The 56372-nt window shown below is 62.1% G+C and carries 53 protein-coding genes (1 of these 53 running past the window's edge); 31 read left to right on the forward strand and 22 right to left on the reverse strand.

The window, feature by feature from the left end; genetic code table 11:
• Positions 1-481 precede the first annotated feature (481 nt).
• Both QME24_RS13975 and QME24_RS13980 read right to left on the reverse strand, forming a co-directional pair.
• A complete protein-coding gene (locus tag QME24_RS13975) occupies positions 482-1702 on the reverse strand; it encodes a CaiB/BaiF CoA-transferase family protein (protein ID WP_054904520.1) in 1221 nt (406 codons plus the stop codon).
• Positions 1703-1716: 14 nt separating this feature from the next.
• The gene (locus QME24_RS13980) at positions 1717-2898 is read right to left on the reverse strand and encodes an acyl-CoA dehydrogenase (RefSeq protein WP_054904519.1); all 1182 of its coding nucleotides are present in this window, start codon (positions 2896-2898) and stop codon (positions 1717-1719) included.
• 163 nt (positions 2899-3061) lie between these two features.
• On the opposite strand from QME24_RS13980, the gene QME24_RS13985 reads away from it, so the two are divergent.
• The 10 genes from QME24_RS13985 (at position 3062) to QME24_RS14030 (ending at position 12819) form a co-directional block, all read left to right on the forward strand.
• On the forward strand, positions 3062-3976 hold the full coding sequence (locus QME24_RS13985) for a LysR family transcriptional regulator (protein ID WP_054904518.1): 915 nt from the start codon (positions 3062-3064) through the stop codon (positions 3974-3976).
• Positions 3977-4384: 408 nt separating this feature from the next.
• Positions 4385-5506 carry a Re/Si-specific NAD(P)(+) transhydrogenase subunit alpha gene (locus QME24_RS13990; protein WP_009683556.1) on the forward strand — a complete coding sequence of 374 codons (1122 nt, stop codon included), beginning with the start codon at positions 4385-4387 and terminating at the stop codon, positions 5504-5506.
• Between the two features lie 11 nt (positions 5507-5517).
• Positions 5518-5832, forward strand: coding sequence for an NAD(P) transhydrogenase subunit alpha (locus QME24_RS13995; protein WP_003256966.1), 315 nt, complete (start codon positions 5518-5520; stop codon positions 5830-5832).
• A gap of 2 nt (positions 5833-5834) precedes the next feature.
• A complete protein-coding gene (locus QME24_RS14000; RefSeq protein ID WP_009683557.1) occupies positions 5835-7286 on the forward strand; it encodes an NAD(P)(+) transhydrogenase (Re/Si-specific) subunit beta in 1452 nt (483 codons plus the stop codon).
• A 184-nt stretch (positions 7287-7470) separates the two neighbouring features.
• Positions 7471-8964, forward strand: coding sequence for an acetyl-CoA hydrolase/transferase family protein (locus tag QME24_RS14005; RefSeq protein WP_029885367.1), 1494 nt, complete (start codon positions 7471-7473; stop codon positions 8962-8964).
• Between the two features lie 330 nt (positions 8965-9294).
• Positions 9295-9510, forward strand: a complete 216-nt coding sequence (locus tag QME24_RS14010; RefSeq protein WP_054904517.1) for a DUF1127 domain-containing protein — start codon at positions 9295-9297, stop codon at positions 9508-9510.
• Positions 9511-9811: 301 nt separating this feature from the next.
• Positions 9812-10129 (forward strand): DUF2388 domain-containing protein, encoded by a 318-nt coding sequence (locus QME24_RS14015; RefSeq protein ID WP_029885365.1) that lies wholly within the window; start codon positions 9812-9814, stop codon positions 10127-10129.
• A gap of 86 nt (positions 10130-10215) precedes the next feature.
• Complete coding sequence (locus QME24_RS14020; protein WP_009683560.1) at positions 10216-10509, forward strand: DUF2388 domain-containing protein; 294 nt, start codon at positions 10216-10218, stop codon at positions 10507-10509.
• 37 nt (positions 10510-10546) lie between these two features.
• Positions 10547-10867, forward strand: a complete 321-nt coding sequence (locus QME24_RS14025) for a DUF2388 domain-containing protein (protein WP_009683561.1) — start codon at positions 10547-10549, stop codon at positions 10865-10867.
• Positions 10864-12819, forward strand: a complete 1956-nt coding sequence (locus QME24_RS14030) for a DUF4105 domain-containing protein (RefSeq protein ID WP_054904516.1) — start codon at positions 10864-10866, stop codon at positions 12817-12819. The genes QME24_RS14025 and QME24_RS14030 overlap by 4 nt, the downstream gene beginning before the upstream one ends.
• A gap of 82 nt (positions 12820-12901) precedes the next feature.
• Here QME24_RS14030 and QME24_RS14035 read toward each other — a convergent pair whose 3' ends face one another.
• Positions 12902-13303 carry a GFA family protein gene (locus tag QME24_RS14035; protein ID WP_280091341.1) on the reverse strand — a complete coding sequence of 134 codons (402 nt, stop codon included), beginning with the start codon at positions 13301-13303 and terminating at the stop codon, positions 12902-12904.
• Between the two features lie 266 nt (positions 13304-13569).
• Here QME24_RS14035 and QME24_RS14040 point away from each other — a divergent pair, with 266 nt between their 5' ends.
• The 9 genes from QME24_RS14040 to QME24_RS14080 all read left to right on the forward strand — a co-directional run bounded on the left by QME24_RS14040 (position 13570) and on the right by QME24_RS14080 (position 23803).
• Positions 13570-14877, forward strand: coding sequence for a CitMHS family transporter (locus QME24_RS14040; RefSeq protein ID WP_009683564.1), 1308 nt, complete (start codon positions 13570-13572; stop codon positions 14875-14877).
• Positions 14878-14946: 69 nt separating this feature from the next.
• Entirely contained in the window at positions 14947-15717 is a 771-nt protein-coding gene (locus QME24_RS14045) for a TerC family protein (protein ID WP_029885361.1), read from the forward strand.
• A 245-nt stretch (positions 15718-15962) separates the two neighbouring features.
• Positions 15963-17627, forward strand: coding sequence for a Na/Pi cotransporter family protein (locus tag QME24_RS14050; RefSeq protein WP_054904515.1), 1665 nt, complete (start codon positions 15963-15965; stop codon positions 17625-17627).
• 20 nt (positions 17628-17647) lie between these two features.
• Complete coding sequence (locus QME24_RS14055) at positions 17648-19054, forward strand: pitrilysin family protein (protein ID WP_054904514.1); 1407 nt, start codon at positions 17648-17650, stop codon at positions 19052-19054.
• Positions 19055-19209: 155 nt separating this feature from the next.
• Positions 19210-20232: a DUF5924 family protein gene (locus QME24_RS14060; RefSeq protein WP_280091333.1), complete on the forward strand. Its 1023-nt coding sequence runs from the start codon at positions 19210-19212 to the stop codon at positions 20230-20232.
• A gap of 93 nt (positions 20233-20325) precedes the next feature.
• Positions 20326-21459 carry an MlaE family lipid ABC transporter permease subunit gene (locus QME24_RS14065; protein WP_054904512.1) on the forward strand — a complete coding sequence of 378 codons (1134 nt, stop codon included), beginning with the start codon at positions 20326-20328 and terminating at the stop codon, positions 21457-21459.
• Complete coding sequence (locus tag QME24_RS14070; RefSeq protein WP_009683570.1) at positions 21456-22247, forward strand: ATP-binding cassette domain-containing protein; 792 nt, start codon at positions 21456-21458, stop codon at positions 22245-22247. Before QME24_RS14065 ends, QME24_RS14070 begins: the two co-directional genes overlap by 4 nt.
• Positions 22248-22250: 3 nt before the next feature.
• The gene (locus QME24_RS14075; RefSeq protein WP_054904510.1) at positions 22251-23189 is read left to right on the forward strand and encodes an MlaD family protein; all 939 of its coding nucleotides are present in this window, start codon (positions 22251-22253) and stop codon (positions 23187-23189) included.
• Positions 23186-23803 (forward strand): ABC-type transport auxiliary lipoprotein family protein, encoded by a 618-nt coding sequence (locus QME24_RS14080; RefSeq protein ID WP_054904509.1) that lies wholly within the window; start codon positions 23186-23188, stop codon positions 23801-23803. The genes QME24_RS14075 and QME24_RS14080 overlap by 4 nt, the downstream gene beginning before the upstream one ends.
• A gap of 37 nt (positions 23804-23840) precedes the next feature.
• Here QME24_RS14080 and QME24_RS14085 read toward each other — a convergent pair whose 3' ends face one another.
• The 6 genes from QME24_RS14085 to QME24_RS14110 form a co-directional block, all read right to left on the reverse strand.
• Positions 23841-25070 carry a spore maturation protein gene (locus tag QME24_RS14085; protein WP_054911443.1) on the reverse strand — a complete coding sequence of 410 codons (1230 nt, stop codon included), beginning with the start codon at positions 25068-25070 and terminating at the stop codon, positions 23841-23843.
• A gap of 132 nt (positions 25071-25202) precedes the next feature.
• A complete protein-coding gene (gltP, locus tag QME24_RS14090; RefSeq protein WP_260777515.1) occupies positions 25203-26531 on the reverse strand; it encodes a glutamate/aspartate:proton symporter GltP in 1329 nt (442 codons plus the stop codon).
• A gap of 746 nt (positions 26532-27277) precedes the next feature.
• Complete coding sequence (locus tag QME24_RS14095) at positions 27278-27748, reverse strand: inhibitor of vertebrate lysozyme family protein (protein ID WP_192441368.1); 471 nt, start codon at positions 27746-27748, stop codon at positions 27278-27280.
• A 2-nt stretch (positions 27749-27750) separates the two neighbouring features.
• The gene (locus tag QME24_RS14100; RefSeq protein ID WP_003252966.1) at positions 27751-27912 is read right to left on the reverse strand and encodes a DUF1328 domain-containing protein; all 162 of its coding nucleotides are present in this window, start codon (positions 27910-27912) and stop codon (positions 27751-27753) included.
• Positions 27913-27953: 41 nt separating this feature from the next.
• A complete protein-coding gene (locus tag QME24_RS14105) occupies positions 27954-28244 on the reverse strand; it encodes a hypothetical protein (RefSeq protein ID WP_029885352.1) in 291 nt (96 codons plus the stop codon).
• Between the two features lie 174 nt (positions 28245-28418).
• A complete protein-coding gene (locus QME24_RS14110) occupies positions 28419-29240 on the reverse strand; it encodes a BON domain-containing protein (RefSeq protein WP_054904507.1) in 822 nt (273 codons plus the stop codon).
• A gap of 210 nt (positions 29241-29450) precedes the next feature.
• On the opposite strand from QME24_RS14110, the gene algB reads away from it, so the two are divergent.
• Both algB and QME24_RS14120 read left to right on the forward strand, forming a co-directional pair.
• Positions 29451-30797, forward strand: coding sequence for a sigma-54-dependent response regulator transcription factor AlgB (gene algB / locus QME24_RS14115; RefSeq protein WP_029885350.1), 1347 nt, complete (start codon positions 29451-29453; stop codon positions 30795-30797).
• On the forward strand, positions 30794-32575 hold the full coding sequence (locus QME24_RS14120) for a KinB sensor domain-containing domain (RefSeq protein ID WP_009683579.1): 1782 nt from the start codon (positions 30794-30796) through the stop codon (positions 32573-32575). The genes algB and QME24_RS14120 overlap by 4 nt, the downstream gene beginning before the upstream one ends.
• A gap of 14 nt (positions 32576-32589) precedes the next feature.
• Here QME24_RS14120 and QME24_RS14125 read toward each other — a convergent pair whose 3' ends face one another.
• The 7 genes from QME24_RS14125 to QME24_RS14155 form a co-directional block, all read right to left on the reverse strand.
• Entirely contained in the window at positions 32590-34191 is a 1602-nt protein-coding gene (locus QME24_RS14125) for an EAL domain-containing protein (protein ID WP_054904506.1), read from the reverse strand.
• Between the two features lie 136 nt (positions 34192-34327).
• Positions 34328-35116 (reverse strand): N-acetylmuramoyl-L-alanine amidase, encoded by a 789-nt coding sequence (locus QME24_RS14130; protein ID WP_029886308.1) that lies wholly within the window; start codon positions 35114-35116, stop codon positions 34328-34330.
• Positions 35117-35196: 80 nt separating this feature from the next.
• Positions 35197-37134, reverse strand: a complete 1938-nt coding sequence (locus QME24_RS14135) for a GGDEF domain-containing protein (RefSeq protein ID WP_280091334.1) — start codon at positions 37132-37134, stop codon at positions 35197-35199.
• Between the two features lie 97 nt (positions 37135-37231).
• Complete coding sequence (locus QME24_RS14140) at positions 37232-38086, reverse strand: endonuclease/exonuclease/phosphatase family protein (RefSeq protein WP_054904504.1); 855 nt, start codon at positions 38084-38086, stop codon at positions 37232-37234.
• A 12-nt stretch (positions 38087-38098) separates the two neighbouring features.
• The gene (gene dsbA, locus QME24_RS14145) at positions 38099-38734 is read right to left on the reverse strand and encodes a thiol:disulfide interchange protein DsbA (RefSeq protein WP_280091335.1); all 636 of its coding nucleotides are present in this window, start codon (positions 38732-38734) and stop codon (positions 38099-38101) included.
• 204 nt (positions 38735-38938) lie between these two features.
• The gene (locus tag QME24_RS14150; protein ID WP_009683585.1) at positions 38939-39556 is read right to left on the reverse strand and encodes a c-type cytochrome; all 618 of its coding nucleotides are present in this window, start codon (positions 39554-39556) and stop codon (positions 38939-38941) included.
• A gap of 31 nt (positions 39557-39587) precedes the next feature.
• On the reverse strand, positions 39588-39890 hold the full coding sequence (locus tag QME24_RS14155) for a c-type cytochrome (protein ID WP_029886304.1): 303 nt from the start codon (positions 39888-39890) through the stop codon (positions 39588-39590).
• Positions 39891-40083: 193 nt separating this feature from the next.
• Between QME24_RS14155 and yihA the strand changes: the two genes are divergently transcribed.
• On the forward strand, positions 40084-40716 hold the full coding sequence (yihA, locus tag QME24_RS14160; RefSeq protein ID WP_009683587.1) for a ribosome biogenesis GTP-binding protein YihA/YsxC: 633 nt from the start codon (positions 40084-40086) through the stop codon (positions 40714-40716).
• Positions 40717-41051: 335 nt separating this feature from the next.
• Here yihA and polA read toward each other — a convergent pair whose 3' ends face one another.
• Positions 41052-43799, reverse strand: coding sequence for a DNA polymerase I (gene polA, locus QME24_RS14165; RefSeq protein ID WP_192441366.1), 2748 nt, complete (start codon positions 43797-43799; stop codon positions 41052-41054).
• Positions 43800-43874: 75 nt separating this feature from the next.
• Between polA and QME24_RS14170 the strand changes: the two genes are divergently transcribed.
• Positions 43875-44162, forward strand: a complete 288-nt coding sequence (locus QME24_RS14170) for a DUF2782 domain-containing protein (RefSeq protein ID WP_009683589.1) — start codon at positions 43875-43877, stop codon at positions 44160-44162.
• Positions 44163-44231: 69 nt separating this feature from the next.
• Positions 44232-45182: a homoserine kinase gene (locus QME24_RS14175; RefSeq protein ID WP_009683590.1), complete on the forward strand. Its 951-nt coding sequence runs from the start codon at positions 44232-44234 to the stop codon at positions 45180-45182.
• 65 nt (positions 45183-45247) lie between these two features.
• Here the strand turns inward: QME24_RS14175 and QME24_RS14180 are convergent, their stop codons facing one another.
• Positions 45248-46204 (reverse strand): zinc ABC transporter substrate-binding protein, encoded by a 957-nt coding sequence (locus QME24_RS14180; RefSeq protein ID WP_280091336.1) that lies wholly within the window; start codon positions 46202-46204, stop codon positions 45248-45250.
• 18 nt (positions 46205-46222) lie between these two features.
• On the opposite strand from QME24_RS14180, the gene zur reads away from it, so the two are divergent.
• The 4 genes from zur to QME24_RS14200 all read left to right on the forward strand — a co-directional run bounded on the left by zur (position 46223) and on the right by QME24_RS14200 (position 49087).
• On the forward strand, positions 46223-46708 hold the full coding sequence (gene zur, locus QME24_RS14185) for a zinc uptake transcriptional repressor Zur (protein ID WP_054904499.1): 486 nt from the start codon (positions 46223-46225) through the stop codon (positions 46706-46708).
• The gene (znuC, locus tag QME24_RS14190) at positions 46705-47478 is read left to right on the forward strand and encodes a zinc ABC transporter ATP-binding protein ZnuC (RefSeq protein WP_009683593.1); all 774 of its coding nucleotides are present in this window, start codon (positions 46705-46707) and stop codon (positions 47476-47478) included. Before zur ends, znuC begins: the two co-directional genes overlap by 4 nt.
• Entirely contained in the window at positions 47471-48253 is a 783-nt protein-coding gene (gene znuB / locus QME24_RS14195) for a zinc ABC transporter permease subunit ZnuB (protein ID WP_009683594.1), read from the forward strand. The genes znuC and znuB overlap by 8 nt, the downstream gene beginning before the upstream one ends.
• 126 nt (positions 48254-48379) lie before the next feature.
• The gene (locus tag QME24_RS14200) at positions 48380-49087 is read left to right on the forward strand and encodes a PA5502 family lipoprotein (protein ID WP_054904498.1); all 708 of its coding nucleotides are present in this window, start codon (positions 48380-48382) and stop codon (positions 49085-49087) included.
• A 155-nt stretch (positions 49088-49242) separates the two neighbouring features.
• On the opposite strand, the gene katE is transcribed toward QME24_RS14200, so the two are convergent.
• Positions 49243-51555 carry a catalase HPII gene (gene katE, locus QME24_RS14205; RefSeq protein ID WP_280091337.1) on the reverse strand — a complete coding sequence of 771 codons (2313 nt, stop codon included), beginning with the start codon at positions 51553-51555 and terminating at the stop codon, positions 49243-49245.
• Between the two features lie 49 nt (positions 51556-51604).
• On the opposite strand from katE, the gene QME24_RS14210 reads away from it, so the two are divergent.
• From QME24_RS14210 to QME24_RS14220, 3 genes are all read left to right on the forward strand, one after another.
• On the forward strand, positions 51605-52612 hold the full coding sequence (locus tag QME24_RS14210) for a methionine ABC transporter ATP-binding protein (RefSeq protein ID WP_144187326.1): 1008 nt from the start codon (positions 51605-51607) through the stop codon (positions 52610-52612).
• Positions 52612-53283 (forward strand): methionine ABC transporter permease, encoded by a 672-nt coding sequence (locus tag QME24_RS14215; protein ID WP_009683598.1) that lies wholly within the window; start codon positions 52612-52614, stop codon positions 53281-53283. The genes QME24_RS14210 and QME24_RS14215 overlap by 1 nt, the downstream gene beginning before the upstream one ends.
• 64 nt (positions 53284-53347) lie before the next feature.
• A complete protein-coding gene (locus tag QME24_RS14220) occupies positions 53348-54121 on the forward strand; it encodes a MetQ/NlpA family ABC transporter substrate-binding protein (protein ID WP_009683599.1) in 774 nt (257 codons plus the stop codon).
• A 57-nt stretch (positions 54122-54178) separates the two neighbouring features.
• Here QME24_RS14220 and QME24_RS14225 read toward each other — a convergent pair whose 3' ends face one another.
• The 3 genes in view from QME24_RS14225 to QME24_RS14235 are tightly spaced (each overlapping or abutting the next) and all read right to left on the reverse strand, a layout consistent with a single transcriptional unit that may run on beyond the window.
• Positions 54179-54811: an SCO family protein gene (locus tag QME24_RS14225; protein WP_192441361.1), complete on the reverse strand. Its 633-nt coding sequence runs from the start codon at positions 54809-54811 to the stop codon at positions 54179-54181.
• Positions 54808-55701, reverse strand: coding sequence for a heme o synthase (gene cyoE / locus QME24_RS14230; RefSeq protein ID WP_192441359.1), 894 nt, complete (start codon positions 55699-55701; stop codon positions 54808-54810). The genes QME24_RS14225 and cyoE overlap by 4 nt, the downstream gene beginning before the upstream one ends.
• A protein-coding gene (locus tag QME24_RS14235) for a COX15/CtaA family protein (protein WP_009683602.1) crosses the window boundary here: on the reverse strand, positions 55686-56372 show its 3' portion. 393 nt of this gene lie beyond the right edge of the window; 687 of the gene's 1080 nt are visible here — the last part of the coding sequence; its start codon lies beyond the right edge, outside the window; the stop codon is at positions 55686-55688. Before QME24_RS14235 ends, cyoE begins: the two co-directional genes overlap by 16 nt.

A 56372-nucleotide genomic window follows, 5' to 3' on the forward strand; every position in this document is an offset into this window, starting at 1 on the left:
TGATAATCTTTTTGACTATCAGTCCGTACTCACAAGCACCCACACGAATTGCTTGATTCTATTTGTTAAAGAGCGGTGGTTAAGATTGTTTCGTCTCAACCGAGGCGCGCATTCTACGCTTTCCTCATTTGCTGTCAAGCGTTTATTTTGAAGTTTTTTGCGAGAAACTCGTTTAGCTTCAAACACTTGACTCGCTGCGATCTCTCGTAGCGGGAGGCGAATCATACAGCGTTTAGAAGCGCTGTCAACCATCATCTCAACCGCATTCGATCATTCGATCGTAGCCCTTACAGCACCTTCCGGATCGATTAACTCATTGAATTTCAAGGAGTTTGTCGTTCCGTTGTCGCTGGAAGTGGGGCGCATTATAAGGGGATTCGAGAGGGCGTCAACCTTTAATTCAAATAAACTTTCAGGGCGCTTAAAAAGCAAAGCGGGGAGGCCTGGCGGCCTCCCCGCTATATAGCTAGACCAGCATTCCCTACAACACGCCAACGCTGCGCAACTGGCGCACTTCTTCCGCTCCTAGCCCTAACACCTCCTCAAGCACCACCTCGGTATGCTCACCCAACATAGGCGGCGCCAGCCGATACTCGACAGGCGTCGCCGACAAACGTATCGGGCTCGCCACCTGCGGCACATTGCCTGCCAACGCATGCGGGATACTGACCGCCAGCCCGCGAGCCAGCACTTGGGGGTCGCGGAACACCTGGGCAAGATCATTGATTGGCCCACACGGCACACCCGCTGCCTCCAGCTTGCTCACCCATTCGGCCGTGGTCTTGAACACGGTGGCCTGGCGAATCAATGGAATCAGCTCAGCCCGGTTGGCCACACGCAGCTTGTTGGTGGCAAAGCGAGGGTCAGTCGCCCATTGAGGCTGCCCGGCCACCTCGGCGAACTTGCGGAACTGGCTGTCGTTGCCCACGGTAAGAATGAAATCGCCATCCGCCGTCGGAAAATCCTGATAAGGCACGATGTTGGGGTGCGCATTGCCCAGGCGACGGGGCGCCGTGCCCGTGGTCAGGTAGTTCATTGCCTGGTTCGCCAGGCAAGCCACCTGCACATCCAGCAGCGCCATGTCGACGTGCTGACCGACCCCAGTCTGGTCACGGTGGGCGAGGGCAGCCAACATGGCCACCGTTGAGTACAGCCCGGTCAGAATGTCGGTAAGGGCGACACCCACCTTGACCGGGCCTGCGCCTTCCTCACCTTCCGGGCGCCCCGTCAGGCTCATCAGCCCACCCAGCCCCTGGATCATGAAGTCATAGCCAGCGCGCCGGGCATAAGGCCCGGTCTGCCCGAAACCGGTAATGGAGCAATAGATAAGCCGCGGATTGTCGGCCTTGAGGCTCTGGTAATCCAGCCCATAGGCCGCCAGCCCACCCACCTTGAAGTTCTCGATGACGATATCGCACTTCGCCGCCAGCTCACGCACCAGGCGCTGGCCCTCGGGCCGCGTGAAATCGATCGTCACCGACCGCTTATTGCGGTTGGCCGACAGATAATAAGCCGCCTCGCTCGTGTTCTCGCCATTGGCACCTTTAAGGAAGGGCGGCCCCCAGGAGCGGGTATCGTCCCCACTGCCCGGCCGCTCGACCTTGATCACGTCAGCCCCCAGGTCGGCGAGGATCTGGCCAGACCACGGACCGGCCAACACGCGCGACAGGTCCAGCACCCGCAGATGTGATAACGCGCCCATGGACTGGCTCCTTATCAATAGAAAGCCTGGATACCGGTTTGCGCGCGGCCCAGGATCAGCGCATGCACGTCGTGCGTACCTTCATAGGTGTTGACCACCTCCAGGTTGACCAGATGACGGGCGACACCGAACTCGTCGGAAATCCCGTTACCACCAAGCATGTCGCGCGCCATGCGTGCGATATCCAGCGCCTTGCCGCAGGAGTTGCGCTTCATGATCGAGGTAATTTCCACCGCCGCGGTGCCTTCGTCCTTCATTCGCCCAAGGCGCAGGCAGCCTTGCAGCGCCAGCGTGATCTCGGTCTGCATGTCGGCCAGCTTTTTCTGGATCAGCTGGTTTGCAGCAAGTGGGCGACCGAACTGCTGACGGTCCAGCGTGTATTGGCGGGCGGTGTGCCAGCAGGCCTCTGCAGCACCCAGCGCCCCCCAGGAAATGCCGTAACGGGCCGAATTCAGGCAAGTGAACGGACCTTTGAGGCCACGCACATCGGGGAAGATGTTCTCTTCCGGCACAAACACATTATCCATGACGATCTCGCCGGTAATCGACGCGCGCAGACCGACCTTGCCATGAATTGCAGGCGCACTCAGGCCCTGCCAGCCCTTTTCCAGGACGAAGCCACGGATATCTCCGGCGTCATCCTTGGCCCAGACCACGAATACGTCAGCGATCGGGCTGTTGGTGATCCACATTTTGCTGCCGCTCAGGCGATAACCGCCCTCGACCTTCTTGGCCCGGGTAATCATCGAGCCCGGGTCAGAGCCATGGTTAGGCTCGGTCAAACCGAAGCAACCGATCCATTCCCCACTCGCCAACTTGGGCAAGTACTTCTGTTTCTGGGCTTCGGTGCCAAATTCGTTGATCGGCACCATCACCAGCGAAGACTGAACGCTCATCATCGAGCGATAACCGGAGTCGATGCGCTCCACTTCGCGGGCAATCAGGCCATAGCACACATAGTTCAAGCCACTGCCGCCGTATTGCTCGGGGATGGTCGCACCCAGCAGGCCCACTTCCCCCATTTCGCGAAAAATCGCCGGGTCGGTCTGCTCATGACGAAACGCCTCGAGTACACGCGGGGCCAGCTTGCCTTGGGCGAACTGATAAGCGCTGTCACGCACCATGCGCTCTTCTTCAGTGAGCTGCTGATCCAGCAGCAGTGGATCGATCCAGTTGAAGCTTGCTTTACCAGCCATGAGCGGAATCCTCGAGAAGGGGGCGGAGTTTTTATGTGCCTTTGAGCCTAGGACTGATTGCCCGCTGATACAAACGAGGATTGCGCACCATATAGTGATATTTTGTCACTTCGAAAATCAGAACCCCGCCACATTTTCGGCCTTACGAGTGAGGTTGACGTACATGCGACGCAAGATCCCCAGCACCTCTGCATTGGTTTGCTTCGAGGCCGCTGCACGTCACCAGAGCTTCACCAAGGCCGCCCAGGAGCTTTCCCTGACCCAAGGCGCCGTCTGCAGACAGATTGCCAGCCTGGAAACGTTCCTTAACGTAGAGTTGTTCCGCCGCTCGCGCCGTGGTGTGAAGCTGACCGAGGCGGGCCTGTCGTACAGCCGACAGGTTGCCGCGCAACTGGACGCAGTGGAGCGCGACACCTTGTCAGTGATGCGACAGCAGGGCGCCAGCGTGATCGAACTGGCAGTAGTACCGACCTTCGGTACCCAATGGCTGCTACCGCGCCTCAAAGACTTCCAGCAGCGCCACCCGGAGGTCACCGTGAACCTCACCAACCGCACCCGGCCATTTCTGTTCGCGGACACAACATTCGATGCCGCCATCTATTTTGGTGATGGCGACTGGTCTGGCACACAGTCGCAGCGGCTGATGGGGGAAAACCCGTTACCCGTATGCAGCCCGGCACTGCTGGGCGGGCAAGGCACGCTCGAAGCACGGCACATCGCTGAGCTGCCACTGTTGCAGCAGAGCACGCGGCCGTACGCGTGGCGGCAATGGTTCGCAAGCGTGGCCATGAATGTGGAACGTGACATGACCGGCCCACGCTATGAGCTGTTTTCGATGCTTGCCCAAGCGGCCATGCACGAGATGGGCGTCGCGCTGATACCGCCGTTTCTGATCCAGCGCGAGTTGCAGGAGGGTAGGCTGGTAGTCGCTAACAGACACGTCCTGACTAGCGACAAGGCCTACTATCTGATGATTCCAGAACGCAAGGTGGAGTCCGCATCTCTGCGCGCATTCCGTGACTGGCTGGTGAGCCAAGCGCAGGCATATGCCCAGGAACGGGACAACCTGACCCCGTAGTCAATTATTTTTAACACCTACAGATATATATATTTGTCGCATATTCGTAAACTGTTACGTACGCACAAAAATACCCGCTAACCGTCCTGACTACGGGGCTTTGCGGGTTATTTTGCGACATCGAACAAGCCATCAGCGAACTGGCCAAAATTTTTTTGTTTTTTCCTCCTAATCTGGCAAAAGCCCGTAGTTGATGGGCTGCGACCTTATGCGTGCGACAAGCGGTCACAGGGTGACTTGTAGTTTTAACTTCGTTTCGCTCCAGAACCGGTTGAAGCCCTATGGGTTCGTCTGCAAAATGCTTCGCCCGCCCAGGATCCGGCGGGATGGCGCTCCACAGCCACCCAGCACACCATTCGCAGTGCGCTGGCTTTGACAAAAACAAAGGTCACCGCAGGAGAAATAGTCGTGCACATTGGTGTTCCTCTCGAGACGCAGACCGGTGAGACAAGGGTCGCTGCGACCCCCGAAACCATCAAGAAACTGATTGGCCAGGGCCATCAGGTCACCGTTCAACGGGGGGCAGGGCTCAACGCCGCCATTCCGGACAGTGCCTATGAGGCCGTGGGTGCTTCCCTGGGGACCGCAGCCGATGCATACGGCGCCCAACTGGTCCTGAAGGTGGTCGCGCCCAACGACCAGGAACTGGCCCTGATCAACAGCGGCAGCCTGCTGGTAGGTATGCTCAACCCCTTCAACAGCGAACTGATCGGCAAGATGGCCGAACGCGGGATCACCGCCTTCGCGCTGGAGGCCGCGCCCCGCACGTCAAGGGCGCAGAGCCTGGACGTGCTGTCGTCACAGGCGAACATTGCCGGTTACAAGGCCGTGCTGCTGGCTGCCCATCACTACCCACGCTTCATGCCCATGCTGATGACCGCCGCCGGTACGGTCAAAGCCGCCCGGGTACTGATCCTGGGTGCGGGCGTTGCCGGCCTGCAGGCCATCGCCACGGCCAAGCGCCTGGGCGCAGTGATCGAGGCGTCCGACGTACGCCCGGCGGTGAAGGAGCAGATCGAGTCGCTGGGCGCCAAGTTCATCGACGTCCCCTACGAGACCGACGAAGAACGGGCGTGCGCCGAAGGCGTCGGCGGCTATGCCCGGCCGATGCCAGCCAGTTGGATGCAACGCCAGGCCCAGGCCGTGCACGAGCGCGCCAAGCAGGCGGATATCGTCATCACCACCGCATTGATCCCTGGCCGCAAGGCGCCAACCCTGCTCAGTGCCGAAACAGTGGCCCAGATGAAGCCTGGCTCGGTCGTCATCGACCTGGCCGCGGCCCAAGGCGGCAACTGCCCGCTGACCGTGGCGGACCAGGTCGTTCAGGCGCATGGCGTGACCATCGTCGGCCCTACCAACCTGCCGGCCCAGGTCGGCGCCGATGCCTCGGCGCTGTATGCGCGCAACCTGCTGGACTTCATGAAGCTGCTGTTCGACAAGGACGGCGCACTGACCATCAACCTCGAAGACGACATCGTCGCGGCCTGCCTGATGTGCCGCGATGGCCAGGTCGTCCGCAAGAACGGCTAAGGAGCACGACAATGGAAGACATGCTGATTTCCCACGGCATCTACAACCTGATCATCTTCGTGCTGGCCATTTATGTGGGCTACCACGTGGTGTGGAACGTCACCCCGGCGCTGCACACCCCACTCATGGCGGTCACCAATGCCATCTCGGCGATCGTCATCGTCGGTGCCATGCTGGCCGCCGCCCTGACCGTGACCCCTGCCGGCAAACTGATGGGCACCCTGGCGGTGGCCCTGGCCGCAGTCAATGTGTTCGGTGGCTTCCTGGTCACCCGCCGCATGCTGGAAATGTTCAAGAAGAAAACCAAGAACGAGGCGCAGAAGTAAGCATGAGCATGAATCTGGTAACGCTCCTCTACCTCGTCGCCTCGGTGTGCTTCATCCAGGCGCTCAAGGGCCTGTCGCACCCGACAACCTCGCGGCGCGGCAACCTGTTCGGCATGATCGGCATGGGCATCGCCATCCTCACTACGGTTGGCCTCATCTACAAGCTCGCGGCGCTCTCCATCGGCAACGGTGGGGCTACGACCGGCATCGGTTACGTACTGGTCGGCCTGCTGGTCGGTGGTACCGCCGGTTCGATCATGGCCAAGCGGGTCGAGATGACCAAGATGCCCGAGCTGGTCGCCTTCATGCACAGCATGATCGGCCTGGCTGCGGTGTTCATCGCCATCGCCGCAGTGCTCGAACCGCAGTCGATGGGCATCGTTGCAGCCATCAGCGACCCGATCCCTACCGGTAACCGCCTGGAACTGTTCCTCGGCGCAGCCATTGGTGCCATTACCTTCTCTGGCTCGGTGATCGCTTTCGGCAAGCTGTCGGGCAAATACAAATTCCGCCTCTTCCAGGGCGCACCCGTACAGTTCGCCGGTCAGCACAAGCTCAATCTGATCCTGGGCCTGACCACCATCGCCTTGGGCCTGCTGTTCACGTTCACCGGCCATTACAGTGCCTTCACCCTGATGCTGGCCTTGGCCTTTGTCATGGGTGTGCTGATCATCATTCCGATTGGCGGCGCCGACATGCCGGTGGTTGTTTCAATGCTCAACAGCTACTCGGGTTGGGCAGCTGCGGGTATCGGCTTCTCGCTGAACAACTCGATGCTGATCATCGCGGGCTCGTTGGTGGGCTCTTCTGGCGCCATCCTGTCGTACATCATGTGCAAGGCGATGAACCGTTCGTTCTTCAACGTCATCCTCGGCGGCTTTGGTGGCGACACCGACGCGGGGGCGGCGCAAGGCTCGCAAGAGCAGCGCCCGGTCAAGTCCGGCTCGGCTGACGATGCCACCTTCCTGTTGAGCAATGCCGACAGCGTGATCATCGTTCCGGGCTATGGCCTGGCGGTGGCCCGTGCCCAGCATGCACTCAAGGAACTGACCGAAAAGCTGACCCACAACGGTGTAACCGTGAAGTACGCGATTCACCCGGTTGCGGGGCGTATGCCTGGGCATATGAACGTGCTGCTGGCCGAAGCCGAAGTCCCTTACGACCAGGTCTTCGAGATGGAAGACATCAACGCCGAGTTTGGCCAGGCCGACGTGGTACTGGTGCTGGGCGCCAACGACGTGGTCAACCCGGCGGCAAAAAACGATCCCAAGTCGCCCATTGCCGGCATGCCGATTCTCGAAGCGTTCAAGGCCAAGACCATCATCGTCAACAAGCGCTCGATGGCCAGTGGCTACGCCGGCCTGGATAACGAACTGTTCTACCTGGACAAAACCATGATGGTATTCGGTGACGCCAAGAAGGTCATCGAAGACATGGTCAAGGCTGTGGAATAAAGCGCCGCAGCAAACCCGCCGATATAAAGGAAGCCCCGGTAAGCATCTACCGGGGCTTTCTTTTTATTGATCCGGATCAACGGCTCTACCGAGAGGCTTCTCATACGACCATGGTCGTGGGACGGCAATGGGCGAAATCTCTAGACTGCGCTGCAGTAGTTTCAGCAGCCCGAGATAACAATCCATGTACCGTGACCGTATCCGCTTGTCCTCTCTGCACAGCAAGGTAATGAGTGCGGCTGATGCCGCTGGTCTGATCGAGGACGGCATGACTGTCGGCATGAGCGGCTTTACCCGCGCCGGTGAGGCCAAGGCCGTCCCGCATGCACTGGCCGAACGTGCCAAACAGTCGCCACTGAAGATCAGCCTGATGACCGGCGCCAGCCTGGGCAACGACCTGGACAAGCAACTGACCGAGGCCGGTGTATTGGCCCGCCGCATGCCTTTCCAGGTAGACAGCACCCTGCGCAAGGCCATCAACGACGGCAAGGTGATGTTCATCGACCAGCACCTGTCGGAAACCGTCGAACAACTGCGCAACCAGCAATTGAAGCTGCCGGACATCGCGGTCATCGAAGCCGTGGCCATCACTGAGCAGGGCCACATCGTACCTACTACATCGGTGGGTAACTCGGCCAGTTTCGCCATCTTCGCCAAGCAGGTGATTGTCGAGATCAACCTCTCGCACAACACCAACCTCGAAGGTTTGCACGACATCTATATCCCCACCTATCGCCCGACCCGCACGCCCATTCCGCTGGTCAAGGTCGACGATCGTATCGGCAGCACCGCCATCCCGATCGACCCGGCGAAGATCGTGGGTATCGTCATCAGCGACCAACCGGACTCGCCATCTACCGTGTTGCCGCCAGATGACGAAACCCAGGGTATCGCCAACCACCTGATCAACTTCCTGAAGAAGGAAGTGGAAGCTGGCCGCATGACCAACAAGCTCGGCCCACTGCAGGCCGGCATCGGTAGCATTGCCAACGCCGTGATGTGCGGCTTGATCGAGTCGCCCTTCGAAGACCTGACCATGTACTCCGAAGTGCTGCAGGACTCGACCTTCGACCTGATCGACGCCGGCAAGCTGCGCTTTGCATCGGGCAGCTCCATCACCCTGTCGACCCGCCGCAATGCCGATGTATTCGGTAACCTCGAACGCTACAAGGACAAGCTCGTACTGCGCCCGCAGGAAATCTCCAACCATCCGGAGGTCGTGCGGCGCTTGGGCATCATCGGTATCAATACCGCGCTGGAGTTCGACATCTACGGCAACGTCAATTCCACCCACGTGTGTGGCACCAGGATGATGAACGGGATCGGTGGCTCGGGTGACTTCGCCCGTAACGCCCACCTTGCTGTATTCGTTACCAAGTCGATTGCCAAAGGCGGTGCAATTTCCAGTGTGGTGCCAATGGTCAGCCATGTGGACCATACCGAACACGACGTGGACATCCTGGTCACCGAACAAGGTTTGGCCGACCTGCGTGGCCTGGCCCCGCGCGAGCGGGCACGCGTGATCATCGACAACTGTGTGCACCCAGACTACCGCGCGGCACTGAACGATTACTTCGAGCGCGCCTGCCAACGTGGCGGCCATACGCCACATATCCTGCGCGAAGCGCTGAGCTGGCACGAGAACCTGGAAGAAACCGGCCGCATGCAAGCGAGCTGATCCAGCGGCGGCATGGAACAGCAGCCCCGCTTCTGCTGTTCCAGCCCATTCGCGTTTCACGTCCAGACCCAAGAATATCCAGAACTGTACTACTGTACCTGTCCTAGGCTTCTTTCAAGCCTGCAGAACATCGCCACATACCAAAAATGCACCATAAAGATGCAGACCAGTACAGTTTCGCCTGTTTCGAGTGCAACAGTAGGGTTACACAGTTAACTGAGCCATCGTCTTTCGCATGAACTGTATCTACTGTTCTGGACAAGAGAGGAGGATCATTGGCATCAGTTAAATCACTACCTAATCCCGCCATAAGCGGAAGGATGAAGCATCATGGAACGTACCCTCAGTTCCGGTCTGGTTTTTGAAAGCAATGCCCAGCAATCCAACGCATCGCTGCCGCTGCGCGCACTGTCCACTCTGGTGCTGTGGCAGCGCCGCATGGCAAGCCGCCGTCAACTGGCTCGCCTGGACGCTCGCCTGCTGGCCGACGCTGGCATCAGCGAGTCGCAGCGTTACGAAGAGCTGAGCAAGCCTTTCTGGCGCTAAGCACCGGCTTGCCGGCTTCGGCCGGCACCGCGAATTCCTGAAACCCGTTGCAGGCAACTGCGACGGGTTTTTTGTTTGTGGCATGCAGAGGTCAGCGCCAAGCGCTGAACAGATACAGTTTGTGTAGTACAAATCCAAACCGATACAGTTGACGGCCCGTTCTTCGTTAACATCTGGAAACACCCGCGCGTGATACGCTTGGCTTGGCAGTCTGGTAGAAACCACTGTCATAAGTACCGCGACCAGCAATGCGAGCGTCCGATAAGCAGAACCACCCGACCCGAGTTCAGGAGTGCACGAAATGTCCCGTAAATATCTGATTGGCGCCGCTCTTATGCTGAGCCTGGCTGGCACCGCAAACGCCACCAGTTTCGTCGTCACCACTGACGCTGTAGTAGGGGCAGTAGCTGCGTCCACCGACGCCACCTCGGATGTTTCTTCGTCGTTCCGTGACGATAAAATCGTCCAGGCCGCCCGTGACGACGCTGCCAGCTTCGTAGGCAGCCAAGGCGATATCCGCGGTGCCAAGCTGGAAAGCGCGTTCCGGCACATCCGCGCACAAATGCCAAGCCTGCAGGCCAGCGACGCCGAACTGGCCCAGGCCATTCTGGCAATCTAAGCGCCGGCAAGCGCCCAGGCTGTGCCGGGTGCCCCGTACAGCCAGGCCAGCCCTCGCCACCCTTACTTCCAGTTGTCGTAGAGCCCATGCGTTATCTGTTGCCGCTGCTGTTTTCCCTTGCCGGCATGGCCAGCGCCCATGCCATGGACACCACTACCCAAGGCCTGGTGATCTCAGCCTACGCCACCAGCCAGGTCACCACTGCACCCTTTGATCGCAAATTGGTGCGTGAGGCCCGTGACGATGCCGCGGTATTCGTCGCCACCCATGGCCAGATCCGCGGTGCTCGGCTGGAAGCTGCCCTGGAATCATTACGCCATAATTGCGCACGGCAGGGCGTTGGCGATCTGGAACTGGCGCAAGCAATTCTCGTCCAATGACTACATCTGACTCCCTGTAATTTTTCGGAGATGCTCCATGCGTAAACCGCTGATTGCCGCTACCCTCGGCATGTTGCTGCTGGCTGACCTGGCCCAGGCACAGACCCTGGTGGCCACCAGCAACATCATCGTGCGTGCCTTTGGCCGCTCGATCGACTTCACCTCGGACACCACCACTTCGATCCGCGACTCGAAAGTGGTACGCGAAGCCCACGACGACGCTGCCAGCTTCGTGGCCAGCAACGGGGACATCCGTGGCGCGCAGCTCGAAGCTGCCCTCACCACCCTGCGCGAGCGCGTTCCGGAAGCACGCGGCGCCAGCGACCAGGTATTGGCCGAAGCCATCCTCGCACTGTGAAGCCCGTGCGTGCCTGGCTGCTCGGCTGCGCCCTGACGCTGCTCGGCACGCCCGCCCTGGCCGGCCTGCAGCTCGAGCTGCAGTCGTCCGGCCTCGACCCACAGCAGACTCAAGCCAGCCAGGCCCTGCTTGACGAGGCCATGGCCAAGCTGCCCCCGCGCTTCAAGCAGCAACTCGACCGCCGCGTGCAGGTGAGCTGGAGCGACAACATGCCAGCCGACGCCTATGGGCAGGCCACACTGGTGTCCACGCTTCAGCTCAACCGTCGCCTGCTGCCCGGGCTCACCGATGGCAGTGCCGCCATTGAGCGCACCAACCGCCCTCATGGCACCGTGCGACAAGAGCTACTGGCCACTGTCCTGCACGAACTCAGCCACATCTACGACCGTGCGCGCCTATGGCCCAGCCGTGAAAGATCGCTGATTGCCCGCTGTAAACGCCAACAGGGCACCGTGGGCAAAATCGGCCTGCCTGAGGAATGCCGCGGCCAGGCTGAGCGCCGCTTCACCCTGAGCGATGACCCACGCCTGCTTGACCTGGCCGGCTGGCCGCAATACGTGGGCCGCCGGGGTGAGCGTGAGCAGCACAACGGCCAGTTCGTGCGCAGCCCCGACAGCTATGAACTCAGCAGCCCCAAGGAATACCTCGCGGTGAACATGGAGTACTTCCTCCTGGACCCGAGCTACGGTTGTCGCCGCCCGGCGCTCAACCAGTACCTGCATGAGCATTTCGGCTGGGCACCGCCACAGAACACTTGCGCCAGGGGCTTGCCATTCATCAATGCCGGTAGCGACTTCGCCCGCCAGCCACTGGGCGAAATCGACCCCGAACGGGTTTATGAAGTGGACTACCTGCTGGCCGAAGCCAACCAGAACCTGGTCAGCCGCTGGGGCCACAGCATGCTGCGCCTGGTCATCTGCAGACCCGGCCGCCCCCGCGGGCCAGACTGCCGCCTCGACCTGGACCAGAGCCTGGTGCTGTCATACCGCGCGTTCGTCAACGATGTGCAGCTATCGAGCTGGGACGGCCTGGTCGGCGTCTATCCATCGCGCCTGTTCGTGCTGCCGCTGGGCCAGGTCATCGACGAATACACCAAGACAGAGCTGCGCAGCCTGGCCTCGGTGCCCTTGAAGCTGAACCGCGAAGAGATTGAAAACCTGGTGCGCCAGGCTGCCGAAATGCACTGGAGCTACGACGGCAACTACTGGTTCCTGTCCAACAACTGTGCCGTAGAGTCATTGAAGTTGCTGCGCAGCGGCACCGCCAACCCGCAATTGAATGACCTGGACAGCATCATGCCCAACGGTTTGCTGGCCGTGCTCAAGGGCAGGGGGCTGGCCGACACGAGCGTGCTCGACAACCCCCGCGAGGCGCTGCGCCTGGGCTACCGCTTCGACTCCTACCGCGAGCGGTACCAGGCCATGTTCGAGGTGCTGCGCAAGCAATTGCCGATCCAGCAGCAACTGGTAGAAGACTGGCTGGCCTTGAGCGCCGAGCAACGTCGCCCCTGGTTCGCCCAGGCCGACCTGCGCACCAGCGCTGCGCTGCTGCTACTGGAGCAGGCCAGCCTGCGCCGGCAACTGTTGCTGGCCCAGGACGAGGTCAAGCAGCGCTACCTGAATGCCGCAGCGTTGAAAGATGGCAGCGTCAACAAGGCCGATGCCACCCTCAAGCAAATGCTTGCCAACAGCGGCTTCCTCAGCCGCCCGGCAGAATTGCTCGACAGCAAAGGCTATGGACTGCCGCAGCCCGAAGAACGCGAACACCTGGAGCGGGAGAGCAAGGAACGGCAGGCCAGGTTGCTGCGCCTGAGTACCAACCTGGACAAGGAGGTAAGGGCGCTGCTGGCCCCCTCGCGGGCCAGGGAAATTTCTGCGGTAGAGGCCAATGTGAAGCAGATAGGCGAGCATTTGCGGGCACTGCACAAGGCTGCAGGTGGCCTGCAGTTGTAACGGCGCCTATCCGCGGCGAGCCGGCTTACACCTATTGGAGTTGGCTTGCCAGCGGCAGGGCCCGCAGCACGAGCACAGCATCTTAAAGGCGTTCCCCGTGCTCCTCCGGCAAATCCTCATCAAGGTGCAGCCAAGGCAACCGGCTGTCTACCCAGATATGGCGGTTGGCGCGCACGCCCTCCGGGTGGTCGAGGGTGGCCACGGTCACATCGATGGTCTCGGGACTGTGCGTGGTCACCAGCGCCACATGGGCCCCACACCGCCCACAAAAGTAACGGCTGCAACTGGGCGGGGCCACGTAGCAGTTCGGCTTACCCGTTAACCAATGGAAATCCGAGCGGGGTAGGGTCAGCCAGGTCACGACCAGCCCACCACTTACCCGCCGACAGATTGTGCAGTGGCAGTGGGCGATGTCCGTCAGGTCACCCGCCAGCCGATACCGCAACGCGCCGCAATGGCAGCCACCCTCGGTCACATGCTGCATCATCTACCTCTCGTCGCCTTTGCTTCAGCGAAAGCTGGCTGAAAGCTTGTGCTCATAGGATAGCGCCACCACCGGCACAAGACCGGTCAGCCAGGGCGCCCGGTAACAACCGCGCCCGGCCCAATCAACAACAACAATGGTGATCCTGATGTATTCCTGTGCCCGCCTTCGCGCAATCCCCCTCCGCATGCTCCCCGTGCAGCGCCAAACGCGCTGACCCGCCCGAATCGACGTTCCTTTCGTAGCGCCACGCCTGGAGTATTGCCATGCTGACCTTCCTCGGCTTTGCCATGGTCATCACCTTCATGTACCTGATCATGACCAAGCGCCTGTCGGCCTTGATCGCGCTGATCCTGGTACCGATCCTGTTCGCCGTGTTCGGCGGTTTTTCCGCCAAGATCGGCCCGATGATGCTCGAGGGCATCAGCAAGCTCGCGCCTACCGGCGTGATGCTGATGTTCGCAATCCTGTATTTCGCCCTGATGATCGACTCCGGCCTGTTCGACCCGGCCGTGCGCAAGATCCTCAAGCTGGTCAAGGGCGACCCGCTGAAAGTCTCGGTGGGTACCGCCGTACTGGCCCTGGTGGTTTCGCTCGACGGTGATGGCGCCACCACTTACATGATTTGCTGCGCCGCCATGCTGCCGATGTACAGCCGCCTGGGGATGAGCCCGCGAATCATGGCCGGCCTGACCATTCTGGCCGGCGGCGTGATGAACATGACCCCTTGGGGCGGCCCGACCGCACGTGCCGCCAGCGCCCTGCACGTGGACCCGTCGGACATTTTCGTGCCGATGATCCCGGCCATGTTGTTCGGCGTACTGGCCATCCTGGCCATTGCCTACCTGTACGGCAAGCGTGAGCGTGCCCGCCTGGGTGAACTGCACCTGCCAACCGATGACACCGACCATAGCGATATCACCGTTTCGCAATTCCCTGAGGCCCGCCGCCCCAAGCTGCTGTACTTCAATGGCGCGCTGACTGCCGCCCTGATGGTCGCGCTGATCGCCGGTATCCTGCCGCTGCCGGTGCTGTTCATGATCGCCTTCAGCATTGCCATGATCGTCAACTACCCCTGCCTGCAACAGCAGAAAGACCGCATCGCCGCCCATGCCGGCAGCGTGCTGGCAGTCACCGGGTTGATCTTCGCCGCGGGCATCTTCACGGGCATTCTGTCGGGCACCGGCATGGTCGATGCCATGTCCAAGAGCCTGCTGGCAGTCATCCCTGAAGCGATGGGCCCCTACATGGCAGTGATCACCGCAATCGTGAGCATGCCGTTCACCTTCTTCATGTCCAACGACGCGTTCTACTACGGGGTTTTGCCAGTGTTGGCCGAGGCCGCCAGCCACTACGGCATCAGCCCGGTTGAAATGGCCCGCGCATCGATCGTCGGCCAGCCGGTACACCTGCTCAGCCCACTGGTGCCCTCGACCTACCTGCTGGTAGCCCTGGCCGGTATCGAGTTTGGCGATCACCAGCGCTTCACGCTCAAGTGGGCAGTGCTGGTGTGCCTGTGCATAATGTTCGCCGCGCTGCTGATGGGCATTTTCCCGCTGTTCAGTAGTCTTTAATAAACGCGTATTACCCCACCGCGACGCGCCCTGCAGGGCGCGTCGCCTTTACCGCTCGAAGGAAACAACATGGAATGGCTGACCAGCCCGGAAATCTGGGTTGCCTTTTTTACCCTCACCGCGCTTGAGATCGTCCTCGGGATCGACAACATCATCATGATCTCGATCCTGGTCAGCCGCATGCCCAAGCACATGCAGCCGCGCACCCGGATCTTCGGCCTGGCCCTGGCCATGGTCACCCGCATCATGCTGCTGTTGTCGATCACCTGGGTCATGCGCCTTACCGCCGACCTGTTCGTGGTGCTCGGCCAGGGCATCTCCGGGCGTGACCTGATCCTGTTCTTCGGCGGCCTGTTCCTGCTGTGGAAAAGCTCCCAAGAGATCTACCACGGCCTGGAAGGTGAGGACGAAAACGATGAAGCGCCCAAAGGCGCAGGTGGCAAGTTCTTCTACACCATCATTCAGATTGCCATCATCGACATCGTGTTCTCGCTGGACTCGGTGATTACCGCAGTAGGCATGGTGTCCCACGTGCCAGTGATGATCGCTGCCATCGTCGTGGCCGTACTGGTGATGATGCTGTGCGCCGGCGCCATCAGCAACTTCATCGACAAGCACCCATCGCTGAAGATGCTCGCACTGTCGTTCCTGATCGTGGTCGGTACCGTACTGATCGCCGAAGCGTTCGACGTGCACGTGCCCAAAGGCTACGTCTACTTCGCCATGGCCTTCTCGCTGGCGGTAGAGGCCATCAACATTCGCATGCGCACTGCCCTGGCCCGCAAGGACGGCAAAGAGCATGACCCAGTGAAACTGCGCAAGGACATTCCGGGTCAGTAAGAGCGGAACGTGCAGGACAGCGGGGGCCCTACGGGGCCCCTTTTTCATTTTTGAATGGCTGCTACGTTGCGCCTGCAAGACCGGCAATGATTCATTCACGGTATGTTTCAAATTGATGACTACCGTGCGAAGCTGGCAAGCACTGCGCAAAACAGCTAAAGCTTTGAGTGAGCAATGAAAACCTATTCGAACGCTCACGTTTCTTCCCTTGGCCCCATGGGCCTGTGCTTCAGGGGGCCTTCGCCATGCTGACCCTGCTCAACCTGCTCTCGGCCGTAACGCTACTGGTCTGGGGCACCCATATCGTGCGCACCGGCATCCTTCGGGTATTCGGCTCGAATCTGCGGCGCATCATTGGCCAGAACATGAACAAGCGCCCGCTGGCATTCATTGCCGGCATTCTGGTCACTGCCATGGTGCAAAGCAGCAACGCCACGGCCATGCTGGTCACCTCGTTCGTCGGCCAGGGCCTGATGGCCATGACCCCCGCCTTGGCAATCATGCTCGGCGCCGATGTCGGCACTGCGCTGATGGCCCGGGTACTCACGTTCGACCTATCCTGGCTGTCGCCGCTGTTGATCTTCCTCGGCGTCATCTTCTTCCTTTCGCGCAAACAGACGCGGGCTGGCCAATTGGGCAGGGTGGGTATCGGGCTGGGCCTGATCATCCTGGCGCTGGAGCTGATCGTACAGGCCGCCGCGCCCATCACCCATGCCCAGGGCGTGAAGGTACTGTTCGCCTCGCTGACGGGCGACATCATGCTCGATGCCCTGGTCGGGGCGACGTTCGCCATGGTCTCTTATTCCAGCTTGGCGGCCGTTCTCCTCACGGCGACCCTGGCCGGTGCCGAGGTCATCAGCCTGCCGGTGGCCATTGGCCTGGTAGTCGGCGCCAACATCGGCAGTGGCCTGCTGGCGTTCATCAGCACCAGCATGCAGAACGCCGCCGGCCGCCGGGTGGCCTTGGGCAGCCTGCTGTACAAGCTGATCGGCCTGGTGTTGATCATTCCCGTACTGCACCCGCTGGTAGGCTGGATGGACTCGCTGAGCTTCAGCCCGCAAGAGCTGGTCATCGGCTTCCACCTGCTCTACAACACCTCCCGTTGCTTGCTGATGCTACCCACGGTCAACCCCATGGGTCGGTTGTGCAATGTGCTGCTGCCCGAGCGGGAACACAGCAACGGCCAGATCCGTGCGCGCCACCTCGACGCGTCCGCACTGGAGACCCCCAGCCTGGCCCTGGCCAATGCCGCGCGGGAAACCCTGCGCCTGGGCGACATCGTCGACAGCCTGCTCGAAGCCATGCTGGGGGCCCTGCGGGGCACCCAGACGGCGCTGCCCCAGCAGGTACGCGCCCTGGGCGAAGATGCCGACGCCCTGTACAGCGCGATCAAGCTGTACCTGGCGCAGATGACACGCGAGGACCTCAGCGAGCAAGACAACCGTCGCTGGGCGGAAATCATCGAAGTGGCTATCAACCTCAAGCTGGCCTGCGACCTCATCGAACGCATGCTGCGCAAGGTCCAGCAGCAGAAGACCAGCCAGCGCCGTGAGTTTTCCCAGGTCGGCCTCGAAGAGCTGACCGGCCTGCAGGAACAATTGCTGGCCAACCTGCGCCTGGGCTTGTCGGTGTTCCTCAGCGCCGACCCGGAAAGCGCCCGCTTGCTGCTGCGTGAAAAACGCCGGTTCCGGGCCCAGGAGCGGCGCCTGGCCCACGCCCACGTCAGCCGCCTGCAGCGCAAAGTCATGCAAAGCCTCGAGACCAGTTCGCTACACTTGGAGCTGATCGCCGACATGAAGCGTTTGAACTCTTTGTTCTGTAGCAGTGCCTATGTGGTACTGGGCGGCTCGGACACCGGCGGGTTGATGCTCGACAGTGTGCCAGACGAAGCCAGCCATGATTCTGCCTAGCTGAGGACCCTAGCTCGCCCATGCGTTGCCTGATGTTCGTTTGCATCCTGATCTGCAGCCTGCCCACTTTCGCCCTCGACCGGTCGCGGGTGGAAGGCTACCTGTTGCCCAACGGCCTGCAGGTGATTCTGAAAAATGGCTACGAGCGTGACCATGTGGCGATACGCCTGGTGGTCGGGGTTGGGCTGGATGATTTCGATTGCGAGCAGAAAGAGCTGCCGCACCTGCTTGAGCACCTGCTGTTCAGCGGCATCGATGAAACCGGCGAAGGCGGCCTGGAAGAGCGCCTGCAGGCGCTGGGCGGGGAATGGAACGCCTTTACCAGCAGTGCCGATACCACTTTCGTCATCGAAGCACCGGCGCGCAACCAGCGCAAGGTACTCGACCTGTTGCTGGCGGTCATCCGCGATACCCACATCGATGCCAAGGCCCTGGCCACCGCCAAACGCATCATCGAACGCGAGGATGGCGGCCACTACGGCCACCTGCAGCGCTGGCTCGACCGCCAGGACATCGGTCACCCCGCCAGCGACCAACTGGCCACCGAGCTGGGCCTGAAGTGCCCAGAGCGCTCCAACGTCGACGACATGACCCTGGAACAGGTCCAGGCCCTGCGCGACCGCTGGTACGCCGCCAACAACATGACCCTGATCATGGTCGGTGGCCTGGACCGCCTGTTGCCAGCCTATCTGGAACGCTCGTTTGGCGAGCTGCCGGCCACCGAGCCAGAAGAGCGCCGCAACCTGGATAGCATCACCCAGCAAGCCGAGCAGCGTCGCGATCTGACCCGTGGCTGGCTCGGTGACAGCGTGAAACTGCACTGGCTTTTCATCGAGCCGGTACTGGACAACGACCACCAGGCCACCCTCGACCTGCTGGCACGCTACCTGGACTGGGCCATCTACGACCAGCTGCGCCTGCGCAATGGCTTGTCCTATGGGCCCTCGGTGCAGCGCGAAAGCTTCGGTGACACCGGCCTGCTCAGCGTCAATGCCGACCTGGAGCGCGATGACATCGACAAGGCCGTAGCGGTCATGCAGCGGTTGTTCAAGCACCTGCGCAAAGAAGGGCTGGACCCGGATACGTTCGCCCGCATCAAGGATGCCAGCGTCGCCAAGGAAAGCTGGAGCACCCAAGGCAACAGTGCGTTGGCCGACTACTACTGGGGGGCGCTGAACGACTACACCGACGGCCGCTTCACCAACCCGGTGCGCAAACTGCGCCAGGTCACCCTGGAGCAAGCCAACCAGGCGATGCGGGAATTGCTCAGGGAAGACGGCTACGTACGCATTGAAAAGCCGCTGCTCGGTTATGACGAATTCTATGGGCTGGGTGCCCTGTTGGTAGGGCTGATCGTGGCCGCGGGGCTGTTGCGCTGGCGGCGGCATGGCCCACAGCGGCCGAGCGGTGCTACACGCCGGCGGTGAATCAGCGGTATTCTTTTGCCAGTACTGGCCTCTTCGCGGGTAAACCCGCTCCTACAGGGACCCCACTGTTGCAGAAGCTGTGGTGATCCAGTGGGAGCGGGTTTACCCGCGAAGCGGCCGGCACAGCCACCCAACTCTCTCCTGTTGTAGAGCCAATGCCTCAGATCCCCCGCATCGTCCAGCGCATCATCGAACTGCTCAAACGCTATCCCGGCATCATCGCGCTTGGGGGTTTTCTTTCCGGCATCGGCAGCTTCATCCTGGTCGACCGCCAGGCCGGCCTGGCCAGTTGGGTTGCCGTGCTGATGCTGGTGAGCTGGGTGTGGCTGATGCTGGAAAACTTACTCACCGGCCTGTTCGCGCGCACGTTCAACCGCGAAATCCCGCAGCCACTGCTGCGCTACGCCACGCAGATGATCCACCAGGAAACACTGTTCTTCGTTTTGCCCTTCTTCTTCATCACCACGACCTGGAACAGCGGCCAGTTGGTGTTCACCGGCCTGCTCGGCGCTGCCGGCCTGGTGTCGATCATCGACCCGCTGTACTACAAATGGCTCGCTCCGCGGCGCTGGCTGTTCCTGGCGCTGCATACCCTCACCCTGTTCGCTGCGTTGCTCACGGCGCTGCCGATCATCGTCCACCTGACCACCGCGCAAAGCTTCAAGCTGGCGCTGATCATCGCCATGGCGCTGTCGTTTCCCAGCTTGGCCAGCAGTTTTCCGATCAACAACTGGCGCCGGGCTGTGGCCTTGTTGCTGGTCACGCTGTCGGTGGGTGCTGGCGGCTGGTGGTTGCGCTCCTGGGTACCGCCGGCAACCCTGTGGATGACCGAGGTGGCGGTGAGCACCGAAGTGCTGAACCGCCAGCCAGGCGAGTCGCTGCACGAAATTGCCGCCAGCAGCATTCGCAGCAGCGGCTTGTACGCCTATACCGCCATCAACGCACCACGCGGCCTGAATGAGCGGATCTACCACGTGTGGCAGAAGGACGGCCAGGAGGTGGACCGCATTGCCCTCGACATCCACGGTGGGCGCAAGGAAGGCTACCGGGCCTGGACGCACAAGCAGAACTTCCCACCCAACCCGGCGGGCAGGTGGCAGGTGCGGGTTCTGACCGAGGATGGCCAAGTGATTGGCGTACTGCGCTTCAAGGTGGTCGACGATGTGCCAGCCGGGTAATCAATACCTGCTGGTACACAGCACATAATCACCAAACAGCCCCGGCCTGCTGCGCTATGATCAGCCCCTGAGCCTTAGCGCCGAGTCAGTTGCATGGAGCCTATGACCACCCCCAGCCTCACTCTGGATACCAGCCGGCAACCGGCCTGCCTGCGCATTGCCGGTGACTGGACCTTGGCGCACTACGCCAGCCTGAAACGCGACAGCGAGCGGCTGCGTGCGCAATACACCCCCGACACCGTCGCCGACCTCAGCCAGCTGGGGCGCCTGGACACGGCCGGTGCGTCGCTGCTGGCCGAACTGCTCGGCACCGAGCGCCTGTCGCGCTGCACCCACGACCTGCCGGAAGCCAGCCGGGCGCTGCTGAAGAATGTCTACCAATCGGTCCAGGACTACTGCATCCCGGTCAAGAAGCCCGAGCGCAACGTGCTGCTGTTGCTGCTGGAGCGTATAGGCTGCGCCGTCGGCACCCTGTGGCAAGACAGCATGCAACTGCTCGGCTTCATCGGCGTCATCCTCGAAACGCTGCTACGCCGTGCCCTACAGCCACACCGCTGGCGCATCACCCCGGTCGTCGCCCACATCGAACAGACAGGGCTGGATGCCGCGCCAATCGTGGCCTTGCTGACCTTTCTGGTGGGTGCCGTGGTGGCCTTCCTTGGCGCCACGGTGCTGGCCGACTTCGGCGCAACGGTGTTCACCGTCGACCTGGTGGCGTTCTCGTTCCTGCGCGAGTTCGCCGTGTTGCTCACCGCCATCCTCATGGCCGGCCGCACCGCCAGCGCATTTACCGCGCAGATCGGCTCGATGAAAGCCAATGAGGAAATAGACGCGATCCGCACCCTGGGCCTCAACCCAATGGAACTGCTGGTGGTACCCCGGGTGCTGGCGCTGCTGATTACCCTGCCGCTGCTCACGTTCGTCGCCATGCTTTGCGGCATCGTCGGCGGGGCCGTGGTGTGCGCCCTGTCGCTGGGCATTTCGCCGGCCATGTTCCTGTCATTGCTGCAAAGCGATATTGGCGTGCAGCACTTTCTGGTCGGCCTGGCCAAGGCGCCGTTCTTTGCCTTTCTGATTGCCGCCATTGGCTGCCTGGAAGGCTTCAAGGTCAGCGGCAGCGCCGAGTCGGTCGGTGCACACACGACTTCGGCCGTGGTGCAGTCGATCTTCGTGGTTATCGTGCTCGACGCGGTGGCCGCGCTGTTCTTCATGGAGATGGGCTGGTGAACCGACGTGAGAGCGTGATCGAAGCCCGCGGCATCTGTAACCGCTTTGGCCGGCAAGTGGTGCATGAAAACCTCGACCTGGACCTGTACCGCGGCGAGATCCTTGCCGTGGTGGGCGGGTCTGGTAGCGGCAAGTCCGTGCTGCTGCGCAGTATCATCGGCCTGCGCCGCCCCAACGAAGGGCAGATCAAGGTGTTCGGCCAGGACCTGGCCGGCCTGCGCGAAACGCAGCGCTCATTGGTCGAACGGCGTTTTGGCGTACTGTTCCAGAAGGGCGCGCTGTTCTCTTCCCTGACAGTGACCGAGAACGTTGCCCTGCCACTGATCGAGCATGCCGGGTTATCCCGCGCCGATGCCGAGCACCTGGCCGGGGTAAAGCTGGCATTGGCCGGGCTGCCGATCTCGGCGGCCGACAAGTACCCTGCTTCTTTGTCGGGGGGCATGATCAAGCGCGCAGCGCTGGCCCGGGCCCTGGCCCTGGACCCGGACATACTGTTCCTCGACGAGCCGACCGCAGGCCTGGACCCGATCGGCGCTGCGGCCTTCGACCAGTTGATCCTCACCCTGCGCGATGCGCTCGGCCTGTCGGTGTTCCTGATCACCCACGACCTCGACACCCTGTACACCATCACCGACCGCATCGCCGTACTCTCGCAGAAAAAGGTCCTGGTGGCCGGCCCATTGGCCGAGGTCGAACAGACCAACGACGCCTGGATCCAAGAATACTTTCACGGCCCACGCGGGCGCGCAGCCGAACAGGCCGCCACCCGCACTGGCCAGGAGCGCTGAGCAATGGAAACCCGAGCCCATCACGTTCTTATCGGCCTGGTCACCGTCCTGGTGGTAGCCGGTGCCATGCTGTTCGGCCTGTGGCTGACCAAGTCCAGCGTCGACGATGCGTTCAAGGACTACGAAGTCGTGTTCAACGAGGCAGTTTCCGGCCTGTCTCGTGGCAGCCCGGTGCAGTACAACGGGATCAAGGTGGGTGACGTTTCCACCCTGCGCCTGGACCCTAAAGACCCGCGTCGGGTATTGGCACGGGTGCGCCTTAGCGGCGATACCCCAGTCAAAGAAGACACCCAGGCCAAGCTGACCCTGGCCGGGGTGACCGGCAACTCGTTCATCCAGCTCAGCGGCGGTACCCCACAGAGCCCCGAGCTGAAAGGCAAAGACGGCAAGCTGCCGGTGATCATCGCCTCGCCATCGCCCATCTCGCGCCTGCTCAATGACAGCAGCGACCTGGTGACCAACATCAACTTGCTGCTGCACAACGCCAACCAGATGTTCTCCGAGGGCAACATCGACCACCTCAGCAATACCTTGGCCAACCTCGACAAGACCACCGGCGCCTTCGCCGGGGAGCATGGCAGCATCAGCCAGGCTATCGAGCAACTGGTCCAGGTAGGCAAGCAGGCCAGCGCGACCCTGGCCGAAACCCAGGTGCTGATGCGCAATGCCAATGGCTTGCTGGGCACCGAGGGCAAGCAGGCCATCGGCAGCGCCGAGCAAGCCATGCAGTCGTTGGCGCAGAGCACTGCCACCATCAACAGCCTGCTGAAGGACAACAGCGAAGCCATCGGCGACGGCGCCCAGGGCCTGAACCAGCTGACCCCGGCCATCCGCGAACTGCGCGAAACCCTCAACGCACTCAAAAGCATTTCCCGGCAACTGGAAGCAGACCCCAGCGGCTACCTGCTCGGCCGCGACAACAACAAGGAGTTCCAGCCATGAAATCGTCGCTGCGCTTAGTGGCTTTGGCGGTCACGATTGGGCTGGCCAGCGCCTGCTCGATCCTGCCCACGAGCGAGCCTGTGGACCTGTATCGCTTGCCCGTCAACCAGGTCAGCCGCAGCGCGCCGCCGCTGGACTGGTCATTGCGCCTGAACAAACCGCTGGCCAGCGAGGTATTGGCCGGCCCACGGATTGCGGTCATCCCGCAGGGCAATGTGGTCAGCAGCTACAAGGGCGCGCGCTGGAGCGATCCGGCCCCGATGCTGCTGCGCAACCGGCTGCTCGACGGCTTCCAGCGCGACGGGCAGGTGCAGCGCCTGAGCGCCGACGACAGCAATTTGCAGGCTGACTACGAGCTGGCTGGCGAGTTGCAGGCGTTCCAGAGCGAATACCGCGCGGACGGCACCGTGGAGGTGGTGATCCGCTATGACGCACGGCTGGTGCAAGGCCGCACTCAGCGTATCCTCGCCAGCAAGCGCTTCGAGGTCCGCCAGCCGCTGGCAGACAAGCAAGTAGCCGGGGTAGTGGCCGGGTTTGGCCAAGCGTGCGATCTACTCACCGGGCAGGTGGTCGAGTGGGCGATTGCCCAGGCAGGCAGCAGCACAACCCGCTAGTGTTTACCCGTTGATGCGGTGCAGGCCTGCAGATCGTTCAGGCAAAGAACCAGTAACACACGCAGATGGCTGCCACTACACCAGAGAACTCGGCCAGCAGCGCACACCCCACCGCATGCCGCACACGCTGGATGCCCACCGCGCCGAAATACACCGCCAGCACATAGAAAGTCGTCTCGGTACTGCCCTGGATGGTTGCCGCCACCAGGGCAGGGAAGCTGTCCACCCCTTGGCTCTGCATGGTCTCGATCAGCATTGCCCGCGCCGCGCTCCCGGAGAACGGCTTGACCAACGCTGTCGGCAGGCCTTCGACGAAGCGCGTGTCCAGGCCCAGCCAGTTGACCGCATGGCGAATACCGTCCAACGCCAATTCCAGCGCGCCCGAGGCTCTCAGCACGCCCACAGCCACCAGCATGGCCACCAGGTAGGGCAGCAGGTTCTTGGCGACGTCAAAGCCCTCTTTGGCGCCCTCGACAAAGGCTTCATATACCTTCACCTGCCGCAACGCACCGATCACCACGAACAGCAGGATCACGCCAAACAGCGTCAAGTTACCCAGGATCGACGACAAGCTGGCCAGTGCCGCTGCCGACAATGTGCCCAGGAAGGCCATGAAGCCACCCAGCAGCAGCGCACCGGGGATGAAGTAGGCAAGTACGACCGGGTCCCACAAACGCAGGCGTTGCATGACGGCCACCGACAACAGCCCGACCAGGGTCGAGACACTGGTGGCCAGTAGGATCGGCAGGAACACCATGGTCGGGTCGGGCGCGCCTTGCTGGGCGCGGTACATGAAGATGGTCACAGGCAGCAGGGTCAACGAAGAGGCGTTGAGCACCAGGAACAGGATCTGCGCGTTGCTCGCCGTGGTGCTGCTGGGGTTCAGCTCCTGCAACGCGCGCATGGCTTTGAGGCCAATCGGTGTGGCGGCGTTGTCCAGCCCCAGGCCGTTGGCCGCGAAGTTCATGGTGATCAGGCCCAGTGCCGGGTGGCCGGGTGGTACTTCCGGCATCAAGCGCGCAAACAACGGGCCCAGTACCTTGGCCAGCCATTCGACGATGCCGGCCTTTTCGGCAATTTTGAGAAAGCCCAGCCACAGGGTCAGAGTGCCAAACAGCAGCACCATCACCTCGACCGAGAGCTTGGCCATGGCAAAGATGCTCTCGACCATGGCCGCAAAAATGCCCGCGTTGCCGCCTATCAGCCATTGGGCCAGGGCGGACACTGCCGCCACCAGGAAAAAGCCGAGCCAAAGGCCATTGAGCATCCGTGTGTTCCCCCAGAAAAGTGCCCGAATGATAGCGTATCGGGGCGCAAGGCTGCAGACCGCGGCCGCGCAACATCACAGACAACAAAAAGCCCCGACGGGTCGGGGCTTTTTGTACAGCGGGGTATGAACTCAGCGCTTGGCCGCTTCGCCAACCACCGCAGTTTGCTGTTTGTCAGCCATGAGCGAGACGTAGTACTGCTCACCCTTGGCCGCATCGTACATGCCTTCCCAACGTGAGATGACCAATGCCGCCAGGGCGTTGCCGATCACGTTCAGCGCGGTGCGGGCCATGTCCATGATGCGGTCGACGCCGGCGATGAAGGCCAGGCCTTCCAGCGGAATGCCCACGCTGCCGAGGGTGGCCAGCAGTACCACGAACGAAACGCCTGGCACACCAGCAATACCTTTGGACGTGACCATCAGGGTCAGCACCAGCAGCAGCTGCTGGCTCCACGACAGGTCGATACCGTACAGCTGGGCAATGAAGATCGCCGCAATGCTCTGGTACAGGGTCGAACCGTCGAGGTTGAAGGAGTAGCCGGTCGGTACCACGAACGAGCAGATCGACTTTGGTGCACCGTACTTCTCCATTTTCTCGATCACCCGTGGCAGCACGGTTTCCGAACTGGAAGTGGAGTAGGCCAGGATCAGCTCATCTTTCATGATGCGCATGATCTTGATCACCGAGAAGCCAAACAGGCGAGCCACCAGGCCCAGTACCATGAAGGCGAAGAAGGCAATGGCGAAGTACACCAGCAGCACCAGCTTGGCCAGCGGCAGCAGCGAGCTGAAGCCGAAGTTGGCGACAGTCACGGCGATCAGGGCGAACACACCGATCGGTGCGTAGTTCATGATCATGTGGGTGACCTTGAACATGGTTTCCGATACGGCCTGGAAGGTACGTACCAGCGGGTCACGCAGCTCTGCCTGCAGGCTCGACAGCCCCAGCCCGAACATGACCGAGAAGAAGATGATCGGCAGCATTTCGCCACGCATCAGCGCTGCGAAGATGTTCGACGGGATCAGGTTGAGCAGGGTCTCGATGAAGGCGTGCTCATGCTGCACTTCGGCCGCGGTCGCCTGATACTTGGAAATATCCACGGTACCCAGCGTGCTCATGTCGATACCGGCACCGGGGTGGAACAGGTTTGCCAGCACCAGGCCGACGACGATGGCGATCGTGGTCACCACCTCGAAGTAGATGATGGTCTTCAGGCCAATGCTGCCCAGTTTCTTCGCATCGCCAACCCCGGCGATACCCACGATCAGCGACGAAATCACGATCGGGACGACGATCATCTTGATCAGGCGAATGAAGATGTCACCGGCGGGCTGGAGGACGTTACTGATCCACCAGGCCTTTTCTGCACTGAAGTGGTTCAGCAGCGCGCCGATTGCAACACCCAGCACCAGACCGATGACGATCTGCCAGGCGAGGCTCAGTTTTGCCTTCTTCATGTCTTTACCCTTTGTTCTAGTGGTCATGACACCGGGTGGAAACAGGCGTGACAGAGCCCTTGGCCAAGTCACACGCAATAACGGTTTCCGTCCGGCGACGTTATGTAAGGACACCGCAGGCGAGCGACAGGGCGCCCTGGCCAGCGAAAAAGGCGGCAACTATTGCGATGGCAGGGGGGGAAATCTAATGCCTGAAGCGCATACCCCATGCAGGTTATGCATACCGTTTTCGACCGACGAGGTAGGTTTGTAAGTCGTTGATTTATAACGTTCGGGATCCCGAACAAGACGAGACAGCCATATTCAGGCGGATCTGGCACTCTAAAAAGAAGTGACAAATATGACGCGTTCGACAATCCGAATGGCCGAAATGCCACAGGTGAGGGAGTCGATACGGAGGGAAAAAATTTGATGTACGGTCGAGACAAAATGTGTCTCGGGGAAGAACACGCGCAAGGAAAGAGGCATTTCCTACGTGGCTCCTCGGAAGTCAGGTCGGCTTGGGTATCCCAGCGATACCGCCGACCTGAAGCTTCCGATTCCGCCGTTCCTGACCCGGCCCAACGCTGGAGGCACTCCCTGTACCCCTAGGCCACTCCGATCATGTCTCAACCAGAACAGCCCGGCCCCTTGGTCATGTGCAACCCCTCCTCGGGGCGGCGCATCATAGAAGGCTGAACGCTACAAAGGTTCAGCTTCTATTTCGTGTCAGTGGGTGACCACTCACCGGCACTGGCAACCACGGCTCAGTACCAATTCGGGTCACGCTTGAGCTGCTCCTGCAGCATCGTCTTCATGCCGTCATCCGGCTTGCCCAGCCAGCGGTACTGCGCATGCCGGGTTGGCGACTTGTCCTTGGGCAAGCCTTCAGGCACCTCCACGAGCATGCCGTAGGCATCATCCTTGTCCCAGCTGAACGCAACGATCAGGCGCTTGTAGGTGCACTTGTCCTGGGCCTCGCACAGGGGGCCGACCAAGTACTCGTCGCCATCTTCCGTAACAGCAGACATTTGCTGCTCCGAGCTGCCAGTGAGGTTGACCACCCAATCGGGCAGGCGCTCCTCGCCTTTGATCGTGTCCTGCCAGGTTTCCCGGTATTCCGGGTCCGAACCCAGCAGCTGGTTGGCACGGACCTGGCCATCATTGGCAGCCAGTGCCGCTGCACTGCTACCCATCAGCAGGGCAGCAGCCAGGGCAGTGTGTAGCTTCCTGCTCATTGTCAACCTCGACCGCGTCCAAAGAAGAAGGAGGCTACAAACAGGACCAGGAAGACAATGAACAGGATCTTCGCAATACCTGTAGCAGCGCCGGCGATACCACCGAAGCCCAGAACGGCAGCGACAATGGCGATGATGAGGAAAGTGATAGCCCAGCTCAGCATGGTGTTTCTCCTTTCTTTTTCAAAACTTCAAACGGTCCGCCTTAGAACACCCAGCGGTCTTGAGGCACGACGTGTTCCAGAGTGGCCGGCGATGCCGCCTTGCCCTGGGAGGGCAACGGGTCCGCCGCCTTGACGAAACTGTTGGCCCGGGTCGACTGGATCTGGCTCAGCAGAGCTGTCTGTGCAGCCACCTGGTCGGCCAGACGCGCTGTTTGCCAGCTGTAGTAGAAGAGGCCGGCAGCCAAGGTCAAAACCAGTGCGATCCCTACCGACACCAGGTGGCGCAGTGACAGAGTGGCGACTTGCGAGTGGTTGACGGACTGGCGATTCATGCCGGCTCCTCCTGCTGTAATTTTTGTTCAAACCTGAACAGGTAATTGCAGCCTGCATGCCAGCCTCATAAATAAATAAAAATCCTTTAAAAACAATAACTTAACAATTTGGCCACAGGCGTATCAGGACGTATCCTGCACGATGGCCATGCTGGGGTCGTGCGAATTGCACGATCAGCCTTCGACCTTGGTCGCGACCTTCAGCAGATCGGCATCCACCCCCCGCACGCCAATGATCTGCCGGGCCATTTCCACGGCAATGGTTTTTTGCTCCGCACTGACCACCTCGCCGGACAACCGCACCATGCCCTCTTCACTGGCCACTTTGAGGTTCAGCCCATCAAGGTTGCGGCTGTAGCGGTAGCTACTCTGGATCTTGTCGATGATCCAGGGGTCGCTTGGCTGCGGGCCGCTTGGTGTCCCCACAGGGGTTTCCCGCGCTTTGGCCATGGCAGCGCTGTCGAGGCTGACAAGATTGTTCACCATGTGCACGCCATCGGTTGTGCGCGCCACCACGCCCGCCAGCTCCTTGGCCTCGGCGCTGTCGACTTTACCCCGCAAGGTCACCACGCCCTCGCTGCTTTGCACTTCGATTGCAGCCTTCTCGGTGGTACGGCTCCACAGCAACCGCGCACGGATCACCGCTGCCAGGGTGGCGTCCTCCAGGCGCTGGGCATAGGCCCGCAGCTCGAGCGGGCGCTCGACCAGTTCAGCGTTGACCTGCAGTTGGTTATCGACCTGCTCGACACCTCGGGTAGCCAAGGCCACGTCTTCGGCCAACCGGCGCTCCACCTCGTTTTCTACCTCGCCGGAAAGCCGCGCCTGTTTGCCGTCTACCTCGACTTTGATACGGAACGGGTTGAGCATGCGGTTTAGCGACAACGCCGTTTGCAGCGCCCCTTCAAGCCGGGCGTCATGCACGGGGTCCGCGAGAGCGGGGGTGAACACGGGAAGCAAAGCGGCTGCTAACACAGCGCTGCGTAGGGCAAAGGTCATGGCGTTACCTCCTTTTGTAGGCAAAAGCTGAAAATCATCGCAACCAATGTGCCACCCTATGCCTCTAAGCAAAGCACCGGGAAATGGGGCCTGAAGGCGTCGTTTAGCCATTGGCTAGCATGCAAAGGACAGAATCCTTCAGAATTGACCATGCAACTTGCCCGATTTTTCCCACACTAAATAAAGATCTACCCTTAAGGAGCGCAGGAAATGGAATCAGCCCAGGACAACCAAGGCCGCATTCTGCTGGTGGATGACGAGTCCGCGATCCTGCGCACTTTCCGCTATTGCCTGGAGGACGAGGGCTACAGCGTGGCCACCGCCAATAGCGCCGCCCAGGCCGAGAGCCTGTTGCAGCGCCAGGTGTTCGACCTGTGCTTCCTGGATTTGCGCCTGGGTGAGGACAACGGACTTGATGTACTGGCGCAGATGCGCATTCAGGCGCCCTGGATGCGCGTGGTGATCGTTACCGCGCACTCGGCAATCGACACGGCAGTGGACGCCATCCAGGCGGGTGCCGCCGACTATCTGGTCAAGCCCTGCAGCCCAGACCAACTGCGCCTGGCCACCGCCAAGCAACTGGAAGTGCGGCAACTCTCGGCCCGCCTCGAAGCGCTGGAAGGTGAAGTACGCAAACCCAAGGACGGCCTCGACTCACACAGCCCGGCGATGATGGCCGTGCTGGAAACCGCCCGCCAGGTCGCGACCACTGACGCCAACATCCTCATCCTCGGCGAGTCCGGCACCGGTAAAGGCGAGCTGGCCCGCGCCATTCATGGCTGGAGCAAGCGTGCACGCAAAGCCTGTGTGACCATCAACTGCCCGTCGCTGAATGCGGAGCTGATGGAGAGCGAGCTGTTCGGCCATACCCGCGGCGCCTTCACCGGCGCCAGTGAAAGCACGCTTGGGCGGGTGAGCCAGGCTGACGGCGGCACGCTGTTCCTCGACGAGATCGGCGACTTCCCACTGACCTTGCAGCCCAAGCTGCTGCGCTTCATTCAGGACAAGGAATACGAGCGCGTGGGTGACCCGGTTACCCGCCGGGCGGACGTGCGCATCCTGGCTGCCACCAACCTCAACCTTGAAGAGATGGTGCGCGAAAGCCGCTTCCGCGAAGACCTGCTCTACCGCCTGAACGTCATCACCCTGCACCTACCGCCCCTGCGCGAGCGCAGCGAGGACATTCTGACCCTCGCCGACCGCTTCCTCGCCCGTTTCGTCAAGGAGTATTCCCGGCCAGCACGCGGCTTCAGTGAAGAAGCCCGCGCGGCGCTGCTCAACTACCGCTGGCCCGGCAACATTCGCGAATTGCGCAACGTAGTGGAAAGAGCCAGCATCATATGCCCGCAAGAGCGGGTAGAAATCAGCCACCTGGGCATGGGTGAGCAGCCGGCTGGCAACGCCCCACGCGTTGGCGCCGCGCTTAGCCTCGACGAGTTGGAGCGTGCGCACATCGGTGCCGTACTGGCCGCCAGCGACACCCTGGACCAGGCCGCGAAGACCTTGGGCATCGACGCCTCCACCCTGTACCGCAAACGCAAGCAATACAACTTATGAAATGGCCACCCATGAAGCTGCGCACGCGGCTTTTCCTCAGTATCTCGGCACTGGTCACCGTGGCGCTGCTCGGTCTGCTGCTGGGCCTGGTCAGTGTTCTGCAGATGGCCACGATGCAACAGCAACTGGTGCGCGACACCACCCACTCCTTGGAGGTGGGGCTCAAGCTGCGGCAGAACCTTGGCGAGCAGTTGAACCTGATTCTGGATGACGACACCGCCCCGGAAAACCTGCGATCGCTGCAGGACAACTTCCAGTCCCTTCTGGCCAAGGGGCTGGAGCAAGGCGGCGAGCGCACCGGTTTCAGCAAAGCCAACAGCAACTATCAAGCCTTCCTCCAGGCTTACCGCGACAGCCCGGCCCCTGCCCGCAGCATGGGTGTGGACCAGCCGCTGGGCGCTGCATTCAATCAGGTCCGCACCGACCTGATCGACTCCCACAGGCAGGCCCTGGACCTGATTACCCGCAGCGAGGAGCGCAGCCGTGACCGCGCCTTGCTGGTCAGCGGTGTGCTGGGCTTGATGGGCCTGGTGGTGCTGGTACTCGGCTTTATCAGTGCGCACAACATCGCGCGGCGCTTCGGCCAGCCGATCGAGGCGCTGGCCACGGCCGCCGACCAGTTGGGCAAGGGCAATTTCGATGTCACCCTGCCAGTCACCCAGGCGGCCGAACTCAACCAGCTCACCCGCCGCTTCGGCTTGATGGCCGATGCCTTGCGCAAGCACCAGGCCACCAACGTCGACGAGCTGCTGGCCGGCCAGCAACGCTTGCAGGCGGTGCTGGACAGCATCGACGATGGCCTGTTGATCATCGACCGCCAGGGCCGGCTGGAACACCTCAACCCGGTAGCCCAGCGCCAGCTGGGCTGGAATGACAGCCGGGTAGGCAGCAGCCTTGCCGAAGCGTTGCAACGGCCAGAGCTGGAACAGCAGCTGCGCCAAGTGCTGCGGGGCGGCAGCCTGGACCGGCCACCAGACGACCTGAACATGGAGGTGGATGAAGAATCGCGCCTGCTTACCTACAGCCTGACCCCGGTCAGCCACCCACAGGGGCCGATTCTTGGCGCAGTGATGGTGCTGCACGACGTAACCGAGCAGCGCGCCTTCGAGCGTGTGCGCAGTGAATTCGTGCTGCGCGCCTCCCATGAGTTGCGTACGCCCGTTACCGGCATGCACATGGCCTTCGGCCTGTTGCGCGAGCGCGTCAAGTTCCCGCCAGAAGCGCGGGAGAATGACTTGCTGGAAACCATCGGCGAAGAAATGCAGCGCCTTACCCAACTGATCAACGACCTGCTCAACTTCTCGCGCTATCAAAGCGGGCTACAGAAACTGGAGCTGGCTCCCTGTGCCATCGACGAGCTGGTGGAGCGGGCACAACTGCGGGTTGCCGACCAGGCTGCGCACAAGCAGATCGAGTTGGTCAGCGACCTGGAGCAGCCACTGCCGCGCATCCAAGCCGACCCCGCGCAACTTGATCGGGTGCTGGACAACCTGCTGCACAACGCCATCCGCCATACCCCCAAGGGCGGGCGCATCCGCTTGCACGCCCGCCGCCATGCGGAGCGGGTGATCATCAGTGTCGAGGATAACGGCGAAGGCATCGCCTACGGCCAGCAAGGGCGCATTTTCGAGCCCTTCGTGCAGGTTGGCCGCAAAAAAGGTGGGGCGGGGCTGGGCCTGGCGCTGTGCAAGGAGATCGTGCAACTGCATGGCGGGCGCATGGGCGTTTTTTCGCGGCCGGGGCAGGGCACGCAGTTCTATATGGCATTGCCAGTCTGACGCACGCCTACACCCTACGCGGGTCGTCGCGGCAGATGCCCGCGTGTGACCATCTGGGCAAACTGCCTGGCCGTCAACGGCCGGGCAAATAGCCAGCCCTGGCCGTAGTTGACCCCTTCACCGCTCAACAGCGCCGCTTGGTCCTCACTCTCGATACCTTCGGCAATCACCCGCAGGTGGAGGTCGTGGGCCATGCGAATGATGTGTGGGGCAACGCCACTGCTGGCGGCATCATGGCCAAGAGCGTCTATGAACGCCTTGTCGATCTTCAGGCAGTCCACCGGCAACGTCTGCAGGTAAGCCAGGCTGCAATAGCCAGTACCAAAATCGTCGATCAGCACCTGATGCCCTGCGGCGCGCAGTGCCTGCAGATTTTCGCGGGCCACTACCACGTCGATCAAACCCCGCTCGGTCACCTCGAAGGCAATCTGGCTGGGCGCCACCCGGTGCAACGCCAGCAGGCGCGCCGATACTCGGCCGATGCGCGGCTCCATCACATCGCAAGCCGCCAGGTTGATCGAGATATAAAGGTTGGGGTGCGAACGCAGCAACGGCCCAAGTTGTTCAAGCACACGTTGCAGCACGAAGTCCGTGATCTGGCGGATCTGCCCGGTGTCTTCCGCCAGCGGTATGAACAGGTCGGGGCTGGTCAAGGTACCGTCCGGGCGGCGCCAGCGCACCAGGGCCTCGGCGCCCACACAACGCCGGCTGCCAAGCTCGATGATCGGTTGGTAGAGCACCTGCAGCTCGCCACGGCGCAGTGCACCCTGCAGCTCTGAGCTCATCGAGCGCCGCTGCAAGATCAGCTGCAACACCAGCCAGCCGATGAAGCAGGCGGCCAATACGCTACCCGGGAACAACAGCCAGAGCATGCCGTTCATGCGCAGGGGCAAGCTGACACGCGGGGCGATCAGCACCAGTTGGTAGTCAGGCGACTTGGTTGGCATGCGGTAGATCAGGCGGTCACTGAGTTCGAGCAGCGACTTGTGGCTATGCGACCAGGCCGAGGGCGGCGGCCATACCGGTGGCGGGCCCAGGACCGGAATGGCGCGGGCACCGTTGTCGAGAACTACCACCAGGCTGCCACCCGGTGGCAGGTCGACCACATCGGTCAGGTGCCCACGTGAGGTCGAGACCAGGAACCTGCCCCGGCCGAGCATCAGCGCGGCGAGGTTCTCGTTCGGCTCGGTGGTGGTGTTGAGCCAGTAGCTGTAGACCGGCCCCTTGATGTCCGGCGGCCGCAAGGGCACGAACGCGCGCTCGTTACCCCGGTTTGAACAGGCGACATTGCCGTCCACGTAGGCCGCTTCGTAAATGAACCGCGAACTCAAGCCCACCTGCTGCAAGGCGGCCAACATGGCCGGGCTGCATCCACGCAGCGGCTGTGCCTGCAACTGGTCGACACCCTCGCGCAATTGGCCGAATACCTGCTCCAGGCGCTCGAGAAAACGCTCGCCCTGGGCGTTCATCTGCTCGGTTTCGCTCTGTTTCAGCTGCTGCAGGGCGATGCCGACGCTGGCAGAAAGCAACAGGGCGGCGCTGGCCAGTGCTGCCAGCGTGGCGAGCATCCAGGGACGGTAGAAAATTTGACGCAGCAAGCCAATGGCAGACGACATGGACGGCATCCAGTTGATAACTAAGGTATAGCAACTGAATCAGTAATCACCTGCGCCGTTTAGCGCTTCGCTTGCCCATGCCAGGCCCCGGCCAGCACGGGCAACGCCCCTGTCACCGCGCGCGGCCTGGTGACAGTCAACGGGTCCGGTTGAGCACCTGCAGCATGGCCGCCGTCTGCGCATCCGGCATGCCGTCGAAACGTTGCGGGCGGAAGCGCATCTGGAAGGCAGCGATGACATGCCGGGTGGCTACATCGAGCACGCCTGTTTGCTCGATCTGATAACCAAACCGCGCCAGCTCCTGCTGATACCAGCCAACGCTGGGCGGGTTGACGTTGAAGTACGCTTGTTGCTGCGCCACGGCGTTGGCATCTGGCCAGACCCCCAACCCAGCATCGGCCAGGCGTTTCCACGGGAACAAAGGGCCCGGGTCAAGCTTGCGCAATGGGGCGATATCGCTGTGGCCAATGATATGCCGGGGCTCGATATTGTTACGTTTGACGATGTCCTTGAGCAACGCGATCAGCGCCTGGATCTGCGCCTCGCTATAGGGGTACCAGACCCGCCCGTTGGGTGTGTCGGCAAAGCCTGGGTTGACGATTTCGATGCCGATGGACGACGAATTCAGCCATGTGCGCCCCTGCCACTGGCTGTCACCGGCATGCCAGGCGCGACGGCTCTCGTCCACCAACTGGTACACCGTCGCCGGGCCATCACCAATCAGGTAATGGCTACTGACCTCACCGTGGGTGAGCAATGCCAGCGAGCGTTCCAGCGAGGCATTGGTGTAATGCAAAACAACGAACTGGATACGGTTGTCCTGGTTCGCCGAAGGGTGGCTGCGGTCGATGCGCAGGCCCGTGGAGCAACCGGCGACGGTGAACAGCAGAAAGGTGATCAGGGTTTTTTTCAGCGTGGAAAGCACGTCGGAGGCCTCGGCGTAAGAGCGCTACAGTATAACGTGCTCGCCAGCAGCAATGTTTGCCGCGAGTCAGTGGCTGCCCATCAGTTTTGTTCCACGCGATTACGCCCGAGTTCCTTGGCCCGGTACAACGCGGTGTCGGCGCGCTTGAGCACCTGGTCTGCGCGCTCGCCAGCGCGGAACGCCGCCAACCCGATGGAGGTGGTGATCACCACCCGTTCACCCTTGAAGTGGAACGGGCAGGCCTCGATGGTCGCCCGCAGCAGTTCAGCGGCTTGCGCAGCCGCCGGCGGGGCCGTCTGCGGCAGCAACAGGACAAACTCTTCGCCACCGAACCGGGCTATGAAGTCACGGCCGCGCAAGCACTTGCGCAACTGGCCGGCAACGATCTTCAGCACTTTGTCCCCGGCCAGGTGCCCATAGCTGTCATTGATGCGCTTGAAATGGTCAAGGTCGAGGATCGCCATTGCCAGATGGCCGCCCTGGGCCTGCCATTCGAGCATTTCCCGTTCCACCCGCTCGCTCCAGGCCGCCCGGTTGGGCAGACCGGTGAGCGGGTCGAGCAGGGCCTTTTGCCGCTGCTCTTCCAAGTGTTCGCGGTAACCGAGTGCCTCGTGCTCCATGCTTGCCACACGCTCCGACAACCCCTGCAGGCGGTTGGCCAGTTCCTGCTCGCGGCGATCACGCTCGTGCTTGTGCTCGTCCATGGTCACCAACAAGCCTTCCAGGCGGTTCTCCAGGATGTGCTTGAGGCTGTCGACATCGGCGGCACCTTGCACGCTGCTCTGCAACCCGTCTACGTGCTCGCGCAACTGGGTGTCCAGCGCGCGGGCGGCACTGCTGTTGTCGGCATGGCCGGCGCTGGCTTCATGCAGATGGCTCTGGAACCCCTCCAGGCGCTCGTTGAGCTGCTGCAAGTAGGTTTCAAATTCATGCTGGCCACTGTCAGTGATCGCCAGCATCAGCACTGCAAGGTCATCCAGTACCGGGATCAGCTCATACCAGTTCAGGCCGCGGGCCACCCGCGCACGCATCTCCAGTGCCTGGGCCTTGTGCCGCTCGGGCAGGCTGAGGTCGTCGAGCAGGCCGAGCAAGGTTTGCTCGATGTGTGCAGCGACCTGACTGTACGGCGGCTCCACCGCGTCGGGGAGGGCATAAGGGCCGTCTTCGCCGAACATTGGTTCCATTTCCGCTAGCGGTGCAGGCTCCGGCAGCAGCTGGCTGACCACGTGTTCGGCAGCAGGCGCTTCATCTGGCTGCGGCACTGGCGATGCGGGTATTTCGGCCGCATCGATCAGCGCGGGGCCAGCTGCTTCTGGCGCTGGCTCGGGCGCTGCGGGCAACTCGGCCGCCGGTGCAGCAGGTGCTGGCAACGGTTGCAACGCATCGATATCAACATTCGGGTCGGCATCGGGGCTGGGTGGCGCTGCGTGCGGTGGAGCCTGGGCACCCGGCACCGCTTCGGGCACAAGCGCCGGCTCCGCTTGGGCATCGTCATCGCGGCTGCCGAACAACCGCTGCAGAAAACCGGGGCGGGTTTCTTCACCCGGCTTGCCCAAGGCGGCCAGCGCACGCCCCTGCAAACCGCTCAGCTCACCCAGCAATGGCGGCAGGTCGCGTGACTGGGTAACGCCCCCATCGAGCTTCTTCGCCAGCTTTTTCAGCGGCCGGGCAATATCACCAGGCAGCGGCAGGTTCTGTAATTGGCCCACCAGTGCAGCCAGGGCATCGCCAACCTGGTTCATGCGGTTTTCGCGGCGCTGCTCCGAATCCAGCACCGCCTTCTCCAGGCGCGGAATCAGCCCGGCAAGGCCAGCATCCATGTTGTCGCTGCGAATGACCTCGCGCATCTCTTTCATGCACGCGTCGACCACCTTGTCACTGCCTTCGGCAGCCAGGGTACTGCGCACCAGGCCACGGCGCAGCAAGTCGAGACGGGCGTCCCAACGACGTTCGAGCTTTTCTTGCTGCTCGATGGCTTTGAGGTATTTTTCTTTCCAGCGCTCGGCTTCTTCGGTCATGCCTGGATCCGCGACGGGTGATACATCTGGGGCTGTCTGATTACACGCTGTCGGCGCGCACGCCCAACACTTGAGGGCGTGCGACGCCTTGGCTGATTCAGCTCAAGGCCGGCAGCGTATCCACAGTCAATGCATCAGGCAATCGGATCTCTACCGCCACCGGAAGGTGGTCGGAAATAGGCTGGGCCAACACCTCGACACGCTCCAGTGTAAGGCTGGAACTGAGCAGAATGTGGTCCAGGCACCGCTGGGGTCGCCAACTGGGGAAGGTAGCTTCGACCTGCGGGGCCACCAGGCCCAGGTCACGCAGGGGCGAGTGCTCGAGCAGGTCGGTGGCGTGGGTGTTCATGTCGCCCATCAGCACCTGGTGGCGGTAGCCGCCAATCAGCTCGCGGATATAGCCCAACTGCAGGGCGCGGGTCTTGGCGCCGAGGGCCAGGTGCATCATCACCACGATCAGCGCATCCTCGCCTTCACCGAACCGCACCAGAATTGCCCCGCGACCGGCGGGGCCCGGCAACGGGTGGTCTTCGAGCAATTGCGGCTTCAGGCGGCTGAGCACGCCGTTGCTGTGCTGGGCAAAACGCCCAAGGTTGCGGTTGAGCTGTTGGTACCAGTAGGGGAAGGCACCCAGCTGCGCCAAATGCTCGACCTGGTTCACGAACCCGGAACGCAGGCTGCCACCATCGGCCTCCTGCAGGGCCACCAGGTCGAAATCGCTCAACAGCTTGCCGATCTTCTGCAAGTTGCCGGCGCGCCCGTTATGCGGCAGCAGGTGCTGCCAGCTACGGGTCAGGTAATGCCGATAACGCTCGGTGCTGATGCCGACCTGAATGTTGAAGCTGAGCAGCCGTAGGCGACCATCGTCCGGCAGGCCGGGTGCCTGCAGGTGATGCTCGTTGACCTGCGGCTGGTGCAGGCCAATGCCACGCGTAGCTCTGAAGCGGGGCATGGGATACGCCGCTTACTTAGCGGCGCGCTCCTTGGCGATCAGTTGGTCGGCGACATTCAGCACGCCTTCGGGCCCACCTGCGGTACCCAGGTCGAAGCGGTACTTGCCGTCGACGACCATGCTCGGTACGCCAGTGATTTCGTACTTCTTCGCCAGTTCCTTGGCCTGCTTGATCTGGCCCTGGATGGCGAACGAGTTGAAGGTGGAGAGGAACTTGTCCTTGTCCACGCCCTGGGTGGCGAGGAAGTCGGCCATGTCTTGCGGGTCAGTCAGGCGCTTGCGCTGGTTCTGGATAGCATCGAACACCGCCGCGTGCACCTTCTGCTCAACGCCCATGGCTTGGAGCGTCAGGAACATTTGGCCGTGGGCATCCCATGGGCCACCGAACATGGCCGGTACGCGCTTGAAGTTGACATCCTTGGGCAGTTTTTCGACCCAAGGGTTGAGCGTCGGCTCGAAATGGTAGCAGTGAGGGCAGCCGTACCAGAACAGCTCAACCACTTCGATCTTGCCAGGCACGGAAACCGGAACAGGGTTGCTCAGCTCGATATATTCCTTGCCGGCAGTGGCAGGCTCTGCGGCCTGCACCGCTGTCATACCGAATGCGCTGGCGGCGACCAGCGCAGCGCTGAGAATCAGTTTACGCATGCTTTACTCCTGAGCAATCATGGGTCGCCACTACGCGACCTGCCTTGAGACAGGCCGGGAAGGGCTTGAGTTCTGTAGTGTACCGGCTACGCACTGAAAAAAGGGTAGCCCAGCCACCCTTTCATCATTGGCCTGCAACATTAACTGAAAGTTAATGCCAGGCCCCTGAAGGCATGTGCAGCACCTGCAGGACTGCGCCGCCAGTCAGTGCAGGCCCTGGATATAGCTGGCCAATGCCTCGATATCGTGGTTGCTCAGCTTGCCGGCAATGGTGCGCATGGTCATGGCATCGCCGTCGTTGGTGCGGTTGCCTTCACGGAAGTCGGTCAACTGCTTGGTCACATACTGGGCATGCTGCCCACTCAAGTGCGGGAAACCGGCCAGGGCGATACCCGCGCCATTGGGCGAGTGGCAGCCGGTGCAGGCGGGCATGCCTTTTTCCAGGTCGCCGCCATTGAACAGCGCGCGACCGCGCTCGACCAGTTTGGGGTCGGCAGCCCCCACGCTGCCTTTCTGGCTGGCGAAGTAGGCGGCGATATCGGCCAGGTCCTGGTCATTGAAAGCAGCCAGCATGCCGGTCATTTCCAGCACGGTACGTTTGCCCGACTTGATGTCGTGCAGTTGTTTTTCCAGGTAGCGCTGGCCCTGGCCAGCCAGTTTCGGGAAGTTGGGTGCCAGGCTGTTGCCGTCGGGGTTGTGGCAGGCGCCACAGACGGCCGTCTTGGCCTGGCCGGCAGCGGCATCGCCTTTGATAGGTTGCGCAGCAGTGGCCGCACCTGCGACACCCAGGGTCAACAGCAGACTCACGACTAGTTTGTTCATCAGCTAATCCAACACGGCTAAGGGTGAAATGTTATGTATCGGGACTGCCACTCATCCAAAGGATGACCAAACGGTAGTCCTCGGCACTGCAGTCCATGCACAATCCACGCGGCGGCATAGCCTTGAAACCCTGGGTCACATGCCGGACGAGTACATCCATACCTTGCGCCAGCCTTGGCTCCCAGGCTGCCCGGTCACCCTGCCTGGGTGCCTGGGGCAATTGCCCGGTGTGGCAAGCCGCACACGTGCGGTTGTACAACACCTCGGCATCCTGTGTAGCCTGTGCGCTGAAATACGGCAGGAACATACCGACAGCTAGCAGCCATTTCGCCAGGCGAAACGACCTGACAGGGTTGGGGGACGCGCTGCGTTCTGATGCGCAAGCTATAGTTCGGCACCCCATGCCCGTTCCCCTTCGCTGGGAGAATGGGCACACAAAAACTGGGGCATTATATACTTCTGTCAGCCAAACGGAAACGACACCGCTTGCCGGCCTAGGCTTTGGCAACACCCACATCGGATATCCCATGCAAGTCAAGAACCCCATCCTCGGCCTCTGCCAGAAAGCCAAATTCGCCCTCAGCGCAGCCAAGGTCGAACAATGCCCGGACGATCAGGGCTACGAGGTGGCCTTTGCGGGCCGTTCCAACGCCGGCAAATCCAGCGCCCTCAACACCCTGACTCACGCCAGCCTGGCGCGCACCTCGAAAACCCCCGGGCGCACCCAGCTGTTGAATTTCTTCAGTCTGGACGATGAACGGCGTTTGGTCGACCTGCCAGGTTACGGTTATGCCAAGGTGCCGATTCCGCTCAAGCAGCACTGGCAGAAGCACCTGGAAGCTTATCTGGGCAGCCGTGAGTGCTTGCGCGGCATCATCCTGATGATGGACGTGCGCCACCCCATGACCGATTTCGACAAGATGATGCTCGACTGGGCCAAGGCCAGCGGCATGCCGATGCACATCCTGCTGACCAAGGCCGACAAGCTGACCCACGGCGCGGGCAAGAACACCTTGTTGAAGGTGCAATCGGAAATTCGCAAGGGCTGGGGCGACGGCGTCACCATCCAGCTGTTCTCGGCGCCCAAGCGCCTGGGCGTCGAAGAGGCCTATCGGGTGCTGGCGGGCTGGATGGAGCTGGAAGACAAGCCAGTGGCCTGAGGCCTGCAGCGCGGAGCATGGCCTGGGCTTCGCCCAGGCTCAGGCCAAATTGCGGGCAAAAAAAACCCCGGACTTCGTATGGGGAGGGGGAAGTTCGGGGTCCAAGTCCGGACCGCTAGGGCGGGGTCCAGATATCTGCCAACACTTAACACAACATAGGAGCATCGAAAGGCTTCACCAGCCATTCAGTTACTCTGAGTTCCGCTTCACTGGTTTAGTTCCGAAGCCCTGAAAACTATTTGCGATAGTTTCATGAAAGCCCAGCCCCGCGCGCGCCAGCGCTGCCAGGATCCGCGTCACCACGTCGCAGATCCTACACAGCTTTTCCGGCTCAATCAGTGAGCTTCGTCCCAGTTCGCACCAATTCCTGCTTCGACCAGCAGCGGCACATCCAGCTGCGCCGCCTTGCTCATGTGCTGGCGAATTTCATCTTTGACCTGTTCAACCAGGTCCTCGCGCACCTCAAGCACCAGTTCGTCGTGAACCTGCAGGATCACCCGCGCGTCCAGGCCGCTCTCGCTCAGCCAGTTATCCACGTTGACCATGGCGCGCTTGATGATGTCGGCGGCGGTACCCTGCATGGGCGCGTTGATGGCGGTACGCTCTGCCCCTTTGCGCAGGGCCGGGTTCTTGGCGTTGATGTCTGGCAGGTAGAGGCGGCGGCCAAACAGGGTTTCGACGAAACCTTGCTCGGCAGCCTGGGTACGGGTGCGCTCCATGTAGGCCAGCACCCCGGGGTAGCGGGCGAAGTAGCGGTCGATATAGTCCTGCGACTGCTTGCGGTCGACGCCGATCTGCTTGGCCAGGCCAAATGCGCTCATGCCGTAGATCAGGCCGAAGTTGATGGCTTTGGCTTTGCGACGCTGATCGACGGTGACGTTTTCCAGGGCTACACCAAAGACCTCCGCCGCCGTGGCACGGTGCACGTCCAGGTCGTTGCGGAAGGCGTGCAGCAAGCCTTCGTCCTTGGCCAGGTGGGCCATGATGCGCAACTCGATCTGCGAGTAGTCGGCCGCCAGCAGCTTGTAGCCTGGGCTGGCGATGAACGCCTGGCGGATTCGGCGGCCCTCGGCGGTACGGATCGGGATGTTCTGCAGGTTCGGGTCGCTGGACGACAGCCGGCCAGTCGCCGCCACCGCTTGCTGGTAAGAGGTGTGAATACGCCCGGTACGCGGGTTGATCTGCCCCGGCAGCTTGTCGGTGTAAGTGCTCTTGAGCTTGCTCAGGCTGCGATACTGCATCAGTACTTCAGGCAGTGGGTAACCCAGCTCCGCCAGCTCGTCGAGCACCGCTTCGGCGGTAGACGGCTGGCCTTTGGCGGTCTTGCTCAGCACCGGCATGCCCAGCTTGTCGTACAGGATCGCCCCCAGTTGCTTGGGCGAGCCCAGGTTGAACTCCTCGCCCGCCAGCTCGTAGGCGCGCCGTTCCAGTTCGGCCATTTTCTCACCCAGCTCACCGCTCTGGACGTGCAGCAGGGCTGCATCGACCAGTGCGCCCTGGCGTTCGATCTTGGCCAGTACCGGCACCAGCGGCATCTCGATGTCCATCAGCACCGGCTGCAGGCTTGGGGTCTGGGCCAGGCGGGCCTGCAACGCATGGTGCAGGCGCAGGGTGATGTCAGCGTCTTCGGCAGCGTAGGGGCCCGCCTTGTCCAGGTCGATCTGGTTGAACGTAAGCTGCTTGGCGCCCTTGCCGGCGATGTCCTCGAAGGCGATGGTAGTGTGGTCGAGGTACTTTTGCGCCAGGCTGTCCATGTCATGCCGGGTGGCCGTGGAGTTCAGCACGTAGGACTCGAGCATGGTGTCATAGGCAACACCGCGCATGGCGATGGCGGGCGAACCGTTGGCGAGGATGTTGATATCGTATTTGGCATTCTGCCCGACCTTGGCCTTGGTCGGGTCTTCCAGCAGGGGCTTCAAGGCCAGCAGCACGGCGTCGCGGTCCAGCTGGGCCGGCGCGCCCTCGTAGTCGTGGGCCAGCGGAACGTAGGCCGCTTCATGGGGCGCCACCGCGAACGACAGGCCGACCAATTGGGCCTTCTGGGCGTCCAGGCCGGTGGTTTCGGTGTCGAACGCGAACAGCGGCGCCTGGCGCAGCTTCTCCAGCCAGGCCTCGAAGCGTGTTTGGTCGAGGATGGTTTCGTACTTCGGCTCGACCTTGGCCACCGGCTCCGCGACCGGCGCAACGTCATCACCCACCCTGGCAGCCTCCCGCTGCACGTCGGCAACCCAGCTCTTGAACTCCATCTCGGTGTACAGCGCCAGCAGCGCATCGCGGTCAGGCTCGCCGCACACCAGCGCCTCGACCTCGACGTCCAGCGGCACGTCGACCTTGATGGTAGCCAGCTCATACGACAGGAACGCCGCGTCGCGGTGCTGTTCCAGCTTGGCCGGCAGGGTCTTGGCACCGCGAATGGCCAGTGCCGGCACCTTGTCGAGGTTGGCGTACAGGTCGCTGAGGCCGCCACCAATACCGGTCAACAGGCCCACGGCGGTTTTCTCGCCCACACCGGGCACACCGGGGATGTTGTCGACCTTGTCGCCCATCAGGGCCAGGAAGTCGATGATGTGCTCCGGGCCGACGCCAAACTTCTCATGCACGCCCGCCACGTCCAGCACGCTACCGGTCATGGTGTTGACCAAGGTAATGTGGCCATCCACCAGCTGCGCCATGTCCTTGTCACCGGTCGAGATGATGACCGGACGGCCCAACGCGGCGCTGCTGCGCGCCAGGGTGCCGATCACGTCGTCGGCCTCGACCCCTTCGACGCACAACAGCGGGTAGCCAAGGGCCTTGACGCTGGCGTGCAGCGGCTCGATCTGCACCCGCAGGTCGTCGGGCATGCTCGGCCGGTTGGCCTTGTATTCGGCGAACATGGCGTCACGGAACGTGCCACCCTTGGCGTCGAACACCACGGCAAAGAGGCTGTCGGGGTATTGCTTGCGCAGGCTCTTGAGCATGTTCAGCACACCCTTCACCGCACCGGTCGGCATGCCCTTGGACGTGGTCAGCGGCGGCAGCGCGTGAAAGGCGCGGTACAGGTAGGAGGAACCGTCCACCAGGACGAGGGGCGCTTGGCTCATGAGCAGAATCAACCTTTTCGACGGGTCCGGCGCTAGAATAGCCAGAATCATTGACGACAAAGGGACTAGGTTATCATGCGTACACTCAATCGCCTGTTACTGCTCGGCCTGTTGGCAACCACGCCGGTCGTCACCCTGGCGGCGGAAGACGCCCCCTCGGCCGATCCCGAGGTGACCATTCGCACGGAAGGCGACAAGACCATCCAGGAATACCGGCAGAACGGCTTCCTGTATGCGATCAAGATCACACCGAAAAACGGCAAGCCTTATTTCCTGGTACGCGCCGATGGCACCGATGCCAACTTCATTCGATCCGACCAGCCGGACATGCTGATTCCGTCCTGGAAGATCTTCGAGTGGTAATCTGACGCGCACCGTTCACATCAACCCGGCACTTCCCGGCGGAAGTGCCCGTATGGGCAATTTTTCATCATGTCAGTCTTCACCCCCGTGACCCGGCCTGAGCTGGAAACCTTTCTGGCACCGTACGCGCTGGGCCGCCTGCTCGACTTCCAGGGCATAGCCGCCGGCACCGAGAACAGCAATTTCTTCGTCAGCCTCGAACAGGGGGAGTTCGTGCTGACGTTGATCGAACGCGGGCCCAGCGAGGACATGCCGTTCTTCATCGAGCTGCTCGACACCCTGCACGCAGCCGACATGCCGGTGCCCTATGCCGTTCGTGACCGCGACGGCAACGGCCTGCGCGAGCTGTGCGGCAAGCCGGCGCTGCTGCAGCCAAGGCTCTCAGGCAAGCACATCAAGGCGCCCAACGCGCAGCACTGCGCCCAGGTGGGTGAGCTGCTGGCGCATATACACCTGGCCACCCGCGGCCGCATCATCGAGCGCCGCACCGACCGTGGCCTGGACTGGATGCTGGCTTCAGGCGCCGAGCTGCTGCCACGCCTGACTGCCGAGCAAGCCGCGCTGCTGCAACCGGCCCTGAACGAAATCAACGCGCACAAGGCGCAGATCCTGGCGCTGCCGCGGGCCAACCTGCATGCCGACCTGTTCCGCGACAACGTGATGTTCGAAGGCACCCACCTGACTGGCGTGATCGACTTCTACAACGCCTGCTCCGGGCCGATGCTGTATGACATCGCCATCACCGTGAACGATTGGTGCCTGGATGAGCAGGGCGCAATCGACATGCCGCGTGCCCAGGCGCTGCTGGCGGCCTATGCCGCACTGCGGCCGTTCACCGCTGCCGAGGCCGAGCTGTGGCCTGAGATGTTGCGGGTAGGCTGCGTGCGCTTCTGGCTGTCGCGGCTGATTGCGGCAGAATCGTTTGCCGGGATGGATGTGATGATCCATGACCCGAGCGAGTTCGAAGTGCGTTTGGCACAGCGCCAGCAGGTGGCTTTGCACCTGCCATTTGCCCTCTAGCCCTGTTCAGCCTCTTCGCGGGCACCTGTGGGAGCGGGCGTGCCCGCGAAGAGGCCGGACCAGGCTTACAACTGCTCCAGGCACCCAGCCAAGTCGCCACCCAGCTTCTCCAGCAAGCGCTCATAGCCCTTGCCATCCACCGGGTCAGTACCACCCAGTGCATCCAGCTCGGCCAGACGCACCGGCAGCCCAGCAGTCAGGGTCTCGGCCAGGCGCGGGCGCAGTGGCGGCTCGCTGAACACGCAGGTCTTGCCCACTTCCTGCAGGCGCTTGCGCATGGCGGCCACATGCTGAGCCCCCGGCTGCACCTCGGACGCCACGCTGAACACGCCAGTGTGCTTCAGGCCATATTCCGCCTCGAAGTAGTCGAACGCCTCGTGGAACACGAAGTACGGCTTGCCAGCGATACCCGCCACCCGCGCTTTGATTCGCTCATCCAGCGCATCCATACGGTCTGAAAAGACCTTCAGGTTGTGCTGGTAGCGCGCCGCGTTGGCGGGATCGGCCTGGGCCAGGTCCGCAGCCATTTTCCCCGCGATTACCCGCGCGTTGACCGACGATAGCCACAGGTGCGCATCCAGGCTACCTGGGCGGTGGTCATGGTCATGCTCATCGTGGTCCGCTTCCTCATGGGAATGGCTGTCTTCGCCAAAGTGGCGCAGCTTCATGCCTGGCAGCGACTGCAGGGCCACGGTTGCCTTGCTGCGACTGCCCAATACGCGTGGCAGGAAGCTCTCCATGTCCGGGCCGATCCAGTACAGCAGGTCGGCATCGCCCACCCGCCGTACGTCGGATGGGCGCAGGGCATAGTGGTGCGGCGAAGCACCTGGCGGCAGCAATACCTCAGGGCTGCCAACACCCTCCTGCACGGCAGCGGCAATCTGCTGCAGCGGCTTGATGCTGGTCAGCACACGGACATCGGCCTGGGCCGAACAGGCGATGAATGCGACAAAAAGGACTAGAAATCGGGACACGGTGAATACTCGAGTCGTGAGAAACGGGTAACATAATAACGTCTCCATACAGAATCGTCGCTGCCCATGTCCTTCACGCCGCTGGCCAACCGTCCCCATGATCACTCCCATTGCGTGCATAGCGCACTGGCTGAAGCTGATGCCTTGTGCACCCGCCAGGGCCTGCGCCTGACCGCGCTGCGCCGCCGGGTGCTGGAGCTGGTATGGCAAAGCCACAAGCCGCTGGGTGCCTACGATATCCTTGCCGTGCTCAGCGAGCAGGACGGCCGCCGCGCTGCACCGCCCACGGTGTACCGCGCACTGGACTTCCTGCTGGAAAACGGCCTGGTGCACCGCATTGCCTCGCTCAACGCGTTCATCGGCTGCAGCCACCCCGAGCACGTGCACCAGGGCCAGTTCCTGATCTGCCGTGCATGCCACGTCGCCATCGAGCTGGAGCAACACAGCATCAGCGAGGCCATCATCGACAGCGCCAAGGGCGTGGGCTTCACGGTCGAGACCCAAACCGTGGAAGTGGTCGGCCTGTGCGGCAATTGCCGGAGCGCGGCATGAGCGATGCCCTGATCCGCCTGGAACAGGTGGGCGTCAGCTATGGCGGCGAGGCGGTGCTCGACAGCATCGACCTGTCGGTGGCGCCGCGCCAGATCGTCACCCTGATAGGCCCCAATGGCGCGGGCAAGACCACCTTGGTGCGCGCCGTGCTCGGGCTGCTCAAGCCGCACCGCGGCACAGTATGGCGCAAGCCCAGGCTGCGTATCGGCTACATGCCGCAAAAAATCCAGGTCGATGCCACCCTGCCGCTTTCCGTGCTACGTTTCCTGCGCCTGGTGCCGGGGGTAGACCGGGCAGCAGCCGTATCGGCCCTGCAGGAAGTGGGCGCCGAACAGGTTATCGACAGCCCGATCCAGACCATCTCCGGTGGCGAGATGCAGCGTGTCCTGCTGGCGCGTGCCTTGTTGCGTGCGCCGCAGTTGCTGGTACTCGACGAGCCGGTGCAAGGGGTGGATGTGGTCGGCCAGACCGAGCTGTACAACCTCATCACCCGGCTGCGCGACCGCCATGGTTGCGGCGTGTTGATGGTGTCGCACGACCTGCACCTGGTCATGAGCGCCACCGACCAGGTGGTGTGCCTGAACCGCCATGTCTGCTGCTCGGGTCACCCGGAACAGGTCAGCAACGACCCAGCCTTTGTCGAACTGTTCGGGCAGAACGCACCTAGCCTGGCTGTTTATCATCACCATCACGACCACAGCCACGACCTGCATGGCTCGGTGGTCGCCCCCGGCCCCCACGTTCACGGAGAGCACTGCAAGCATGGCTGATTTTCTTCTTTACGCCTTGCTTGCAGGCCTGTCCCTGGCCGTTGTCGCGGGCCCGCTCGGCTCTTTCGTGGTATGGCGGCGCATGGCGTATTTCGGCGACACCCTGTCCCATGCCGCATTGCTGGGCGTGGCCATGGGTTTCGCCCTGGATGTAAGCCCGGCCCTGGCCGTCACCGTTGGCTGCCTGTTGCTGGCGGTGCTGCTGGTGACCTTGCAGCAACGCCAGCCGCTGGCCTCCGACACCCTGCTGGGCATCCTCGCCCCCAGCACATTGTCACTGGGCCTGGTGGTGCTCAGCTTCATGCACGATGTGCGTATCGACCTGATGGCCTACCTGTTCGGCGACCTGCTGGCCATCAGCACTACCGACCTGGCCTGGATCCTCGGCGGCAGTGCGCTGGTGCTGCTGTTGCTGGGCGTGCTCTGGCGGCCGCTGTTGGCGGTTACCGTGCATGAGGAACTGGCCATGGTCGAAGGCCTCCCCGTAGCCGGCCTGCGCCTGGCGCTGATGCTGCTGATTGCGGTGGTGATCGCCGTGGCCATGAAGATCGTCGGCGTGCTGCTGATCACCTCGCTGTTGATCATCCCCGCTGCTGCGGCGCAGCGCCACGCCCGCTCGCCCGAGCAGATGGCGCTGGGTGCCAGCCTGCTGGGCATCACCGCGGTCTGCGGTGGCCTGGCCATGTCCTGGTTCAAGGACACCCCCGCCGGGCCGTCGATCGTGGTCTGTGCAGCGGTGCTATTCTTGCTGAGCCTGGCCCTGCCAAAGCGCTGATTACAAGGCGTGCTCAGGCACGCCTTGCAACCTTTTCCCGGGTAAAGGGTCTGTAAGACCTGTTTTCGAGCGTGCGCACCTGGGTGTAGACTTGCTCGCTTTTTGCGCAAATAGAGAATCGCAGGAATGAAGCCGTTCGCCTCCCGTTATCTGCTTGTTGCCGCGTTTTCCCTGTTCCTGGCTGCCTGTTCCAGTGCGCCGGTGGAACAGGCCACCGCACCTGCCCAAGCCGATGCCTGGCAGCAGTTGCAACAAAACATCGCCAGCAACGAGCTGGCCACCGCCGAAGACCAACTGGCTGCCCTGCAGGCCCAGGCGCCCGACGACGCACGCCTGGAGCAATACCAGCGCCAACTGGCCGAAGCCTACCTGCAGCGTAGCCAGATCGTGCTGCAAAAAGGTGACGTGAATGCCGCTGCAACGGCCTTGGCTCGTGCCCGAGCGCTGATGCCGCAAGCGCCTGCGGTGACCGGGGGCGACGCCGTGAGCCAGGCGCGCAAGGCCGAGCTGGCCAAAGCCGAAGCGGCGCTGAAGGCCGCCGAGGCCAAGCCCAAGGCGCTGATCATCGACCCCACCGCACCCAGCACCGTGGTGGCCCTGAAAACCACCGACAGCCGCGCCATGCGCCGCCAACTGGATGACATTGCGGCAGACGTGGTGAGCTATGACTGTGAAGTGGTGTTCCAGGTGCCGCGCACCCACGACGCGCCCTGGCTGAAAACCTTGCTGGAGAAGCGCGTGCGCAAGATCGACAGCGGGTTTGAGCTGAAGCAGAAGCATGAAATTCAGCGCTCGCTGCCGGCGCAGGTGGTTCTGGTGCCGCATCAGCGCTGAAAACGCTGGGGTGCTGGGGCTGCTTTGCAGCCCTTCGCGGGCACGCCCGCTTCCACAGGGGATCGCGCATTTCTTGAATTCAGCGCCAAACGTGTGGGAGCGGGCGTGCCCGCGAAGGGCCGCAAAGCGGCCCCAAATTACTTAATGGGCTGGTATCAGGCCGGCACAGCCTCAGCAGCAGCCTCCCGCTCCCAAACCCGATGCCCCTCTACCGCCTTGATGAAGGCATCCATCACTTTCTGGTCATCCCCCACCAGCAGGCCCTTGTCCTCCTTGAGCCCCAGGCCGCTGACCAGGTCTTTGGTCAGCACCATCGCCTTGAGGTGCTTATAGCCTTCCAGCAGGAAGTGCTTGGCCAGGCCGCTGGCCGCCAGCGCATCGGTTGAGGCCTTGCCCGCCGGCACCACAACCCCGTCGAACATGACCGACGGCATTCCTTCCATCGAGGCATCCACCGGTAGCTGTTTGCCGTCGGCCGCCTTCACCGGCGCCGACGTCGGCCCCAGCAGCATGGGCCGTGCACTGTGGGCCTCCAGCGCTTTCACCAGTTTGTCGACACTGGCCGCGTCCACGCCGTCGGCCACCAGCACTGCAATCTTGCGGCCTTTGATGCCTACCGAACCAGGGTGGTTCATTTGGCTCAACGCCTTGGACTGCGCCAACTTGCTGCCTTTCACCTGGACCGTACCCTGCTTGGGTGCGGGCAGCCCCAGGTTCGCCGCGACAGCCGCCGCCAGTTTCAGGTCGATATTGGCAAGAATCTCATTCACTTCCCGCTGGCGAATGCTTTCACGCTCCACCTTGCCCAGCTCGAAGCTGTAGGCCTTGATGATGTGCTGTTGCTCGGTAGGGCTCATGCTCTGGAAGAACAGCCGCGCCTGGGAGAAGTGGTCGCCAAACGAATCGCTGCGCTGGCGGATCTTGTGCGCATCGATGCGCTCCTGGTAGCTCTCGAAGCCGCCATCCTGCGCGGCAGGTGGGGTTTCCTTCGGCCAGCCGCCATCGATGGAGTTGGGCTCATACGAAGCACGGCCCTTGTCGATGGTCATGCGGTGCATGGCGTCGCGCTGGCCACTGTGATTGGGCGCCACCGGCCGGTTGATCGGGATTTCATGGAAATTCGGCCCACCCAGGCGGCTGATCTGCGTATCGGTGTACGAGAACAGCCGGCCCTGCAGCAGCGGATCGTTGGTGAAGTCGATACCGGGCACGATATGCCCCGGGCAGAACGCCACCTGCTCGGTTTCGGCGAAGAAGTTGTCCGGGTTGCGGTTGAGCACCATCTTGCCCAGCAGCGTCACGGGCACCAACTCTTCAGGGATGAGCTTGGTAGGGTCGAGCAGGTCGAAGTCGAACTTGTGCTCGTCTGCCTCGGGCACGATCTGCACGCCCAATTCCCACTCTGGGTAGTCACCGGTCTCGATGGCTTCCCACAGGTCGCGGCGGTGGTAGTCGGTGTCTTTGCCGGCCAGTTTCTGCGCTTCGTCCCACAGCACCGAATGCACGCCCTGGCGCGGCTTCCAGTGGAACTTGACGAAGCTGGCCACGCCTTCGGCGTTGATCAGGCGGAAGGTGTGTACACCAAAGCCTTCCATCATGCGCAGGCTACGGGGAATGGCGCGGTCGGACATCGCCCAGATCACCATGTGCGCCGATTCGGGCACCAGCGAAACGAAATCCCAGAACGTGTCATGGGCCGAGCCACCGGTCGGCATTTCGTTGTGCGGCTCAGGCTTCACGGCATGCACGAAATCCGGGAACTTGATCGCGTCCTGGATGAAGAAAACCGGCATGTTGTTGCCAACCAGGTCGAAATTGCCTTCATCGGTGTAGAACTTCACGGCAAAGCCGCGCACATCACGCACCGTGTCACCCGAGCCGCGTGGCCCCTGTACAGTGGAAAAGCGCACGAACACCGGGGTGATCTTTTCCGGGTCTTGCAGGAAACCCGCCTTGGTCAGTTCGGCATGGCAGCCATAGCTCTGAAAATACCCGTGCGCCCCGGTACCGCGGGCGTGCACGATACGCTCCGGGATACGCTCATGGTCGAAATGGGTGATCTTCTCGCGCATGATGAAGTCTTCAAGCAGCGAAGGCCCGCGCGCACCCGCCTTCAGGCTGTTCTGGTTATCGGCGATCTTCACCCCTTGGTTGGTGCGCAACGCCTGGCCTGTAGCATCGCTACGGAACGGCTCCAGGCTCTGCAGCTTGGCATTGGTGTTGGCCCGGTCGGGGGTCTGGGTGCCGGCGGCCTCACTGTGCTTGGGCGCGTCCGTTTTCTTGCTGGGCATGGGTCGGCTCTCCTCGTCAGTCTTCAGGCATGCCCGTTCGGGCTTGTTCTGGTAGTGACTGGAGGGGAGCGGCGAGCGTTCAATCAGGTTTACCGATTGTCGCCATATACCCGAAGGATTGGTGCCTGACGAAATAAATGCTAAGAACAGCCAGGGGAAAAGGCTAAAATGCGCCACCCCAGCTAACCGCTGACCCAAATTCCATGCGCCCCACAAGGTTCGCTACGTGATCGAGTTCCAACAGGTACACAAGACCTACCGCGTTGCCGGTAGGGAAATCCCCGCATTGAATCCGACCAGCCTGACCATCGAAGATGGCCAGGTGTTCGGCCTTATCGGCCACTCCGGCGCCGGCAAGAGCACCATGCTGCGTTTGATCAACCGCCTTGAAGAGCCTTCCGGCGGCAAGATCATCGTCGATGGCGAAGACGTTACCGCGTTCAACGCCAGCCAGCTGCGCGGCTTCCGCCAGCAGGTCGGGATGATTTTCCAGCACTTCAACCTGCTGGCTTCCAAAACCGTCGCCGACAACGTGGCACTGCCACTGACCCTGGCCGGCGAGCTGTCGCGCAGCGAAATCGACAAGCGCGTCACCGAACTGCTGGCCCGCGTCGGGCTCTCGGACCACGCCAGAAAATACCCGGCGCAGTTGTCGGGTGGCCAGAAGCAGCGCGTCGGTATCGCCCGCGCCCTGTCCACCAACCCCAAGATCCTGCTGTGCGACGAGGCCACCAGCGCCCTCGACCCGCAAACCACGGCTTCGGTCCTGCAATTGCTCGCCGAAATCAACCGTGAGCTGAAACTGACCATCGTGCTGATCACCCACGAAATGGACGTGATCCGCCGGGTCTGCGACCGCGTGGCGGTGATGGACGCAGGGCAGATCGTCGAGCAGGGCTCGGTGGCCGAAGTATTCCTGCACCCTCAGCACGCCACTACCAAGCGCTTCGTCCAGGAAGACGAGCAGGTCGACGAAGGCGAGCAACGCGACGATTTCGCCCACGTCCCGGGCCGCATCGTGCGCCTGACCTTCCAGGGCGATGCCACCTACGCACCGCTGCTGGGCACCGTGGCCCGTGAAACCGGTGTGGACTACAGCATCCTTGCCGGGCGTATCGACCGCATCAAGGATATCCCCTATGGCCAGCTCACCCTCGCCCTGATCGGCGGTGACATGGAAGCGGCGTTCGCCCACTTCAAGGCAGCTGACGTACATATGGAGGTACTGCGTTGATGGACGCCCTGAATTTCTTTGCCAACGTCGACTGGGCCGAAATCTGGCTGGCCACCGTCGATACCATGATCATGCTGTTCGGCTCGCTGTTCTTCACCGTGCTGCTCGGCTTGCCCTTGGGCGTGCTGCTGTTCCTCTGCGGCCCGAAGCAGATGTTCGAACAGAAGGGCGTGTATGCGCTGCTGTCGCTGGTGGTGAACATTCTGCGCTCGCTGCCGTTCATCATCCTGCTGATCGTGATGATCCCGATCACGGTGCTGATCACCGGCACCTCGCTGGGTGTCGCCGGCGCCATTCCGCCGTTGGTGGTGGGTGCTACGCCGTTCTTCGCACGGCTGGTGGAAACTGCCCTGCGGGAAGTGGACCGAGGCATCATCGAGGCGACCCAGTCGATGGGCGCCACCACCCGCCAGATCATCACCAGCGCGCTGCTGCCTGAGGCCCGTCCGGGTATCTTCGCGGCCATCACCGTCACCGCCATCACCCTGGTTTCGTACACCGCCATGGCCGGTGTGGTCGGTGCCGGCGGCCTCGGCGACCTGGCGATCCGCTTCGGTTACCAGCGTTTCCAGACCGACGTGATGGTGGTCACCGTGGTACTGCTGCTGGTACTGGTGCAAGTGCTGCAAAGCGTGGGCGACAAACTGGTTGTACATTTTTCCCGTAAGTAACCCCAATGGGGTCGGCCTGGCCGACCCGTTCGGGGGCCGTCGCGGCCCTCACAAGGAGTGATCAATGAAGAAGCTGCTTGCTGTTGTCGCCGCTGTCGCGGCCTTCTCGGCCAATGCTGCCGAAACCCTGACCGTCGCCGCTACCCCGGTGCCACACGCCGAAATCCTCAACTTCGTCAAACCGGCGCTGGCCAAAGAGGGCGTGGAACTGAAGGTCAAGGAGTTCACCGACTACATTCAGCCGAACGTGCAGGTGGCGGAAAAGCGCCTGGACGCCAACTTCTTCCAGCACCAGCCGTACCTGGATGAATTCAACAAGGCCAAGGGCACCGACCTGGTAAGCGTGGTAGGCGTGCACATCGAGCCACTGGGCGTGTACTCGACCAAGATCAAGAAACTGGACGAACTGCCTTCCGGGGCTACCGTGGTCATCCCGAATGATGCCACCAACGGCGGCCGCGCCCTGTTGCTGCTGGACAAGGCCGGCGTGATCAAGCTCAAGGACAACAAGAACATCCTGTCGACCGTGAAGGACGTTGCCGAGAACCCGAAGAACATCAAGTTCCGTGAACTGGAAGCCGCCACCATCCCGCGTGTGCTGACCCAGGTGGACGCGGCGCTGATCAACACCAACTACGCGCTGGAAGCCAAGCTGAACCCCGAGAAAGATGCCCTGGCCATCGAAGGCAGCGATTCGCCCTATGTGAACATCCTGGTTGCCCGCCCGGACAACAAGGACTCGGACGCGATGAAAAAGCTGGCAACGGCGCTGCACTCGCCTGAGGTGAAGCAGTTCATTACCGAGAAGTACAAAGGCGCTGTGGTTCCGGCGTTTTAAGCCTCGCAATCGCACTGGATGCTTCGCGGGCGTGCCCGCGAAGCTTTCAATACCCCATCAATCCCGTTTGACCAACCCAGGCAACTGCGCCACCAGCTTCTGGTTGTTGAACGGCGCGCGAATGAACCCACGCTGACGCCCGTCCGGCCCGACCACCGCCAGGTTGCCGCTGTGGTCCACGGTGTAGCCCGGCTTGCTGGTATCTGCCGGAATGAATGGAATGCTCAGGGCATTGGCCAGCTTCTGGGTATCTTCGATCGACCCCGCCACCCCAATGAAGTCCTTGTCGAAATAAGCCAGGTACTGCTTCAGCTGGTTCGGCGTGTCGCGGTTCGGGTCGACGCTCACCAACACCACCTGCAACCGGTCGACAGCATCCTTGGGCAGCTCGCTCTTCACCTGGCGCAATTGGGCCAGGGTGGTCGGGCAGATGTCCGGGCAGTAGGTGTAGCCAAAGAACAGCAGCGACCACTTGCCTTTCAGTTCATCCAGCTGCACCGGCTGGCCATCCTGGTTGGTCATGGTTACATCTGCCACGGCGCGGCTTTGCGGCAACAGGATGATACCGGCATCGATCAGCTCGACAGGGTTGGGCTGGTCGCGACCCTTGAGCACTTTGTTGACGGTAAGGCCCATGATCAGCGCGACCAGGGCAACGAGGACAAAGACGGTTTTCTGGGTTCGGGTCATAGGTTCAGCAACAGGTAGTGGTCGAGAAGCAACGCGATGAACAGCGCGAACAGGTACACGATAGAGTACTTGAAGGTGCCGATCGCTGCGTGCGGCCGGCTGCCACGGTACAACACCCAGGCCCATCGCAGGAAGCGCAGGCCCAGGGCCAGGGCACAGGCCAGGTACAGCGGGCCGCTCATGTGGATGGCGTAGGGCAACAGGCTCACCGCCAGCAATATCAGGGTGTACAGCAGGATGTGCAGCTTGGTGTAGCGCTCACCGTGGGTCACCGGCAGCATCGGAATGTCGGCCTTGGCGTATTCCTCCTTGCGGTGGATGGCCAGGGCCCAGAAGTGCGGTGGGGTCCAGGCGAAGATGATCAGCACCAGCAGCAACGGCTCGGCACTGACCTGGCCGCTGACCGCGACCCAGCCCAGAAGGGGTGGGGCAGCGCCGGCCAGGCCGCCAATCACGATATTCTGCGGCGTGGCACGCTTTAGAAAACCGGTGTAGAGCACCGCATAGCCAAGCAGCGAGGCCAGGGTCAGCCAGGCAGTGAGGGCATTGGTGAAAATCAGCAACAGGGCCATGCCCAGCAGCGCCAGCGCCAGGGCAAACAGCAACGCCGGCAAGGGCTCGACACGGCCTTGGGCCAGCGGCCGCTTGCGGGTACGCGCCATCAGCGCATCGATGCGCCGGTCGACCACATGGTTGACCACTGCCGCGCCACCCGCGCACAGGCCGATACCCAGGTTGCCGAACACCAACACACTCCAGTCCACCCCCGCACGGGTGGCAAGGAACATGCCCGCCAACGAGGTGATCAACATCAGCACGACCACCTTGGGCTTGGTCAACTCCAGGTAATCGCGCCAACTGGCCCGTCGGGTGCTCAGAAGCGTCGCCACGACTCGTTCCTCATGTGATGGGAAATGCCAACGCCGGTCACTGGCCGCAAGCGCCAGCCTTGGCCGACACCCACGCGTACCTTGTCGACCACCCGAATGCGGTAGTTCACCAGCACCATGCACAGCAACAGCAAAGCCCCACCGGCGTTGTGCGCAACCGCTATGGCCAGCGGCAGGTGCAGCAGCACATTGCTGATGCCCAGGCCCACCTGCACGGCCAGCGCCAGCAACACCAGGCGCGCCAGGCCGCCAAGGCCACAGCGCTGCAGTTTCCAGCTGAGCATCAGCAGCACGCAGGTGACCACCAGCGCGCCCAGCCGGTGGCTGACATGGATGGCCGTACGCGCATCACTGTCCAGCTGCCCCCCCAGGTAGTTGGGGCCAACGTGCTGGGTCAGGTGGAAACCATTGCTGAAGTCCGCCGCCGGCCACCACTGACCATGGCAGGTGGGCAGGTCGATGCAGGCAACCGCTGCGTAGTTGGCACTGACCCAGCCACCCAGGGCGATCTGCCCGATCACCACCAGCAAGGCCAGCGCAGCGACCCGCCGCAGGCTGAGCGGCAATTTGGGCAACGGCGCAAAGGCCCGCGAAAGCCGCAGGGTTAACAGGAACAGCAGGCTCAACGTGGTAAAGCCGCCCAGCAAGTGGGCCGTGACGACCTGCGGCCA

This window comes from Pseudomonas sp. PARCl1, assembly GCF_947311875.1.
Taxonomy (GTDB): Bacteria; Pseudomonadota; Gammaproteobacteria; order Pseudomonadales; family Pseudomonadaceae; genus Aquipseudomonas; species Aquipseudomonas juntendi.

What these genes read in the sequence shown, in the direction of transcription:
- QME24_RS13975 (WP_054904520.1), bottom strand. Translation starts at nt 1,702, where the DNA reads ATGGGCGCGTTATCACATCTGCGGGTGCTGGACCTGTCGCGCGTGTTG.
- QME24_RS13980 (WP_054904519.1), bottom strand. Translation starts at nt 2,898, where the DNA reads ATGGCTGGTAAAGCAAGCTTCAACTGGATCGATCCACTGCTGCTGGAT.
- QME24_RS13985 (WP_054904518.1), top strand. Translation starts at nt 3,062, where the DNA reads ATGCGACGCAAGATCCCCAGCACCTCTGCATTGGTTTGCTTCGAGGCC.
- QME24_RS13995 (WP_003256966.1), top strand. Translation starts at nt 5,518, where the DNA reads ATGGAAGACATGCTGATTTCCCACGGCATCTACAACCTGATCATCTTC.
- QME24_RS14000 (WP_009683557.1), top strand. Translation starts at nt 5,835, where the DNA reads ATGAGCATGAATCTGGTAACGCTCCTCTACCTCGTCGCCTCGGTGTGC.
- QME24_RS14005 (WP_029885367.1), top strand. Translation starts at nt 7,471, where the DNA reads ATGTACCGTGACCGTATCCGCTTGTCCTCTCTGCACAGCAAGGTAATG.
- QME24_RS14010 (WP_054904517.1), top strand. Translation starts at nt 9,295, where the DNA reads ATGGAACGTACCCTCAGTTCCGGTCTGGTTTTTGAAAGCAATGCCCAG.
- QME24_RS14015 (WP_029885365.1), top strand. Translation starts at nt 9,812, where the DNA reads ATGTCCCGTAAATATCTGATTGGCGCCGCTCTTATGCTGAGCCTGGCT.
- QME24_RS14020 (WP_009683560.1), top strand. Translation starts at nt 10,216, where the DNA reads ATGCGTTATCTGTTGCCGCTGCTGTTTTCCCTTGCCGGCATGGCCAGC.
- QME24_RS14025 (WP_009683561.1), top strand. Translation starts at nt 10,547, where the DNA reads ATGCGTAAACCGCTGATTGCCGCTACCCTCGGCATGTTGCTGCTGGCT.
- QME24_RS14035 (WP_280091341.1), bottom strand. Translation starts at nt 13,303, where the DNA reads ATGCAGCATGTGACCGAGGGTGGCTGCCATTGCGGCGCGTTGCGGTAT.
- QME24_RS14040 (WP_009683564.1), top strand. Translation starts at nt 13,570, where the DNA reads ATGCTGACCTTCCTCGGCTTTGCCATGGTCATCACCTTCATGTACCTG.
- QME24_RS14045 (WP_029885361.1), top strand. Translation starts at nt 14,947, where the DNA reads ATGGAATGGCTGACCAGCCCGGAAATCTGGGTTGCCTTTTTTACCCTC.
- QME24_RS14050 (WP_054904515.1), top strand. Translation starts at nt 15,963, where the DNA reads ATGCTGACCCTGCTCAACCTGCTCTCGGCCGTAACGCTACTGGTCTGG.
- QME24_RS14055 (WP_054904514.1), top strand. Translation starts at nt 17,648, where the DNA reads ATGCGTTGCCTGATGTTCGTTTGCATCCTGATCTGCAGCCTGCCCACT.
- QME24_RS14060 (WP_280091333.1), top strand. Translation starts at nt 19,210, where the DNA reads ATGCCTCAGATCCCCCGCATCGTCCAGCGCATCATCGAACTGCTCAAA.
- QME24_RS14065 (WP_054904512.1), top strand. Translation starts at nt 20,326, where the DNA reads ATGGAGCCTATGACCACCCCCAGCCTCACTCTGGATACCAGCCGGCAA.
- QME24_RS14075 (WP_054904510.1), top strand. Translation starts at nt 22,251, where the DNA reads ATGGAAACCCGAGCCCATCACGTTCTTATCGGCCTGGTCACCGTCCTG.
- QME24_RS14080 (WP_054904509.1), top strand. Translation starts at nt 23,186, where the DNA reads ATGAAATCGTCGCTGCGCTTAGTGGCTTTGGCGGTCACGATTGGGCTG.
- QME24_RS14085 (WP_054911443.1), bottom strand. Translation starts at nt 25,070, where the DNA reads ATGCTCAATGGCCTTTGGCTCGGCTTTTTCCTGGTGGCGGCAGTGTCC.
- gltP (WP_260777515.1), bottom strand. Translation starts at nt 26,531, where the DNA reads ATGAAGAAGGCAAAACTGAGCCTCGCCTGGCAGATCGTCATCGGTCTG.
- QME24_RS14095 (WP_192441368.1), bottom strand. Translation starts at nt 27,748, where the DNA reads ATGAGCAGGAAGCTACACACTGCCCTGGCTGCTGCCCTGCTGATGGGT.
- QME24_RS14100 (WP_003252966.1), bottom strand. Translation starts at nt 27,912, where the DNA reads ATGCTGAGCTGGGCTATCACTTTCCTCATCATCGCCATTGTCGCTGCC.
- QME24_RS14105 (WP_029885352.1), bottom strand. Translation starts at nt 28,244, where the DNA reads ATGAATCGCCAGTCCGTCAACCACTCGCAAGTCGCCACTCTGTCACTG.
- QME24_RS14110 (WP_054904507.1), bottom strand. Translation starts at nt 29,240, where the DNA reads ATGACCTTTGCCCTACGCAGCGCTGTGTTAGCAGCCGCTTTGCTTCCC.
- algB (WP_029885350.1), top strand. Translation starts at nt 29,451, where the DNA reads ATGGAATCAGCCCAGGACAACCAAGGCCGCATTCTGCTGGTGGATGAC.
- QME24_RS14120 (WP_009683579.1), top strand. Translation starts at nt 30,794, where the DNA reads ATGAAATGGCCACCCATGAAGCTGCGCACGCGGCTTTTCCTCAGTATC.
- QME24_RS14125 (WP_054904506.1), bottom strand. Translation starts at nt 34,191, where the DNA reads ATGTCGTCTGCCATTGGCTTGCTGCGTCAAATTTTCTACCGTCCCTGG.
- QME24_RS14135 (WP_280091334.1), bottom strand. Translation starts at nt 37,134, where the DNA reads ATGACCGAAGAAGCCGAGCGCTGGAAAGAAAAATACCTCAAAGCCATC.
- QME24_RS14140 (WP_054904504.1), bottom strand. Translation starts at nt 38,086, where the DNA reads ATGCCCCGCTTCAGAGCTACGCGTGGCATTGGCCTGCACCAGCCGCAG.
- dsbA (WP_280091335.1), bottom strand. Translation starts at nt 38,734, where the DNA reads ATGCGTAAACTGATTCTCAGCGCTGCGCTGGTCGCCGCCAGCGCATTC.
- QME24_RS14150 (WP_009683585.1), bottom strand. Translation starts at nt 39,556, where the DNA reads ATGAACAAACTAGTCGTGAGTCTGCTGTTGACCCTGGGTGTCGCAGGT.
- yihA (WP_009683587.1), top strand. Translation starts at nt 40,084, where the DNA reads ATGCAAGTCAAGAACCCCATCCTCGGCCTCTGCCAGAAAGCCAAATTC.
- polA (WP_192441366.1), bottom strand. Translation starts at nt 43,799, where the DNA reads ATGAGCCAAGCGCCCCTCGTCCTGGTGGACGGTTCCTCCTACCTGTAC.
- QME24_RS14170 (WP_009683589.1), top strand. Translation starts at nt 43,875, where the DNA reads ATGCGTACACTCAATCGCCTGTTACTGCTCGGCCTGTTGGCAACCACG.
- QME24_RS14175 (WP_009683590.1), top strand. Translation starts at nt 44,232, where the DNA reads ATGTCAGTCTTCACCCCCGTGACCCGGCCTGAGCTGGAAACCTTTCTG.
- QME24_RS14180 (WP_280091336.1), bottom strand. Translation starts at nt 46,204, where the DNA reads ATGGAGACGTTATTATGTTACCCGTTTCTCACGACTCGAGTATTCACC.
- zur (WP_054904499.1), top strand. Translation starts at nt 46,223, where the DNA reads ATGTCCTTCACGCCGCTGGCCAACCGTCCCCATGATCACTCCCATTGC.
- znuC (WP_009683593.1), top strand. Translation starts at nt 46,705, where the DNA reads ATGAGCGATGCCCTGATCCGCCTGGAACAGGTGGGCGTCAGCTATGGC.
- znuB (WP_009683594.1), top strand. Translation starts at nt 47,471, where the DNA reads ATGGCTGATTTTCTTCTTTACGCCTTGCTTGCAGGCCTGTCCCTGGCC.
- QME24_RS14200 (WP_054904498.1), top strand. Translation starts at nt 48,380, where the DNA reads ATGAAGCCGTTCGCCTCCCGTTATCTGCTTGTTGCCGCGTTTTCCCTG.
- QME24_RS14215 (WP_009683598.1), top strand. Translation starts at nt 52,612, where the DNA reads ATGGACGCCCTGAATTTCTTTGCCAACGTCGACTGGGCCGAAATCTGG.
- QME24_RS14220 (WP_009683599.1), top strand. Translation starts at nt 53,348, where the DNA reads ATGAAGAAGCTGCTTGCTGTTGTCGCCGCTGTCGCGGCCTTCTCGGCC.
- QME24_RS14225 (WP_192441361.1), bottom strand. Translation starts at nt 54,811, where the DNA reads ATGACCCGAACCCAGAAAACCGTCTTTGTCCTCGTTGCCCTGGTCGCG.